The sequence below is a fragment of the Kitasatospora sp. NPDC054768 genome, assembly GCF_053612025.1.
In genome coordinates this window covers 1-56,796 of the sequence record NZ_JBSHBN010000032.1, presented here as the reverse complement: position 1 = coordinate 56,796, position 56,796 = coordinate 1, and the positions used below count along the sequence as shown (strand labels likewise).

General features: G+C 74.7%; 50 protein-coding genes and 1 pseudogene (1 of these 51 only partly in view). 19 read left to right on the top strand and 32 right to left on the bottom strand.

From position 1 onward, the window contains the following. The 3 genes from ACWGKU_RS12945 to ACWGKU_RS12935 form a co-directional block, all read right to left on the bottom strand. Nucleotides 1-307 carry the start of an SDR family NAD(P)-dependent oxidoreductase gene (locus ACWGKU_RS12945; RefSeq protein WP_380348448.1) on the bottom strand. The gene continues 482 nt to the left of window position 1, outside the view, so only the first 307 of its 789 coding nucleotides appear in the window; it begins with the start codon at nt 305-307; its stop codon lies off the left edge, out of view. A gap of 326 nt (nt 308-633) precedes the next feature. Further along, nucleotides 634-1,365: an MIP family channel protein gene (locus tag ACWGKU_RS12940; protein WP_380537783.1), complete on the bottom strand. Its 732-nt coding sequence runs from the start codon at nt 1,363-1,365 to the stop codon at nt 634-636. A gap of 228 nt (nt 1,366-1,593) precedes the next feature. After that, nucleotides 1,594-2,526 (bottom strand): NADP-dependent oxidoreductase, encoded by a 933-nt coding sequence (locus tag ACWGKU_RS12935; RefSeq protein ID WP_452180454.1) that lies wholly within the window; start codon nt 2,524-2,526, stop codon nt 1,594-1,596. 261 nt (nt 2,527-2,787) lie between these two features. Between ACWGKU_RS12935 and ACWGKU_RS12930 the strand changes: the two genes are divergently transcribed. From ACWGKU_RS12930 to ACWGKU_RS12920, 3 genes are read left to right on the top strand one after another with little or no spacing between them, the layout of a single operon-like run. Next, on the top strand, nt 2,788-4,158 hold the full coding sequence (locus ACWGKU_RS12930; RefSeq protein WP_452180453.1) for a helix-turn-helix domain-containing protein: 1,371 nt from the start codon (nt 2,788-2,790) through the stop codon (nt 4,156-4,158). Nucleotides 4,159-4,185: 27 nt separating this feature from the next. Next, nucleotides 4,186-4,617 carry a protein-tyrosine phosphatase family protein gene (locus ACWGKU_RS12925; RefSeq protein ID WP_387689673.1) on the top strand — a complete coding sequence of 144 codons (432 nt, stop codon included), beginning with the start codon at nt 4,186-4,188 and terminating at the stop codon, nt 4,615-4,617. Between the two features lie 5 nt (nt 4,618-4,622). Further along, nucleotides 4,623-7,568: an NACHT domain-containing protein gene (locus ACWGKU_RS12920; RefSeq protein WP_452180452.1), complete on the top strand. Its 2,946-nt coding sequence runs from the start codon at nt 4,623-4,625 to the stop codon at nt 7,566-7,568. Between the two features lie 6 nt (nt 7,569-7,574). On the opposite strand, the gene ACWGKU_RS12915 is transcribed toward ACWGKU_RS12920, so the two are convergent. Further along, entirely contained in the window at nt 7,575-8,453 is an 879-nt protein-coding gene (locus tag ACWGKU_RS12915) for an NmrA/HSCARG family protein (protein ID WP_452180451.1), read from the bottom strand. 74 nt (nt 8,454-8,527) lie between these two features. On the opposite strand from ACWGKU_RS12915, the gene ACWGKU_RS12910 reads away from it, so the two are divergent. After that, nucleotides 8,528-9,010 carry a MarR family winged helix-turn-helix transcriptional regulator gene (locus ACWGKU_RS12910; protein WP_401045387.1) on the top strand — a complete coding sequence of 161 codons (483 nt, stop codon included), beginning with the start codon at nt 8,528-8,530 and terminating at the stop codon, nt 9,008-9,010. 177 nt (nt 9,011-9,187) lie between these two features. Here the strand turns inward: ACWGKU_RS12910 and ACWGKU_RS12905 are convergent, their stop codons facing one another. The 10 genes from ACWGKU_RS12905 to ACWGKU_RS12860 form a co-directional block, all read right to left on the bottom strand. Beyond that, nucleotides 9,188-10,225 (bottom strand): urease accessory protein UreD, encoded by a 1,038-nt coding sequence (locus ACWGKU_RS12905; protein ID WP_452180450.1) that lies wholly within the window; start codon nt 10,223-10,225, stop codon nt 9,188-9,190. After that, the gene (ureG, locus tag ACWGKU_RS12900; protein WP_387689683.1) at nt 10,222-10,842 is read right to left on the bottom strand and encodes an urease accessory protein UreG; all 621 of its coding nucleotides are present in this window, start codon (nt 10,840-10,842) and stop codon (nt 10,222-10,224) included. Before ureG ends, ACWGKU_RS12905 begins: the two co-directional genes overlap by 4 nt. A gap of 50 nt (nt 10,843-10,892) precedes the next feature. Then, complete coding sequence (locus tag ACWGKU_RS12895) at nt 10,893-11,648, bottom strand: urease accessory protein UreF (RefSeq protein ID WP_452180449.1); 756 nt, start codon at nt 11,646-11,648, stop codon at nt 10,893-10,895. Continuing rightward, nucleotides 11,645-13,369, bottom strand: coding sequence for an urease subunit alpha (gene ureC / locus ACWGKU_RS12890; protein WP_401047974.1), 1,725 nt, complete (start codon nt 13,367-13,369; stop codon nt 11,645-11,647). Before ureC ends, ACWGKU_RS12895 begins: the two co-directional genes overlap by 4 nt. Next, nucleotides 13,369-13,806 (bottom strand): urease subunit beta, encoded by a 438-nt coding sequence (locus ACWGKU_RS12885; protein WP_452180448.1) that lies wholly within the window; start codon nt 13,804-13,806, stop codon nt 13,369-13,371. Before ACWGKU_RS12885 ends, ureC begins: the two co-directional genes overlap by 1 nt. Beyond that, nucleotides 13,796-14,776, bottom strand: a complete 981-nt coding sequence (locus ACWGKU_RS12880) for a cobalamin biosynthesis protein CbiX (protein WP_452180447.1) — start codon at nt 14,774-14,776, stop codon at nt 13,796-13,798. The genes ACWGKU_RS12885 and ACWGKU_RS12880 overlap by 11 nt, the downstream gene beginning before the upstream one ends. A gap of 3 nt (nt 14,777-14,779) precedes the next feature. After that, nucleotides 14,780-15,085 carry an urease subunit gamma gene (locus ACWGKU_RS12875; protein WP_188298983.1) on the bottom strand — a complete coding sequence of 102 codons (306 nt, stop codon included), beginning with the start codon at nt 15,083-15,085 and terminating at the stop codon, nt 14,780-14,782. A gap of 168 nt (nt 15,086-15,253) precedes the next feature. Further along, nucleotides 15,254-16,192 carry an urea transporter gene (locus ACWGKU_RS12870; RefSeq protein WP_452180446.1) on the bottom strand — a complete coding sequence of 313 codons (939 nt, stop codon included), beginning with the start codon at nt 16,190-16,192 and terminating at the stop codon, nt 15,254-15,256. Nucleotides 16,193-16,474: 282 nt separating this feature from the next. Next, nucleotides 16,475-17,182: a dienelactone hydrolase family protein gene (locus tag ACWGKU_RS12865; RefSeq protein WP_401047963.1), complete on the bottom strand. Its 708-nt coding sequence runs from the start codon at nt 17,180-17,182 to the stop codon at nt 16,475-16,477. A 261-nt stretch (nt 17,183-17,443) separates the two neighbouring features. Continuing rightward, nucleotides 17,444-18,205, bottom strand: coding sequence for an alpha/beta fold hydrolase (locus tag ACWGKU_RS12860; protein WP_401047960.1), 762 nt, complete (start codon nt 18,203-18,205; stop codon nt 17,444-17,446). Nucleotides 18,206-18,328: 123 nt separating this feature from the next. On the opposite strand from ACWGKU_RS12860, the gene ACWGKU_RS12855 reads away from it, so the two are divergent. Both ACWGKU_RS12855 and ACWGKU_RS12850 read left to right on the top strand, forming a co-directional pair. Further along, complete coding sequence (locus tag ACWGKU_RS12855; protein ID WP_401047985.1) at nt 18,329-18,862, top strand: SigE family RNA polymerase sigma factor; 534 nt, start codon at nt 18,329-18,331, stop codon at nt 18,860-18,862. Continuing rightward, nucleotides 18,859-19,821: a hypothetical protein gene (locus tag ACWGKU_RS12850; RefSeq protein ID WP_452180445.1), complete on the top strand. Its 963-nt coding sequence runs from the start codon at nt 18,859-18,861 to the stop codon at nt 19,819-19,821. Before ACWGKU_RS12855 ends, ACWGKU_RS12850 begins: the two co-directional genes overlap by 4 nt. A 120-nt stretch (nt 19,822-19,941) precedes the next feature. On the opposite strand, the pseudogene ACWGKU_RS12845 reads toward ACWGKU_RS12850, so the two are convergent. Next, nucleotides 19,942-21,057 (bottom strand): annotated as a pseudogene (locus ACWGKU_RS12845) (glycosyltransferase); the annotation flags it as partial. A 262-nt stretch (nt 21,058-21,319) separates the two neighbouring features. Between ACWGKU_RS12845 and ACWGKU_RS12840 the strand changes: the two are divergent. Then, nucleotides 21,320-22,123 (top strand): nucleotidyltransferase domain-containing protein, encoded by an 804-nt coding sequence (locus ACWGKU_RS12840; protein WP_452191431.1) that lies wholly within the window; start codon nt 21,320-21,322, stop codon nt 22,121-22,123. A gap of 60 nt (nt 22,124-22,183) precedes the next feature. On the opposite strand, the gene ACWGKU_RS12835 is transcribed toward ACWGKU_RS12840, so the two are convergent. Then, nucleotides 22,184-22,690, bottom strand: a complete 507-nt coding sequence (locus ACWGKU_RS12835) for a hypothetical protein (protein WP_452178070.1) — start codon at nt 22,688-22,690, stop codon at nt 22,184-22,186. A 191-nt stretch (nt 22,691-22,881) separates the two neighbouring features. On the opposite strand from ACWGKU_RS12835, the gene ACWGKU_RS12830 reads away from it, so the two are divergent. From ACWGKU_RS12830 to ACWGKU_RS12820, 3 genes are all read left to right on the top strand, one after another. Then, the gene (locus tag ACWGKU_RS12830) at nt 22,882-23,553 is read left to right on the top strand and encodes a DedA family protein (protein ID WP_452178069.1); all 672 of its coding nucleotides are present in this window, start codon (nt 22,882-22,884) and stop codon (nt 23,551-23,553) included. 68 nt (nt 23,554-23,621) lie between these two features. Then, on the top strand, nt 23,622-24,785 hold the full coding sequence (locus tag ACWGKU_RS12825; RefSeq protein WP_452178068.1) for a sensor histidine kinase: 1,164 nt from the start codon (nt 23,622-23,624) through the stop codon (nt 24,783-24,785). Then, on the top strand, nt 24,776-25,420 hold the full coding sequence (locus ACWGKU_RS12820; RefSeq protein ID WP_452178067.1) for a response regulator transcription factor: 645 nt from the start codon (nt 24,776-24,778) through the stop codon (nt 25,418-25,420). The genes ACWGKU_RS12825 and ACWGKU_RS12820 overlap by 10 nt, the downstream gene beginning before the upstream one ends. Here ACWGKU_RS12820 and ACWGKU_RS12815 read toward each other — a convergent pair. From ACWGKU_RS12815 to ACWGKU_RS12800, 4 genes are all read right to left on the bottom strand, one after another. Beyond that, nucleotides 25,405-25,902: a hypothetical protein gene (locus tag ACWGKU_RS12815; RefSeq protein WP_452178066.1), complete on the bottom strand. Its 498-nt coding sequence runs from the start codon at nt 25,900-25,902 to the stop codon at nt 25,405-25,407. The two genes, ACWGKU_RS12820 and ACWGKU_RS12815, sit on opposite strands and share 16 nt — an antisense overlap. 70 nt (nt 25,903-25,972) lie before the next feature. Next, entirely contained in the window at nt 25,973-27,874 is a 1,902-nt protein-coding gene (locus ACWGKU_RS12810) for an ABC transporter ATP-binding protein (protein ID WP_452178065.1), read from the bottom strand. Nucleotides 27,875-28,421: 547 nt separating this feature from the next. Further along, entirely contained in the window at nt 28,422-28,943 is a 522-nt protein-coding gene (locus ACWGKU_RS12805; RefSeq protein WP_452178064.1) for a YbaK/EbsC family protein, read from the bottom strand. A 7-nt stretch (nt 28,944-28,950) separates the two neighbouring features. Beyond that, nucleotides 28,951-30,672 (bottom strand): 2-isopropylmalate synthase, encoded by a 1,722-nt coding sequence (locus ACWGKU_RS12800; protein WP_452178063.1) that lies wholly within the window; start codon nt 30,670-30,672, stop codon nt 28,951-28,953. Between the two features lie 186 nt (nt 30,673-30,858). Here ACWGKU_RS12800 and ACWGKU_RS12795 point away from each other — a divergent pair, with 186 nt between their 5' ends. From ACWGKU_RS12795 to ACWGKU_RS12770, 6 genes are all read left to right on the top strand, one after another. Next, nucleotides 30,859-31,542: a FadR/GntR family transcriptional regulator gene (locus ACWGKU_RS12795; RefSeq protein WP_452178062.1), complete on the top strand. Its 684-nt coding sequence runs from the start codon at nt 30,859-30,861 to the stop codon at nt 31,540-31,542. A 418-nt stretch (nt 31,543-31,960) separates the two neighbouring features. Continuing rightward, nucleotides 31,961-34,873: a nitrate- and nitrite sensing domain-containing protein gene (locus ACWGKU_RS12790; protein WP_452178061.1), complete on the top strand. Its 2,913-nt coding sequence runs from the start codon at nt 31,961-31,963 to the stop codon at nt 34,871-34,873. Next, complete coding sequence (locus tag ACWGKU_RS12785; protein WP_401054652.1) at nt 34,870-35,325, top strand: roadblock/LC7 domain-containing protein; 456 nt, start codon at nt 34,870-34,872, stop codon at nt 35,323-35,325. Before ACWGKU_RS12790 ends, ACWGKU_RS12785 begins: the two co-directional genes overlap by 4 nt. A 5-nt stretch (nt 35,326-35,330) precedes the next feature. After that, nucleotides 35,331-35,849: a DUF742 domain-containing protein gene (locus ACWGKU_RS12780; protein WP_452178060.1), complete on the top strand. Its 519-nt coding sequence runs from the start codon at nt 35,331-35,333 to the stop codon at nt 35,847-35,849. Nucleotides 35,850-35,851: 2 nt separating this feature from the next. Then, nucleotides 35,852-36,442, top strand: coding sequence for a GTP-binding protein (locus tag ACWGKU_RS12775; RefSeq protein ID WP_401054648.1), 591 nt, complete (start codon nt 35,852-35,854; stop codon nt 36,440-36,442). Nucleotides 36,443-36,581: 139 nt separating this feature from the next. Continuing rightward, nucleotides 36,582-37,715: an FAD-dependent monooxygenase gene (locus ACWGKU_RS12770; protein ID WP_452178059.1), complete on the top strand. Its 1,134-nt coding sequence runs from the start codon at nt 36,582-36,584 to the stop codon at nt 37,713-37,715. 80 nt (nt 37,716-37,795) lie between these two features. Here ACWGKU_RS12770 and ACWGKU_RS12765 read toward each other — a convergent pair whose 3' ends face one another. The 6 genes from ACWGKU_RS12765 to ACWGKU_RS12740 form a co-directional block, all read right to left on the bottom strand. After that, entirely contained in the window at nt 37,796-39,046 is a 1,251-nt protein-coding gene (locus ACWGKU_RS12765) for a transferase (RefSeq protein ID WP_452178058.1), read from the bottom strand. A gap of 288 nt (nt 39,047-39,334) precedes the next feature. Continuing rightward, complete coding sequence (locus ACWGKU_RS12760; protein ID WP_401051014.1) at nt 39,335-40,135, bottom strand: serine hydrolase; 801 nt, start codon at nt 40,133-40,135, stop codon at nt 39,335-39,337. 80 nt (nt 40,136-40,215) lie between these two features. Next, nucleotides 40,216-40,872, bottom strand: coding sequence for a DUF1707 SHOCT-like domain-containing protein (locus ACWGKU_RS12755; RefSeq protein ID WP_401051012.1), 657 nt, complete (start codon nt 40,870-40,872; stop codon nt 40,216-40,218). A 100-nt stretch (nt 40,873-40,972) separates the two neighbouring features. Then, nucleotides 40,973-42,358 (bottom strand): cytochrome P450, encoded by a 1,386-nt coding sequence (locus ACWGKU_RS12750; protein ID WP_452178057.1) that lies wholly within the window; start codon nt 42,356-42,358, stop codon nt 40,973-40,975. Between the two features lie 235 nt (nt 42,359-42,593). After that, a complete protein-coding gene (locus ACWGKU_RS12745) occupies nt 42,594-42,875 on the bottom strand; it encodes a hypothetical protein (protein ID WP_401051008.1) in 282 nt (93 codons plus the stop codon). Between the two features lie 361 nt (nt 42,876-43,236). Next, nucleotides 43,237-44,004: an HAD hydrolase family protein gene (locus tag ACWGKU_RS12740; RefSeq protein ID WP_452178056.1), complete on the bottom strand. Its 768-nt coding sequence runs from the start codon at nt 44,002-44,004 to the stop codon at nt 43,237-43,239. A gap of 204 nt (nt 44,005-44,208) precedes the next feature. Here ACWGKU_RS12740 and ACWGKU_RS12735 point away from each other — a divergent pair, with 204 nt between their 5' ends. Both ACWGKU_RS12735 and ACWGKU_RS12730 read left to right on the top strand, forming a co-directional pair. Continuing rightward, entirely contained in the window at nt 44,209-44,733 is a 525-nt protein-coding gene (locus ACWGKU_RS12735) for an MFS transporter (RefSeq protein WP_452178055.1), read from the top strand. A 73-nt stretch (nt 44,734-44,806) separates the two neighbouring features. Beyond that, on the top strand, nt 44,807-45,811 hold the full coding sequence (locus ACWGKU_RS12730) for a DUF2510 domain-containing protein (RefSeq protein ID WP_452178054.1): 1,005 nt from the start codon (nt 44,807-44,809) through the stop codon (nt 45,809-45,811). Between the two features lie 84 nt (nt 45,812-45,895). Here ACWGKU_RS12730 and ACWGKU_RS12725 read toward each other — a convergent pair whose 3' ends face one another. The 5 genes from ACWGKU_RS12725 to ACWGKU_RS12705 all read right to left on the bottom strand — a co-directional run bounded on the left by ACWGKU_RS12725 (nt 45,896) and on the right by ACWGKU_RS12705 (nt 52,926). Next, entirely contained in the window at nt 45,896-46,417 is a 522-nt protein-coding gene (locus ACWGKU_RS12725) for a hypothetical protein (RefSeq protein WP_401055639.1), read from the bottom strand. Then, nucleotides 46,414-46,968: a hypothetical protein gene (locus ACWGKU_RS12720; protein WP_452178053.1), complete on the bottom strand. Its 555-nt coding sequence runs from the start codon at nt 46,966-46,968 to the stop codon at nt 46,414-46,416. The genes ACWGKU_RS12725 and ACWGKU_RS12720 overlap by 4 nt, the downstream gene beginning before the upstream one ends. 90 nt (nt 46,969-47,058) lie before the next feature. Then, a complete protein-coding gene (locus ACWGKU_RS12715; RefSeq protein WP_452191429.1) occupies nt 47,059-48,621 on the bottom strand; it encodes a hypothetical protein in 1,563 nt (520 codons plus the stop codon). 79 nt (nt 48,622-48,700) lie between these two features. Then, a complete protein-coding gene (locus tag ACWGKU_RS12710; protein WP_452180956.1) occupies nt 48,701-49,585 on the bottom strand; it encodes a leucyl/phenylalanyl-tRNA--protein transferase in 885 nt (294 codons plus the stop codon). Beyond that, complete coding sequence (locus ACWGKU_RS12705) at nt 49,582-52,926, bottom strand: amino acid adenylation domain-containing protein (protein ID WP_452180957.1); 3,345 nt, start codon at nt 52,924-52,926, stop codon at nt 49,582-49,584. Before ACWGKU_RS12705 ends, ACWGKU_RS12710 begins: the two co-directional genes overlap by 4 nt. A gap of 234 nt (nt 52,927-53,160) precedes the next feature. On the opposite strand from ACWGKU_RS12705, the gene ACWGKU_RS12700 reads away from it, so the two are divergent. Continuing rightward, nucleotides 53,161-56,457, top strand: coding sequence for an EAL domain-containing protein (locus ACWGKU_RS12700; protein ID WP_452191427.1), 3,297 nt, complete (start codon nt 53,161-53,163; stop codon nt 56,455-56,457). A 17-nt stretch (nt 56,458-56,474) separates the two neighbouring features. On the opposite strand, the gene ACWGKU_RS12695 is transcribed toward ACWGKU_RS12700, so the two are convergent. Further along, entirely contained in the window at nt 56,475-56,708 is a 234-nt protein-coding gene (locus tag ACWGKU_RS12695; protein ID WP_359913507.1) for a helix-turn-helix domain-containing protein, read from the bottom strand. Between the last annotated feature and the right edge of the window lie 88 nt (nt 56,709-56,796).

The window sequence follows — 56,796 nt, the reverse complement described above, 5'->3', positions numbered from 1 at the left end:
GGGGGATGATCCCGGCGTTGGCCACCAGGACGTCCAGTCGCCCGTGCCGCTCGACGGCGGCGGCCACCATCCGGCGGGCGTCCTCGTCCCGGGCCACGTCGCCGACCACCGTGCTGACGGCGCCGGGGAATCGTTCGGCCAGCCGGTCCAGCCCGGCCGCGTCCACATCGGTGGCGACCACCGACGCGCCCTCCCGGGCGAAGCGTTCGGCGACCGCCCTCCCGATGCCGTTGGCCGCACCCGTCACCACACAGGAGCGGCCGGCCAGCCGCCCGCCCGCCGGGCTCTCCGCGTTCACAGTCACCATGGCGGGACTCTACCCAGCCGACGGGCGGGCGCCGGGGCTCTTCGGCCGGTACGCCGGATCCGGACGGTCGGCGGCGCAAAAGCGGTCCCAGAGCGGCCCCAAAGCGGCCCCAAAGCGGCCCCGGAACGGCCCCGGAACGGCCCCGGAGCGGCCACAGGACGACGCGAAGCGGCGCGAAGGGAGCATGAAGGGACCGCGAAAGGACCGCGAAGAGGCCCCAGAGCGACACGGAGGGAGCACGAGGACGAGGCCGGCGGAGAACCGGAACGGCGGCGGCCGGGACCGTCGGTACGGTCCCGGCCGCCAAGCCGGCTCGACTGCGGGACCTACACCCGCGCGTCGGTGGCCAGGGCCTGCGCCACCGGCAGGTTGGGCTGCGGGTGGGTCAGCAGGTGCACGCCCGCCGCCAGCGCGCCGCCGACCAGCGGAGCGAGCAGGAACAGCCACAGCTGCGACAGCGCCCCGCCGCCCGCGAACAGCGCCGGGCCGAGGCTGCGCGCCGGGTTGACCGAGGTGCCGGTGAGCGGGATGCCGACCAGGTGGACGACCACCAGCGCGACGCCGATCGGCAGCCCGTCGAAGCCGACCGCGGCCAGCCGGTGGGTGACCGCCAGGACGACGTAGACCAGCAGGAAGGTGAGGACGACCTCGGTCAGGAACGCGCCGCCGGCGTTGATGTGCACCTGGGAGCGGTCGCCCCAGCCGTTGGTGCCGAGCTTGCCGTGGGTCTCCAGCCCCGGTATCTGCTTCGCCAGCAGCAGGACGAGCGCCGCGCCCGCGATGCCGCCGAGCACCTGCGCCACCCAGTACGACACCGCCGTGCGGCCGTCGATCCGGCGCGCCAGCAGGAAACCGAGCGTCACCGCCGGGTTGACGTGGCAGCCGGAGATCGGGCCGAGCGCGTACGCGAGCGCCAGCAGCACGAAGCCGAAGGCGAACGCGATGCCCACCGGACCGATCGCCTCCCCCGCGAGCACCGCCGCACCCACCGCCAGCAACACCAGCAGCAGGGTCCCGACGAACTCGCCGATCACCGCCCGCCTGTCCGTTCCGCCCATGCGCCTGGTCCTCCTGACCGTCAGGGCAGGCGGTCCGGTGCCGCCCACGTCCGGCCAACCCTGGTCGACCGTTCGGGGGACCGCATGTCGGCCGGACGGCTCAGCGCCGTGTTCACGGCGCGTCCGCCTGCCGAATTACTCCGAACGGATGAAACCGTACGAAAATGGCGAGCTCAATGCAAAACGGAGGTAAAACGGGCAGACGGGTACAGGACGGGCGATGAACGGCTATCGGACCGTCAGCACGATCTTTCCGCGCAGGTGCCCGGCCTCGCTGACCCGCTGTGCCTCGGCCGCCTCCGCCAGCGGGAACACCCGGTGCAGCGGCAGCCGCAGGGTGCCCGCCTCGTGCAGGGCGAGCGCGGCCGCGAACGCGCGCCGGTGGTGGGACTCCACGCCCTCGACGCCGCCGTTGAACCGGACGCCGTGCTCCTGCGCCCCCACGACGTCGGCGATCGTCAGCACCCGGTCCGCGCTGCCCGTCAGCTCGATCGACAGCGGCAGCACCCCGCCCCGCCCGGCCGCGTCCAGCGCCCGGTCCACCCCGCCCGGCGCGGCGGCCCGCACCCGCTCGGCCAGGCCCTCGCCGTACGCCACCGGGATCGCGCCGAGCTCGCGCAGGTGGTCGTGGTTCGCCTCGCTCGCGGTGCCGACCACGGTGATCCCGCGCGCCCGGGCGAACTGGAGCAGCACGGTGCCGACCCCGCCGGCCGCGCCGTGCACCAGCAGCGTCTCGCCCGACCGCACGCCCAGCAGGTCGAGGACCCGCTCGGAGGTCTCGGCCGCCGTCGGGATCGCGGCGGCCTCCTCCCAGCCCAGCCCCGCGGGCTTGTGGGCCAGCACCGCCGCGTCCACCAGCGCGTGCTCCGCGTACGCGCCGCCCATCATGCTGCCGAACGCCTCGTCGCCGGGCGCGAAGCCGCTCACCCCGGCGCCGACGGCCTCGACCACGCCGGACACCTCGACACCGGGCACATAGGGGAAGACGACCGGGAAGAGCCCGGCCAGCTCGCCGGTGCGCAGCCTGCGGTCCACCGGGTTGACGCCCACGGCGCGGACCGCGACCCGCACCTGGCCGGGCCCGGGCGCGGGCAGCTCGATGTCGATCGGGCGCAGCACGTCCGCGCCGCCGAACTCGGAGAAGGCGATCGCCTTGGTCATGGAAGGTCCTTAGGTTTCAGTGGAGTTGCCGACGGCTTCGCCGACGGAGCCAGTCGGTGGCGTTGCCGGCGGCTTCGCCGACGGAGTCGTCGGCGGAGCCGGCCTGTGGAGCCGGCCTGTGGAGCCGGCCTGTGGAGCCGGTCGCTTCCGACGACTTCCATCCTGTGCCCGGAACGGCGCGGGCCCGCCCGGCCCTTCGGACGGTTCGACCTGTCCGAACGGCCAGGCCACGACGGCGGCACCCGAACTAGGCTGGACCGCATGGACGACATGAACGGCGCGGCGGATACCGCCGGCACGGACGAGCCCTGGCGGCGGCACTGGGGCCGCCCCGAGGACGCGCTGGCCCGGGCCGTCGAGGTGCTGCGCGCTCCCCGGCCGGACATCCTCCCCCGCCTGTCCGAGGTGCTCGACACCCTCGTCCCGCACACCGCGCTCGCGCAGCTCAGCGGCGTCTGCACGTTCAACCCCACGCACGGCTACGGCCCGCCCGAGCTCACCGCGGCCATCAGTACGCGGGACCTGTCCCGGCTGGCCGAACGCGCGGCCGCGACCACCTCGGCCGGCCGGCCCTGGCAGGGCGAGGCCGAACTCGCCGGACGGACCCGGCCGGTGGTGGTCGTGGCCACCACGCCGGCCGACGACAGCGGCGCCGCGCTGGTCCTCGTCCGGGCGGGCACCGGACCCGTCGCACCCGGGGCACTCGCCGTCCTGCAACAGCTGTGGGAACTGGTGGTCGCCCACTCCGACCACCGCGCCACCGACGCCGCCCCCACCCAGACGGCCGCCTCCCGTGCCTCCGCCAACGCCCGGGCCCGCGCCATCGCCGAGTTCACCGGCACCCACAGCGCCGCGCTCACCGCGATCCTGGCGCCGCTGCGCGCACCCGGCCTGGACGACGCCACGGCCCGCCGCACCGCCACCGAGCTGGCCGTCACCGCCCTGCTCGACCTGCGCCAGGGCGCCGAACTCGACCGCACGCTCAGCGAGCAGCCCGCCGACGCCGCCTTCGCCCGCCTGGTGCGCGAGCTGCGCCCACTGCTGCGCCACACCCGGGTCCACCTCGACGCCGCGCCCCCGGCGGAGGCCGGCCGCTCCATCCCGGCGGACGCCGCGCACACCGCCCGCGACGCCGTCCGGGTGGCCGTGCTGCTGATGCTGGAACAGGAGAAGCCGACCCGGCTGCACGTCAGCTGGCAGCTCACGGCCGACGGCCTGCTGCGCGCCGTGGTGCGCGGCGACGGCCTCGGCGCCCTGACCGCCGACGCCCTCACCGTCCACCGCACCGCCGACCGCATCACCGCCCTCGGCGGACACCACGGCGTCGAGGCGGTCCCCGGCTGGGGCACCACGGTGACCGTCGACCTCCCGCTGGCCCTGCCCGAACCCGCCCTCGTCACCGACCCGCTGGACGGCCTCCAGCCGCGCGAACGGGAGGTCCTCGACCAGTTGGCGCGCGGCCGCCGCAACCGGGACATCGCGGCGACGCTGCGGATCAGCGAGTCGACGGTGAAGTTCCACGTCGCCAACATCCTCGCCAAGCTCGACGTGTCCTCGCGCGGCGAGGCCGCCGCCCTGGCCCACCGCGCCGGACTGCCGCGCGGGCCGGTCGGGCTGCACGCGGCGTCCTGAACTCCCTCCCCCCGAAAGAAGACCCTCGTGACCGACCCCACCACCTGGGACCCGGCCGTCCCCGGCATCCTGCGCCTGCCCTCCGGTCGCCTCCTGCGCGGCCGCGGCCTCAGCCGCCCCCTGCCGCCCGGCCCCCGACCGGACTTCGGCCTCTACCTGTTGGGCCGCCCGCCGCACGTCGACTGGCCGAGCCGCTGGGTGCGCTGGCCCGACTTCCGCCTCCCCGCCGACCGCGCGGACGCCGCCGACGCCTTCCGCGAGGCCTGGGAGCGCGCCGCCACCGAACGCGTCGAACTCGCCTGCGCCGGCGGGCGAGGACGCACGGGCACCGCCCTCGCCTGCATCGCCGTCCTGGACGGCGTCCCGGCCGCCGAGGCCGTGCCGTACGTGCGGGAGCACTACAGCCGGCACGCCGTCGAAACGCCGTGGCAGCGCAAGTTCGTGGAGCGGCTAGCCTAGGCGGGGTGGGTAGCGCTCCAGAGATCTCGGTGGCCAATGAGGTCACCGGAACGGTCAACGGTGACGTGATCCAGGCCGGAACGGTCAACCTGACCAAGGCCGTTGAGCCAGAGGTCACCGCCGGGTCCATGGCCGCCGCCCGCGCCGCGTACGCCCGGCGGGTGCGGGAGACGTACGGGCGGCTCGACCTGGAGGTGCTCACCCCGCTCTCCGAGCAGGGCGAGCACCCGGCGGTCGAGCTGCGGGAGGTGTTCGTCACCCCGCAGGTGCGGGAGAACCCGCCACCGGTGGAGCTGCCACGCGAGCTGGTCCACCGACTGCTCACGAGTGGCGAGTTCACGGCGGAGGAACTGCCGGGCAACCTCGGGCAATCTGCCCTCGAACGGCTGCGCAACGAGTACCTGAACCGGCCGACGGAGGACGTGCTCTCCGTCCTCGCCGGGCCGCGCGGCGAACGGGTGGTCCTGCTCGGCGACCCAGGGGCGGGGAAGTCCACGCTCGCCCGGTACCTGGCCCTCACGCTGGTGCAGGACGTCGACGGTCCGCTCGCCCCGCTGGGCGGCCTGGTGCCACTGGTGGTCGAGCTGCGCCAGTACGCCGAGGGGCAGTGGCGCGAGCGCACGTTCGAGGACTTCCTCGACCACCGCCACACCGTCGCCGGAATGTCCCTCCCCGGCCCCGAGCTGCGCCAACTCCTCACCGAGGGGCGGGTCGTGGTCGTCTTCGACGGCCTGGACGAACTCTTCGACCCGGGCGTGCGCGCCGCCGCCGCCGAACGCATCGCCGCCTTCGCCGCCCGCTACGACCGGGCGCGCGTGGTTGTCACCTCGCGCGTCATCGGTTACCAGCGCAGCGCCCTCGGCGGCGCCGGGTTCACCCACTTCATGCTCCAGGACCTCGATCCGGAGCGGATCGCCTACTTCGCCCGCCGCTGGTACGCCATCGCCTGCCCGGCGGATGCCGAGCTGGCCGGTCGGCTGTTCGACCGCATCACCAGTGCCGTCGAGGCGTCCCGCCCCATCCGGGAACTCGCGGGCAACCCCTTGCTGTTGACCATCCTGACCATCATCGGCCGGCGTCAGACCCTGCCCCGCGACCGCCAGGGCGTCTACGAGCACGCGGTACGGGTCCTGGTCGCCCACTGGGACCGCGACACCAAGCACCTCAGCATCCCCCTGAAGCCCGGCGCCGCCGAGGCCCTCGCCCTCCTCGACGACCGCGAACGCCTGGAACTGCTCCGGCTGCTCGCCCGCCGCATGCAGGAGGGAACGGGTGGCATCGCCGGGAACCACATCCACGCGGAGGAGCTGGAGGAGGTTTTCCGCGACTACTTCACCCAGTTCGGCCTCCCGCCCCACCAGTGCCTCGCCGCCGCCCGCGCGCTGCGCGACCAGCTGCGGGAGCGCAACTTCATCCTGGCCCGGTACGGCGGCGAGGTCTACGGATTCGTCCACCGGGCGTTCCTGGAGTACCTCGCGGCGGCGGACATCGTCCACCGCTACACGGTGGGACGGGCGTGGTCGCCGGAGGAGCTGATCGAGGAGGTCTTCGAGCGGAGGACGGACGACCCGGCGTGGCACGAGGTGCTGCTGCTGGTGGTCAACCAGTTGAGCGAGACGGATGCGGGGAGGGTGGTCGACCGACTGCTGGACCGGGGGGACGAGCCGTCACTGGTCCTGGCCTTCCGGTCCCTGGCCGAGGTTCGGAAGATCGGACTGCTGCACGCGCAGAGCGACCGGGCCGTCGACCGTCTCATCAGCGCCTTCGTCACGTACTACGACTACGCCGTCCTCCACAGCGATCAGCTGATGACCGCGCTCTCCGCGCTGTGTTCCGTGCCAGGTTGGACCGGGCGCGATCACTACCTCCGGTGGTTCCATCTCCGGGGACAGTTCCTCGCCGGAGCCGGTACGGCGACGATCGCGGCCACGACCCTCCACACCGACTTCCGGACCACGCGGGCCCTCGCCACGTTCGGGTCCCCGGCCACCAGGGAGTTCGCCGTGGCCGGCCTGGCCCGGCGCTGGAGCGCCCATCCGGGTATCGTGGCCGCCTTGTGCGACCTCGCCGTCCGATCCGGCCACGACCGGGCGGGCGCCGCCGCGCTGGCCGAACTGGCGGAGCGCTGGCCCGATCATCCGCGGGTCCCCCTTCCGTCCGTCGTCGGGCCCGATGCCGACGACGACCGGACAGCGGAAGTCGTCCAGGCGCTCAATACGCTGTTGACGCGCCTGTCGGCCGACCCCGACGACCACACCCCGATGCTGAACGCCGTCGCACACGAGTCGGTGATCCTCCGTGCCACCGCCCTCCAGCGACTCGCGCGGGTGTGGCCCTCGCACCCCGAGGTCTTCGCCACGTTGCTCGACCGTGCCGTCAATGACTCGGACAGCCGCATCCGCTACGCGGCGGTTCACGAGCTGGCGACCCGGTGGGCCAAGACCCCGGCCGTCCTGATGCTGCTGCGCGAGCGTGCCGGTCACGATCCTGACGCCGTCGTTCGCGTTCGCGCTCTGTCGAACCTCGCCGCCGAGAACCCCGACGACCCCGGGATCGTTTCGTCGCTCACCCGCGCGGCCGTCGATGCAGAACCTGGACGGGCGCGGGGATCGGCACTGGAAGCGCTGTCCGAATACCGGGGCTCACGGGACGAGACGGCTCTCCTGCTCCTGGATCGCATCGAGAAGGATCCCGCTCACACGGTTCGCGGCACGGCACTCAGTTGCTACGCGGTGCTCGTCCCCGGATCCGCAGAGGACGTCATCCGGCGCAGGGCGGCCGACGATCCCAGCCCGGAGGTGCGCGGCCGAGCACTGACCATGCTCGCCTGGCAGTGGCCCAGCAGCCCGGAGACCGGCGAGGCCCTCCGACGTGCTCTTGCCGATCCCGAGGTCCGCGAGGCCGCCCGAGCCGGGCTCGGGGCGGTCGCGCACCTCACCTCCGGCACTTGAATCCCCTCAGAGGTCCCAGGTGCGGGCCGCCGCCCACGTCTCCAGCGGCTGCCAGTCGATCTCGGGGTGCTCGGCGTGCAGCGCTCCGGTGTCGATGGTGAGGCCGGGCTCCTGGAAGTAGCGGAACATCGTGGCGAGGTCCTCGGAGTACCCCGCCACGACCGAGAGCGGCACCTCCACGCAGCGGATCGGCCGGCCGCTCGCCGCAGTGATCGCGGCGGCGATCTGCTCGCCGGTGCGCCACTGGGAGGCGATGTCGATGCGGCGGCCCGCGTAGACGGCGGGCCGGGCGAGGACGTGGGCGGCGAAGGCGCCGATGGTGTCGGCGGCGATCACGGGGAGCGGGACGCCGGGCGGCATGGGGAGGTGGAAGACGCCGTCGCGGAGGGACTGGAGGGTCCAGTCGTTGGCGTAGTTGTCCATGAAGGCGGCCGGGCCGAGGACGGTCCACGGCAGGCCGAGGCCGGCCAGGTGCCGCTCGACCCGGTACTTGCTGTCGAAGTGCGGGATGCCGGTGGAGCGGTCGGCGTTGGTGGCGGAGGTGTAGACGACGTGCCGGACGCTTCCAGCGGCCCGGGCGGCGTCCAGCAGGGCGGTGGCCTGGCGGACTTCGGCGTCGGGGTCGGTGCCGAACGGGGTGGACATCGCGAACAGCGCGCCGGCGCCGTCGAGTGCCGCGGCGAGGGAGGCCGGGTCGTCGAAGTCGGCGCGGACCACGTCGGCGCCGAGGGCGGCGAGTTCGGCGGCGGCGGGTGAGCCGGGCTCGCGGGTGAGGGCGCGGACGGGGCGGCCGGCGCGCAGCAGGGCGCGGGCGGTGGCGCCGCCCTGGGCGCCGGTGGCTCCGGTGACGGCGACGGGAGGCGTGGACTCGATTATCTGCGTCATGCAGGCAACATAGAGAGTCATCTCTGCGTGACGCAAACAATTATCGGGCGGCCGGTTACCCTTCCCCCATGACGATGTCCCGCGACGAGCTGATGGCCCGACTGTGGCCGGTCTCGCGCCGCTACCTGGCCTCGTACGTGCTGTTCAACCAGGCCGTCGCCGACCACCTGGGCATGCACCCGACCGACGTCCAGTGCCTCAACCTGCTCACCCTGGAGGACGGGCCGGTCACCACCGGCCGGATCGCCGACCTCACCGGGCTCACCAGCGGCTCGGCCACCCGGCTGGTCGACCGGCTGGAGAAGGCCGGGCTGGTCACCCGGCAGCGCGACGAGGCGGACCGGCGGCGGGTGCTGGTCGCGGTCCGCCCCGAGGCGCTGGAGCGCTACGGGGCGGTGTGGCGCGAGCTGTCCACCGACTGGGTGGCCGCCTTCGCCGAGGACACCGAGGTCGAACTCGACTTCCTGCTACGGCACATGAACCGCACGGTCGAGCTGAGCCACCGGCAGATCGCCCGGCTCGCGGCGATGGATCCGGGCGGCTCGGACGGGCCCTGAGCCCGCTCGGACGAATCCCCCGGGCAGGCCGGGCGGGTCCCCCGCCGGGTCAGGACGACGCCGGCGACGGCAGGGAACCGAGGGCGAGTACGTCGGCGCGGCCGGCGCGGTGGGCGGTCCCACCGGCGGCGGCCGGCGAGACCGGGTTGCCGCCGGCGGTGCCGCCGTCGAGCGGTGCTACGTCTTCCGCAGCTGCGGCGCCGGCACCCCGATCAGCAGTTGCCGCACCCCGTCCCAGGCCGCGCGCAGGGCGGCCGCGACGGCCCGGGTGTCGGAGCCGAGCAGCCGAAGCCAGGCGCCGCTGTCCTGCGGCAGCACACTGACCCCGTACAACAACTCACCGCGACCCTGACCGCAGTCGGCCACGGCCTCGTGCAGGGCGTCCGCGATCCGGCCCGCCGGGGCGAGCGGGCTGAGGACGTACAGGCTGGACATCACGTCGTGCCCGGCCAGCACCGCCGGCCCGGCGACCCCGCCGCCCCCGGTCGGCGAGGGCTCCAGCCGCACGGTGTCCAGTGCCACCAACTCGCCGTCCGGACGCCGCACTTCGAGGTCGGACGCGAACACCCGGTAGGCGTTGCGCTCGCCCCGGGCGAGCCGTCCGGCCAGGACGGTCTCACCGGCCAGCACCGTCGCCTCGGGGTCGACGGTGAGGACGGTCCGCTGGTAGAGGCGCGAGTCGACGAAGGGGATCACCGGCTCGGGCAGGTACTCGACGTAGGCCCGCGGGCCCGCCGCCAGGTGGACCAGCTGCGTCGCGTAGTCGTACTCCATCCGGTAGACCTTGGTGGCCGCCTGGGTGGTCAGGTGGACCGCCGTGTCGGCGCCGCAGCGCAGGTCGGTGCGGAGCCGGTCGGCCTGGAGGATGCCGCCGCCGGTGGACATCAGGAAGGTGACGGCGAGGTCGGGGCGGGCCGGGTCGAAGTACAGCGGGCGCATGATCTGCAACGGCGACTTCTGGTAGTGGCCGGTGAGTTCGGTGCGCCCGCCGACCTTCTCGAAGGCCAGCTCCAGCAGCCCGACCTTGCCGGGACGCCCGACCGCGAGGGTGTCGGGCGTCCCGGCGTGGCGCCGGACCTCGTACGGGACGCGGGCCGGCTCGTAGTGCCGAGGGTCGAGCCGGGGCGGCTTCGCGGCCGGAGCAGCCGCACCGACCGCACCGACCTGAACGGCCCGAACGGCCTGAACGGCCCGGGCAGCCGACGAGGCTGTCACGCCGGGACCTTGCGGAAGGTCTCCAGGAAGGCCGCGATCTCCTCCAGCCCCTCCCCCGTCAGGCAGTTGGTGAGCACCACCGGCCCGCCCTCGCGCACCCGGTGGGCGTCGGACTCCATCACCCCGAGGTCGGCGCGGACGTACTGGGCGATGTCGATCTTGTTGATGACCAGCAGGTCCGACTCGGTGATGCCCGGGCCGCGCTTGCGGGGCATCTTCTCGCCCTCGGCGGTGTCGAGGACGAAGAGGAAGAGGTCCACCAGCACCGGGCTGAAGGTCAGGGTGAGGTTGTCGCCGCCGGACTCGAACAGCAGGGTGTCGACGTCCGGGAAGCGCTCCAGCATCTCGGCGCCGGCCGCGAGGTTCATCGTCGGGTCGTCCCGGACGGCCGTGTGCGGGCAGGCGCCGGTCTCCACGCCGACCACCCGCTCCGGGTCCAGCAGCCCGGCCAGGGTGCGCCGCACGTGCTGGGCGTCCTCCTGGGTGTAGATGTCGTTGGTGATGACCGCCGGGCGGTGGCCGCGGGCGATCAGCACCGGGACGAGCGCCTCGATCAGCGCCGTCTTGCCGGAGCCCACCGGCCCGCCGATGCCCACGCGGAGCACGTTCTCGGTCAACTCTCCTCCTTGGATTGTTAGTTCTGGTGGCACACGTACGCATCGAGTGGTCAGCTCATGAACAGCCGGGCCTCCGCCCGTTCGTGCCGCCCGGACATGGCGTCCGCGACCGGCACGCAGCCGCCGAGGTCCGCCAAGTCCCTTGCCAGCGCGGCGGAGACGACCTCCCGGATCACCGGGGAGGCCGCCCGCAGCACCACCTGCGCCTTGCGGTGGTCGGTCAGCCGCAGCCGGAGCGCCGCACCGACGAAGCTGGTGCAGAACGCGAACAGGTCGCTGGTGACGGCCTGTTCGACCGGAACGCCGGCCGAGGCGTACGCCACCCCGGCCGCCACCGCCTGGCAGCCGGGGGCCCGCTTCCGCGCGACCAGTGCGGCGTACCGCTCCAGCGCCTCGCCGCCCAACGACTCCTGGGCGATGTCCAGGAGTTGGCGTCCGGTCCGGGTGGCGGCCAGGCGCAGTTCGCGGTTGAGCCGGGTGGCGTGCAGCCGCTGGTCGGTCTCGGCGAGCAGCTCCCAGTCGCCCGCCGTGGCCGCCCGGTGGGCCAGGACCAGCGCCGTGGCGTCGGACGGTCCGACGCCGTGCCGCAGCAGGTCGGCGAGCAGCGCGGGCAGGGTGTCCGGGGTGACGGCCTTGGCCTGGGCGTAGCCCTCCAGCCCGTGCGACAGGGTGTAGAAGCCGCTGGGGAAGGCCGAGTCGGTCAGTTGGAGGCAGACCAGCAGCGCGTCCAGGCCGTCCCCCGACACGCCGGCGTCGGCAGCGACACCAACAACACCACCGGCGTCGGCGACATCGGTTCCGCTCACGCGAGGTAGAACAGGTGGTTGAGCGGCAGTTCGCGGGCCGGCTCGATGGTGGCGGGCTCGCCGTCCAGGGTGACCTTGTACGTCTCCGGGTCGACCGCGATCTTCGGCAGCGCGTCGTTGCGCACCATGTGCTGCTTGCCGACCGAACGGCACCGCCGGACCGGCAGCACCCGGCTCTCCAGGCCGAGTCGGGCCGGAACCCCGAGGTCGACGGCGGCCTGCGACATGAAGGACACCCGGGTGGCCTGCCTGGTCCGGCCGTACTGGCCGAACATCGGGCGGTAGTAGACCGGCTGCGGGGTGGGCAGCGAGGCGTTCGGGTCGCCCATCAGCGCCCAGTTGATCACGCCGCCCTTGATGACCATCTTCGGCTTGGCGGCGAAGGAGTTGATCGGCCAGAGCACGATGTCGGCGAGCTTTCCGGGCTCCAGCGAGCCGATGTGGTCGGCGGTGCCGGAGGCGACGGCCGGGTTGATGGTGAGCTTGGCGAGGTAGCGCAGCACGCGGGCGTTGTCGTTGCGCTCGCTGTCGCCGGCCAGCTTGCCGCGCTGGTCCTTGCAGTGGTGGGCGGTCTGGAAGGCGCGGGTGAAGGACTCGCCGATCCGGCCCATCGCCTGCGAGTCGGAGGAGAAGATCGAGATGACGCCCTCGTCGTGCAGCACGGTCTCGGCGGCGATGGTCTCGGCGCGGACCCGGGAGTCGGCGAAGGAGACGTCCTCGGGGATGCTGTGGCTGAGGTGGTGGCAGACCATCACCATGTCCAGCAGCTCGTCCACGGAGTTGACGGTGTAGGGCAGCGTGGGGTTGGTGGAGGACGGCAGCACGTTGGGCTCGCCGGCGATCCGCATGATGTCGGGGGCGTGGCCGCCGCCCGCGCCCTCGGTGTGGAAGGTGTGGATGGTGCGGCCGTCGATCGCGGACAGGGTGTCCTCGAAGTAGCCGGACTCGTTGAGGGTGTCGGTGTGGATGGCCACCTGCACGTCGTACTCGTCGGCGACGCTCAGCGCGCTGTCGATCGCGGCCGGGGTGCTGCCCCAGTCCTCGTGCACCTTGAGGCCGCACGCCCCCGCCTCGACCTGCTCGCGCAGGGCTCCGGGCAGCGAGCCGTTGCCCTTGCCGAGCAGTCCGACGTTGACGGGCAGGTCCTCGACCGCCTGGTACATCCGGTGGATGTTCCACGGGCCGGGGGTGCAGGTGGTGCCGTTGGTGCCGTCGGACGGGCCGGTGCCGCCGCCGATCAGGGTGGTGATGCCGTTGCTCAGCGCCTCCTGCACCTGCTGCGGGGCGATGAAGTGGATGTGGGTGTCGATGCCGCCGGCGGTGGCGATCAGGTGCTCGCCGGAGATCACCTCGGTGCCGGGGCCGATCACCAGCCGCGGGTGCACGCCGCTCTGGGTGTGCGGGTTCCCGGCCTTTCCGACGGCGACGATCAGGCCGTCCTTGACGCCGATGTCGCCCTTGACCACGCCGAGCACCGCGTCCATGACGACCACGTTGGTGATGACCAGGTCGAGCGCCCCCTGGAGCGAGGTCGCGGCCGGGTCCTGGGCCATCCCGTCGCGGATGCCCTTGCCGCCGCCGTAGACGGCCTCGTCGCCGTAGTGGCCCTGGTTGAAGTCCTGCTCGACCTCGACCAGGAGGTTGGTGTCGGCGAGGTGGAAGCGGTCGCCGACGGTGGGGCCGAAGAGGTCGGTGTACTGCCTGCGGGAGAGGATAGCCATCAGCGGTCGCCTTCCTGGTGGGTCTCCGTGCGGAAGTCCCGGGGCCGGTCTTCCTTGTGGTCGGGGTTGGTGCCCTTGAAGCCGAGGGCGATGGCCCGGTCGACGGCGCGGGCGCGGGTGGCGGGGGCGGTGATGCCGCCGTCCACGAGGTTGGCGAAGCCGACCAGGCGGCGGTGGCCGCCGAACTCGGCGAGCGTGACGTCCTTGGTGTCTCCCGGCTCGAACCGGACGGCGGTGCCGGCCGGGATGTCCAGGTGCTTGCCGAAGGCGGCGTTGCGGTCGAAGTCGAGGGCGCGGTTGGCCTCGAAGAAGTGGTAGTGGGAGCCCACCTGGATCGCCCGGTCGCCGGTGTTGCTGACCGTGACGGTGGCCTTGGCGCGGCCGGCGTTGATCTCCACCGGGTCCTCGCCGTACAGGTATGCGGCGCTACCGGACATGGTCGGCCTTCCTTTCTGCCGGGTCAGTGGGGGTGTGTGCGGGTCCCCGGGGGTGGCCGGGGCGGTCGTGCGCATGGTGCTGGTGGTTCTGATGCTGGTGCTGGTTCCCGTGCTGCTGCTGGTGGTGCTGGTGATGGTGCTGATGGCTCTGCTCGTCCGGCCCGTGGCTGTGCGCGTAGCCGTGCCCGTGCTCGGCGTCGAGGCCGGCCGGGATGCCGTCCTCCCCGTGCCCGAGCAGGTGCAGCGCCGCCGCCGTCCGGGCCGCGACCACCCCGGCGACGGCGGACGGCCGCAGCAGCGGACCGCCGTCCCGTACGCCGGGCAGCGGGGTGCGCAGGGCCGGCCCGAAGGAGGCCGGAACGGCCGTCACCTCGCGTGCGCCGAGAAGGCGGCAGCGTTCGGCGCCCTCGGCCGGGTCGGGGTCGCCGCCGTCGAGGGCGACCTCGACCCACCGGTGCCGGCCGTACTGGCGGGCGAGGCGGGCGATCCGGAACAGCTCGGCGTCCTCGAACGGGCCGGCCGCCGGCGCGGTGACCAGCACCGCGCCGTCGGGGGCGGCGCCGGCGGCTGCGCGCAGCCAGCCGATCAGGTGGTCGGCGGCGGCGAAGGGGGCGGTCAGCGCGAGCCGTCCGCGGCCTTCCCCGGCGGCCAGCCAGCGCAGCGCCCGGGCGGTGTCGGCGACCAGTCCGGGGTCGCGGCCGAGCGTCATCGGTACGACGCACACCGGTCCGTCGCCCGCCGCGGCGAGCGCCGACCGTACGGCCTCGGTGAGCGGACGGCCCGCGGGGGCGACGGCGTGCACGGTGGCGCACCCGGCGGTCGGGGGCCGGGTGGTGGAAGGCACCGTGGACGGGTGCCGGGCGGCGGCCGGCCCGGTGGACCCGCCGGCCACCAGGGCGGCGAGGTCCCGTCCACCGTCGCTCTCGTGCCCACCGGCCAGCACCACGGTGGCGGCCTGAATCCGGGTCATCGCTCAGGCACCCACCGGGTCGTGGCAGGAGACCAGCTTGGTCCCGTCCAGGAACGCCGCCTCGACCTGGAGCAGCGGGAGCATCTCGCGCACGCCGGGCATGACGTCCTCGCCGCCGACGACCTGCTTGCCGATCTCCATGCACTCGGCGACGGTCCGGCCGTCCCGGGCGCCCTCCATGATCGCCTCGCTGATCAGCGCGCAGGCCTCGCTGTAGTTGAGCTTGACGCCGCGGTCCCGGCGTTTGCGGGCCAGGTCGGCGACGACGTAGATGTACAGCTTGTCCATCTCACGCGGCGAGAGATTCACGGGTATCACTCGTCCTTTCCGGGAATCCGATGAATGGCAGGGAGTGCTCGCGGCAATCGACCTGCCGAGAGTTCAAATAAAGCGAAGAGAAGCGAGAGAAACGAGGGAAACGAGAGCGGCGGGGAAAGTGGGGAAAGTGAGGGGATTGCGGGGACGTCGGGCGCGGAATCAGACCCGGCGCAGGCGCGGGACGGCCGGGACCGCCGCCAGGAACAGCATCGTGGTCAGCACGAACGGCCAGGTGAAGGCATGGCCGCCGAAGGGCGCGGAGACCGCGCCGAGCGCCGGGGTCAGCACCGTCGCGCCGGCCGCACCGAGCAGGGCGTAGGCCGCGCTCCAGGCGTCGGGCGCCAGGAACACCCCGCACAGCGCGAGGGTGACCAGCACCCCGCTGTACCCGAGCAGGCCCTGCCCTACGGCCTCGCCGGGGGCGCCGAACGCCCAGGCCGTGAGTAGCCCGGTGGCGCTTCCCGCGCAGGCCATCAGGCCCGCGAGCCGGCTCGCCGCGAACAGCCCGGCCAGGAACAGCAGGCCGGCGTACCACTGCGGCACGAGGAAGATCTGACCGATGTTCGCGAAGAACCCGTGCCAGAGCTGGTCCCAGCCCAGCCCGGTCGGCCCCTCCGCCGGAACGGGCAGGGCGGCGGGCGCTCCCGCCCCGTGCCACAGCCGCCGGAGGCCGGGGGCGGCCGCCGTGACGGCGGTCGCGACCAGGCAGAACGGCGCGGTCAGCGCGGGCAGCCGCCAGGTGGCGAGCAGCGCCCCGAGTCCCGCCGCGACCACCACGGCGACGGCGGCCCCGAGGACCGCCACCGCGACCGTCGCGGGGCGCCCGGCGCCCAGGAGGACGGCGCAACCCAGCGCCACCAGGCACCCGTTGTACCCGTGCAGCCCCGCCCCGACGGCCTCCCGGTCGAGCCCGAGCCCGTACGCCACGGCGGTGGAGACGGCACTGCCCAGCAGCCCGTAGAGGCCGTACTGCCAGTCGGCGGCGAACAGTGCGGCCACGAAGAAGAGTCCGCAGACGACGGACGGCATGAAATCGACCTGCGCGACGCCGCGCAGCACTTCCGCGAACCACCTGCCGGATATCGGACGAGTCGCCACCGAGGCGCTCTCCCCACCCTGTTGCAAATCCATGCTGCGCACCAATTTTCCGGTACGGCCGGCCTGCCTGAAAGTCGGCCCCGGCGATTCTTCCGGAACCGTACTCCTACGGTTTGCGAAGTCCAGGGGGCGCGGGCTGTTATGCCAAATCCACGGAGGGTGACCATCGGGCCACTGAGCTGCAACAATCTGTTGAAGTCAGTGCGGGTCGCGTTCGTTGCAGGGAGAAATCCTTTGCGAAGTTTTACCGACGGTTGGCATCGACGCCGCCGGGGTCCGCGCTCACTCCACCCGGCCCAGATGCCGCACCAGGAACCGTTCGGAGGACATCAGTTGGAGCTCCGGCACCCCCACATGGCCCCCGAGGTTGGCGTGCAGCGTCTTCTCCCGCGAACCCAGCGCGCCGAACAGGGCCAGCGCCCCCTCACGCAGGACCAGCTCGTCGTCCCACTGGACGAGGAACTCCACCGGCACCCCGACCCGCTCCGCCGCCTCCGTCTGCGAGGCGTGCCCCGTCAGCCCGAACACCGCGACGGCGACCCGCGGTTCGGCCGCCGCCAGCGGGATGCCGATCACGCTCCCCAGCGACAGCCCCCAGTACCCCACCGGCCCGAGGCCCTCCGCCCGCCCGCCCAACGCGTCCAGCACGGCCACCCATTCCGGCACCGCCCGCTCCGCGAGCGCTGCCGTGTGCCGCGCCACCCACGCACTGATCGGCCGCCCTGCGGCGATCAACTCCCCGATCTCGGTGGCGAACCGCTCGTCCTGCGCACTGCGCGGCCGCTCCCCGTGCCCCGGCGCGTCCAGCGCCACCGCCGCGCACCCGAGCTCCCGCACGCACCGGCGGGCCCGGTCCACCAGCCCCGGCACCAGCTTGTGCTGCCCGCCGCCGTGCCCCAGCAGTACCAGCGGCCGCCCGCCGAGGGACGATCCGTCCGGCTGCCAGAGCACCCCGGGCGCGCCGTCGAGGGTGAAGCGGCGCTGCGTCACGCCGTCAACGCTGGATTCCGAGGTGAAGTGCACCCCGCCATCATGGCTCCCGACACACGTTCGAGTCCCGACTTTTCCGCGTTGCCGCCGGAGCGGACCGCCACCGGCGGCTGAGCGGTGGCCCGCACGCCGCGGCACGGCCGGGGCGGGAGGCCGCCCCACCGGGCCCGGCCGGTGGGCGGCACCGAAGGGCACCGGAGGTCGGGCGGGCCGACTTTCCGCTCCGGGCTCGCCGCACCGGGATTCCGGTGCCCGTGAGCGCTACTGCGCGGCCGGGGCGGGCTCGCCGAGGAAGGCGAGGAGGAGGGCGGTGGTCTCGGCCGGGCGCTCCAGGCTGGGGAGGTGGCCGGCCCAGGGGAGTTCCTGGTGGCGGGCGTCGGGGAGGAGGGTGGGGAGGGTGGCGGCGATGTCGCGGAAGTCCTGGAAGTCGTGGGCGCCGGCCACGGCCAGGGTGGGGGCGGTGATCCGGCCGAGGTCGACGTCCTCGCGGTCGGAGCCGAACTTCGCCTCCAGCTGGACGTCGAAGGCGTGACGCTGCATCCGGCGGACGTGCGCGCGCGTCTGCTCGTCGGCCTCCGGGCCGAGCCAGGACTCGACGTTCAGCTCGACGGCCGCGTCGATCTCCCCGGCCTCGATCAGCTCGTCCTCCCGGCCGCCGAAGGCGCGCAGGGTGTCGCTGGGCCGGTGCCCGGGGATGCCCGCGCCGAGCAGGGCCAGCCTGGTGACCGCCTCGGGGCGCAGCGCGGCCGCCGTCAGGGCGATCCGGCCGCCGTGGGAGGCGCCGACCAGGGCGGCGGTCCCGATGCCCAGGTGGTCGAGCAGGGCCAGGACGTCCCCGGTGTCGCTGTACGGGCCGTCCGCGAGCGGCGTGTCGCCGAAGCCGCGGAAGTCGCAGCGGACCACCCGGTACCCGGCGTCGATCAGCGGCTGCCACTGCGCGTCCCACATCCGCCGGTCGCACACCGAGGAGTGCAGCAGCACCACGGCGGGCCCACTGCCTGCTACGTCATGAGAAATGATCATCCGGCGGATAGTAGTGCCCTTGCCGCCGTTACCCAAGCAGTTTGAAGCCGCCGCACCCACCCGGTAAGCGCTTCCGGCCTCCCCGGGGCTCTGGACGGGTGAAGGAGGTGATCGGAGGTGCTCATGCGAGAAGCGAAGAGCGATCGGGACGACGGGTTCCAGGCGTTCATCGTCGCGGCCTGGCCGCGCCTGGTCCGGACGGCGTACCTGCTGGCCGGCGAGCAGTACGCGGCCGAGGACCTGGTGCAGTCCGCCGCCGAGAAGGCCTGCGCGGCCTGGTCGAAGGTGCGCCGGGCCGACGATCCGTACGCCTACGTGCGGCGGATCCTGGTCAACCAGCACGCCCGGCGGTGGCGCCGCCGGGCGCCGGAGCTGCTGGTGGACGCGGTGCCGGACACGGCGGGGGCGGAGGACGGCTTCGCCCGCTCCGACCAGCGCGGGGCCCTGCTGGCCGCGCTGGCCACCCTGCCGCCGCGCCAGCGCGAGGCGGTGGTGCTGCGGCACTGGGAGGACCTGAGCGACAGCCAGACGGCGGCGGCCATGGGCTGCTCGGTGGGTGCGGTGCGCAGCCACGCGGCGAAGGGCATCGCACGGCTGCGGCAGGTCACGGCGCTGGTGGAACTCAAGGACACGACACGGATCGGAGGAGTGGCATGAACCGGGAGCCGGACGGGGTGGGTACGGGCGCGGACGACGGCGAGGACCTGTGGGTCGGGTTCGGCCTCGCCGAGGCGGCGGCCGGCGCGAGGATCGGCCCGGCGCCGGTGGCGGACATCGTGGCGGGCGGCCGCCGGCTGCGGCACCGCCGCCGTACGGTGGTCGGCGCGGCGGTGCTGGCCTCGGTGGTGGCCCTGACCGGGGGTGCGCTGACGCAGCTGAGCCCGGGCGGGGCGCCCGCCCGCGGGATCGGTGCCGCGGGCGTCGGCGCCGCGCTCTCCCCGGCGCCCGGCCCCACGCCGGAGCGCACTCCCGGGTGGGGCTCCCCCATCCCGCTGGACGGGACCGCCCCGGCCTTTCGGAACCCGCTCGCCCCGGTCCGGGTGCTGCTGGGCCAGGGCCTGACCCCGGACGGCAAGCAGTGGCAGCTGTGGGAGGCGCTGTGGCCGCAGGCTCCGCAGTGGCAGGCGTTCGAGCAGGCGACGGCGGTGTGGGAGGAACGCAGCCGGTACGACCCGACGGTCCCCGAGCCGACGCCGGAGTACGTCCGGCAGTACTGGCAGCCGGACTCCGACGTCACCAACGTCTACTTCACGGTGGACGGGGTGCGGCAGTCCCACGACTCCGAGGGCACCCAGGCGGCCCCGGGCAAGGTCGACCCGCGCAGCCGGACCGATTTCGGCGGCGGCCTGGTCGGCCACCGGGGCAAGGGCGACACCGTGGCCCCGCTCGACGTGGTGCTGCTCTCCCTCGGTCCGGACGTCGGCCGGGTGGTGGTGACCTGGGCGGACGGCAGCACCACCGAGCCGGCGTTCGTCACCGTGGCCGACTCCCCCGTCCGCGCGATGGTGGTGGCCCGCCCGGGGACGATGCGGGCGAAGTCCTGGCAGTTCTTCGACAAGGACGGCAACACGCTCCCGGACGCCGGAGCCCGGTACCTGACGGAGCCTCCCTCCTGAGACGGACGGCGGGAGTGGGAAGTCGGCCGGGCCGACTTCCCACACCTCGCCCACCACCCGAACGAGGAGAAGCTGCCCGGCCACCCACCCGCCGTCCGTGCGGATGCCGGCGGCGACGGCGGCGGCGCGCTCACGGGTGGCGGGGGCGAGGACGTGGCGGAGGGCCGCGGTGAGGGATCCGGCGGTCGGGGTCGGGCCGTCGTGGGCGACGCCGATGCCCAGCTCCGCCACCCGCGAGGCCCAGTAGGGCTGGTCCACGATCTGCGGGACCAGCACCTGCGGCGCGCCGGCCCGGGCGGCCGTGGTGGTGGTGCCCGCGCCGCCGTGGTGGACGACGGCCGCGAGCTCCGGGAACAGCGCCTGCTGGTTGACCTCGCCGACCGCGAAGCAGTCCTCGGCCCCGTCCACCTCGGCCAGTCGGGCCCAGCCGCGGCCGAGCAGTACCCGCCGGCCCTGCGCCCGGACCGCCTCGACGGCGACCCGGGCCGCCTCCACCGGGTCGCGCAGCGGCATGCTGCCGAAGCCGACGTACACCGGCGGCTCGCCGGCCGCCAGGAAGGCCGACAGGTCGGCGGGCAGCGGGCGTTCGTCCGGCAGGATCCACGCGCCGGTCTGCACCGTCTCGGGCCAGGCCGCGCCGGCCGCGCCCCCGCCCGGGCCCGGCCACGGGTCGAGCAGCGGGTCGGTGGCCAGCCACGGCCGTCCGGTGAGGACGTGGTCCCGGACGTTGTCGGCCACGGGCAGTCCGACGGCCGCCCGGTGGGTGTTGACCGCCGCGCCGAACAGCGCGTTCATCGTCCCGATGTTGAGCTCCCACAGCTCCCTGGGGTCGGTCACCTCCGGCGGGTACGGCAGCATCGGGTACTCGAACGGCCGGTGGTGCGGGGAGGGCAACATGGTCGGCTGGAGGGCGACGCAGGTGAAGCGGGCACCCAACTGCTCGGCCGCCGCCTGGGCTCCGGCCACCGCCGGGAACAGGCCGGTGGCCACGACCGCACCGCCCGGCTCGGCCGCCCCGAGCACCGCCGCGTGGAACTGCTCGACCAACCGGGCCGCGCGCTCGGGGAGTTCCGAGGGCGCCGGGGGCGGCCCGCTGACCAGCGAACGCACCGACTGCCCTACCGGCACCAGTTCGACCCCGGCCTCGGCCAGCCGGGCCGCGAACTCCTCGTCCGGCGGCGCGCACACCCGCGCCTCGGCACCCAGTTCCCGCAGCCGCAGCGCCAGCGCGGCCATCGGCTCGACGTCCCCGCGCGACCCGTACGTCGACAACACCACTCGCACGTCGTGACTCCCCGTTCCCTCGGATTGCGTCCTTGAGCCGGTGATTCTGCGGCAGCACCGGGGCCTTGTGGCAAGGCCCCCCGTGCGCTATACGTTGAGAGTGGCGAGGAGTGGGTACGCCTCCGGCCACCTCCGGCCACCTCCGAACGCCTCCGCGACGCCGAACCGCCACGACGCACCGGGCGGGCGCCGAAGCGCCTGGCAGACTCTCCCCATGCGCACCGTCATTGAGAACATGGCCTCTCAACTCACCCGTGTGCCGGGCGTGGTGGGGGTGATGCTCGGCGGGAGCCGGGCCCGGGGCGAGGAACGGCCGGAGTCGGACTGGGACCTCGGGGTGTACTACCGGGGCGCCCTCGACCTCGACGCGCTGCGGGCGCTCGCCGGGCCGGAGGTCGAGGTGGCCGGGCCGGGCGGCTGGGGCCCGTGGGTGAACGGCGGGGCGTGGCTGCGGGTCGAGGGTGTCGCCGTGGACTGGATCCTGCGGGACCTCGACCGGGTCGGGCGGGTGTGGGCGGACTGCCGCCGGGGCCACTTCGAGGTGGGAACGCAGGCCGGCCACCCGCTCGGCTTCTGGTCGCCCTGCTACCCGGGCGAGGTCGCCCTCGGACTGCCGCTGGCCGACCCCACCGGGGAGTTGACGCGGCTCAAGGAGCAGGCCGCCGACTATCCGGAGCCGCTGCGCGACGCCCTCACCGCGGCCACCTGGGAGGCCGGCTTCCTGCTCGACACCGCCGCGAAGAGCGCCGCCCGCGCCGATGCCCTGCACGTCTCGCTCTGCCTGTCGCGCGCCGTCGGCATCCTGGTCCAGGCCCTCCACGCCCACCACCGCCGCTGGTGCCTCAACGAGAAGGGCGCCCTGGCCGTGGCGGAGCAACTGCCGGACACTCCGGCGGACTTCGGCACGACGGCACGCGGCCTGCTCGCCGCGCCCGGCGGATCGGCGGCCGAGCTGACGGCCACGGTCGCCCGGGCACGGGAGCTGACCCGGGAGACCGTGGCCGCACTGGGCCGCTGAGCCGCCGGCCGGCCCGCTGGGCCGGGCCGCCGAGCCACCCCCGGGCTCCCGGCGGGGCCGTCAGTCCCGGTACCAGGAGACGGTGAACCCGTGGTCGGCGGCCGACGCCACCTCGACGGCCGCCGCCCGCAGCTCCCGCTCCCAGTCCTGCCGCGCCCCGGACGCCCGGTCGCCGAGGCAGTCCGGGCAGCAGACCTGGTCGGCCAGCGCCACGAACCGCTGTTCCGCCGCGTTCGCGGCCCCGCCGCTCGCCCGCCAGAGCTCGCTGACGGCGTCCCCCGACGTGATCTCCTCCGACATCAGCCGGGCCGCCGTGCGGTGCAGCAGGCAGCGCCCGACGAAGTCGTCGTCCGGCACCGGCAGGCCGAGTTCGGCCATCGCCTGCCACAGCAGCCCGCCGAGCTCGGCCGAGCGCTCGCCGCGGCCCCGACGCCCCGCCAGGTCGCACAGCGCGGCCGACTGCGCACCGACTCCCGCCGCCAGCAGGTCGGCGGCGGCCATCGGCAGGTCCTCGGGGTGGACGAGCCCGGTGGTGTACCGCCAGGCCAGGGTGAAGGCGTCGTTCATGGCGACATCCTGACAAGACGACCGCGGCCGTCGCCACCCGGTATCCGCGGCCCTGCGGGAAACCGCAGGGTGGCGTGCTGCGGGAAACCGCAGGAGGGTCGCCGGAAACCCTCATACCGCCACTGACCTGCGGTTTCTAGCGTGGAGCCAGCCGGGGACGAGCAAGTCCCCCGACCACCTTGGAGCCCCGCATGCCGCACACCGTCCTCGCCATCGCCCAACAGCCCGCCGACGGGTTCGCCGGCTGGGCGGCCGACCTGGTCGACACCATGGGCGGCCCCGGGGCCGGCCTGGCGATCGCGCTGGAGAACCTCTTCCCGCCGCTGCCCAGCGAGGTGATCCTGCCGCTGACGGGCTTCGCCGCCGGGCAGGGCGTGATCAGCCTCGCGTCCGCGCTGACCTGGACCACCCTCGGTTCGGTCGCCGGGGCCGTCGTCCTCTACTGGCTGGGCGCCCTGTTCGGCCGGGAGCGGATGCACGCGATCTGGGCCCGGCTGCCGCTGGTCAAGGCCTCCGACCTGGAGCGCACCGAGGCCTGGTTCGCCCGGCACGGAACGAAGGCGGTGCTGCTGGGCCGGATGGTGCCGATCTTCCGCAGTCTGATCTCGGTGCCGGCCGGGGTCGAGCGGATGCCGCTGCCCGCGTTCGTCATGCTGACCACGATCGGCAGCCTGGTGTGGAACACCGTGCTGGTGATGGCCGGCTTCCTGCTCGGGGACCGCTGGGACGTGGTGGAGACGTACGTCGGGCTGCTCTCCAAGGCGGTCCTGGTCGTGGTCGTGCTGGCCGTGGCCGGGTACGTCGTGATGCGCGTCCGCAGCCGCGGCGGCGAGAGCGCCGCCCAGCACCGCCGCACCCGGTGACCGCCCCGGCCGGCGGCGCGGGCCCGGGCGACACGGCGGACCGGGCCGACCCCGTAAGCTCGAACCCCGTGCAGGGGGATGGAGCAGACACCACGTCATGGCCGCGCCGCGCCGCCGGAGTTCTGCTCGGCTGCCCGAGCGCCGCCCTCGCCGCGCTGTACCTGCTGCTGGCCGGCGCCGTCCTCGGCCCGTTCCTGCTCTGGCCGCGCACCCGCCCGTACGCGGCGCCGGGCCTGCTGTCCGGGGTGCGCCGGCTGGCCGCCCTGGAGCGGGCCCGGCGCAGGGCGTTCTTCGGCGACCGCTTCCCCCGCCACTACCGGGCGGACGACCGCAGGCTGCTGCGCTACCTGGTGGTGCGCAGCGGTGGCGGGCTGGTCGCCGGGGTGGTGCTGGGGCTGCTGGTCTTCGGGCTGGCGCTGGCCGTGCTGCTGGTCGGCGGGGTGCTGCGCGGCTCGCTGGGCTGGGAGGAGCTGGCGACCCAGGTGCTGCTCGGCGGGGTGCTGCTCTTCCTGGCCGTACAGGGCCTGTTCTCGCTGGCCGCGCTGGACGCCCGGACCGCCCGGGAGTGCTTCGGGCCGTCCGAGGCCGAGCTGCTGCGCCGCCGGATCGCCGAACTCGCGGACAGCCGGGCCGCGGTGGTGCGGGCGGTGGACACCGAGCGGCGCCGGATCGAGCGGGATCTGCACGACGGCGTGCAGCAGCGGGTGGTGGCGCTGGCGATGCTGCTCGGCCGGGTGCGGCGCGGCCTGGACCGCCACCAGGGCCCGGAGCGGACGGAGGCGCTGCTGCGCCAGGCGCACCGGGAGGCGCAGGAGGTGCTGACCGAGCTGCGCGAGGTGGCCTGGCGGGCGTACCCGTCGGCGCTGGACACCCTGGGGCTGGAGGAGGCGCTGGGCGGGGTGGCCGAGCGGTGCGCCATCCCGCTGCGGCTGCGCTACGAGGTGGCCGGCCCGCTCCCCGAACCGGTGCGGACCGCGGCCTACTTCGTGGTGTCGGAGTGCGTCACCAACGCCGCCAAGCACTCCGCCGCCTCGGCGGTCTCGGCCCGGGTCGAGCGGGCCACCGGCCTGCTCACGGTGCGGGTGGAGGACGACGGCGCGGGCGGCGCGGACCCTACCGGCAGCGGCCTGACCGGCCTGCGCGGGCGGGTGGCCGCGCTGGACGGTACCCTCCACGTCCACAGCCCCGCCGGGGGCCCGACCGTCATCACCGCGGAGCTGCCATGCGCGTGACCCTCGCCGAGGACTCGACCCTGCTGCGGGAGGGCCTGGTCCGCCTGCTCGCCGAGGAGGGGCACGAGGTGCTGGCCGCGGTGGGCGACGCGACGGCGCTGACCGCGGCGGTGGCGGAGCAGCCGCCGGACGTCGTGGTGGTGGACATCCGGATGCCGCCGACCCACACCGACGAGGGGCTGCGGGCGGCGGTGGAGATCCGCGAGCGGTGGCCGCGGGTCGGAGTCCTGGTGCTCTCCCAGCACATCGAACGCGGTTACGCGGCCCGGCTGTTGGACGCCGGCGCGGAGCGGGTCGGCTATCTGCTGAAGGACCGGGTGGCCCAGGTCGAGGAGTTCCTGGACGCCCTGGTGCGGGTCGCGGCGGGCGGCGCGGTGATCGACCCGGAGGTGGTCCGCCGCCTGGTGGTGCACACCACCCGCACCGACCCGCTGGCCCGGCTCACCCCGCGGGAGCGCAGCGTCCTGGAGGCGCTCGCCGAGGGCTGGACCAACGCCGCCATCGCGCAGCGGCTGCACGTCTCACTGAGCGCGGTGGAGAAGAACCTCAACGCCGTCTTCGACAAGCTGGACCTGCCCCGCACCACGGACCACAACCGCCGCATCCTGGCCGTCCTGCACTACCTCGGCGTGTAGGGCCGGTCTCCTGGATCCTTGCCGGGCCCGACGGCACGGACCCAGACGGGGAACGGCGGGATGACCGCTTCCTCCCCCTCCGCCCCGTCCTCGTCCTCGTCCGTGATCCTGGTGATGCCGGGCTCCGCGTCGGCGAGGTAGTCCGCGACGATCGGCCCGAGGTCCGCCACCGGTTCGTACACGCCGCCGAACGGCAGGTCGTCCGGGCCGACCGAGCCGGTCGAGCAGCGCAGCTGCCCGGCCTGGTCGTCGTGCCAGACGTAGAACGTGGCCGGCCCGTCGTGGCCCAGTGCCCGGACCCGGTCCCGGAGCAGGGCGGCGGTCCGCTCGAAGGCGGCCACCACCTCCGGGACCCTCAGCGCCCGCCGGTCCTCGACCTCGGCGGTCAGCCACCAGGTGTTGGTCTCCCACTCCACCGGGTGGTCGTCCGGCTCCGGCGCCAGCGGCTCGTCGGCCGGCTCGGCGATCCACGTCAACAGCATGGAGGCAGTACTTCCCATCCGGATTGCCCGTCCGGACTCCCCGCCCGGCCGGTACTCCGGCGTCCGGGCCTCAGGGGTCCTGTGGCGCCCGCACGCGGATCGCGCCGTTCGGGCGCGTGGCCGCACGACCGTCCGGACCGGCGCCCCGCCCCCCGTCCGGACCACCGCCCCCACCGTCCGTACCCCGACCATCCGCGTCCCGCCCCTCGAGGGTGAGCACCTGGTCGGCCAGCGGCAGGAGGGCCCGGTCATGGGTGATCAGGAGGGTGGTGCGCCCGGTCATCAGGCGGCGCAGCGCGGGGACGAGCTGCTCGACGGTGTGCGGGTCCAGGCCGCTGGTGGGTTCGTCCAGGATCACGACGGGGGTGTCGCGCAGGAACGCCCGGGCGATGGCGACGCGCCGGCTCTGACCGCCGGAGAGCTGGAATCCGTCGGCGCCGATCACCGTGCGGTAGCCCTCCGGGAGCGCCGTGACGAAGCCGTGGACCCCGGCGATGCGGGCGGCGCGTTCGATGTCGTCGGGGTGGGCGTCCGGACGGCCGTACGCGATGTTGTCGGCGATGCTCGCGTGGAACAGCGGGGCCTCCTGGGGCAGCAGCGTGACCGCTCGGCGCAGTGAGGCGAGGGTGAGGTCGCGCAGGTCCTGCCCGTCGAGGCGGACGGTGCCGGCCTGCGGGTCGAGGAAGCGGACCAGGAGCTTGGCGAGGGTCGACTTGCCGCTGCCGCTGGGCCCGCGGACGGCCAGGGTCTCGCCGGGGCGCAGGTCGAGGTCCACGTCGGCCAGGACGGGCGGTCCCGGGATGCCAGTGGCGCCCGAGTAGGCGGCGTGGACGCCCTGGAGGGTGACCCGGCCCTGGACCGGGCCGGTGTCCCCGGCCGTGGGGCGTTCCCGCACCGGGCTGCGGATCTCGTGCAGCTCCAGGACGCGTTCGCCCGAGGCGCCGGCCGCGCCGGCCAACGGGATGAGGGCGGCGAGCTGCTGGACGGGCTCGAACAGCTGGGCCATGAAGGCGGCGAAGGCGAGCAGGCCGCCGAGGCTGAGCTGTCCGTGGATGACCTGCAGGGCGCCGACACCCACTACGGCCAGACCGGCGAGCAGCTGCAGCACGTTGAGGAAGGGCTGGTACAGGCCGCTGACCCGGGCGGCGGCGAGTTCGGCGTCGAGCAGGCCCCGGCCCTCCCGGTGGACCCGTTCGACCTCCCGGCTCTCCTGGCCGCAGGTCCGGGTGACCACGGCGTTGCGCAGGGATTCCTCCAGCAGCGCGGTCACTCCGCCCGCGCGGCGCTGGACCTGTCGCTCCCGGCGCCGGATGACGCGTCCGAACAGGCTGGTGGAGAGGATGAACAGCGGTGCGGCCAGCAGCGCGGCCAGGGTGAGCTGCCAGCTCAGGTAGAACGCGGCGCCGGTGAACAGCAGCAGGCTGGCGACGGCCACCGCGCCCTCGACCAGCCCGGTGGCCACCATCCGCTCGATCTCGGCGATGTCGAAGGTGAGCCGCGCCACCAGGTCGCCGCGCCAGCGGCTCTCCAGCGTGTCGGGGGGCAGGGTGTGCAGGTGGGCGAGGGTGTCGGTGCGCAGGCGCAGCATGTAGCGCTCGGCGATCCAGGTGCTGGTGTACATGCCGGCGAAGGTCAACAGCCCGGCGGCGACGGCCGCACCGAGCATCAGGGCGGCGAGCGGCCAGAAATCGGCGAAGTGCCGGGGGACGAGCACGTCGTCGATGAGGTCCTTGAACAGCCAGACCGAGACGACCTCGCCGAAGGCGCCGACGACGAGCAGGGCCGCGCTCACCGGGAGCCAGCGCGCGTCGGGGCGCACCCACGGCCAGAACCGGCGAATGAGCTCCCGCAGCGGGATGACCGGCGATTCCGCCACCGGTCCCTGGTACTCGGCCTCGTCGGCCCCGTTGACCTTGTTGACCGCGTCGGCCTTGCCGACCGCCCGGTCACCCGGGGGCGTCACATCGCGCATGGGCAGGACCCGTTGCTCTCGGAGATGGTCGTTCCGGGATCCGGAAACGAGGTTCCGGGATCCGGAGCCGTCGTCCCCGGGTGGGGACGCATCATCCTCCGTGCGGAGGCGGCGCCGATCCCAGGGCGAGGGGCCGACGGTGACACCGTCGGCCCCTCGGGGTGACGCTAGTCGGAACTGCTGTGCGCAGTCCTAGCCGTAAGCACCGTCACCAGCAACCGAAACGACGGCGTCCACGGCGGTCGAAGTCACGACCGTAACCACGGCCCAGTCCCAGACCCAGGCCCAGGCCCCGACCTCGACCCCGGTCTCCAAAGTCACGACCGTAACCACGGTCTCTGTCTCCTCCACGACCGAAGTAACTCATCACGGCTTCTCTCTCTCGTCGTGTCGGCCCTCCGCGCACCCACGACCCGCACCGACGGCGCGAATTGCGGGGAACTGGAGGCCGTTACCGGTGGTCGAACCCTTCCGGCGGCCTGTCGGCGACGCCCGGATCGATTCGCCCCACTCCTCCAGTATCCGCCCACCGGGCGTATGCGCAGCTTCAGAGCCGGTCGGATTGTGCGGTTGCCGGATCCTGCGCCTGTTCGACGACCACTGTGACCGGTGTCCCGCCCGTCACGTTCAGCAACTCCCGGTACGTCATCGGGACGACGGTGTGCGGGTGTCCGGCGGCGGCCCAGAGCACCTCGTACGCGTCGAGCGCCGTGTCGACCACGGTGCGCAGCGGCGCCGGGTGGCCGGTCGGGGCGACGCCGCCGATGGCCTGGCCGGTGGCCTCGCGGACCTGGGCGGCGGTGGCTCGTTCGATCGGGCCGGAGCCCAACTGCCGTGCCAGGTAGGCGGTGTCGACCCGGTGGGCGCCGCTGGTCATCACCAGCAGTGGCGCGCCGTCACAAAGGAACACCAGGCTGTTCGCGATGGCGCCGACCTCGCAGCCCAGCGCGGCGGCGGCCTCGGCGGCGGTGCGGGCGGAGTCGGGCAGGACGCGGATCTCGCCGGGGACGCCGGCCACCGCCAGTGCCTCGGCGACGGCCTGACTGCGTGTGGGGAGTGAGGAGGTCATCGGCCCATCATGCCTTCCGCGCCGAGCGGCGCGAGGCGGCGCTCAGCACCGCCCGTACGCCCGCGGTGAGCACCGAGGCGTCCCGCCCGACACCCCACACGACCCCGCCGCCGGGCCCGCCGACCCGTGCCTCCACGTAGGCGACGGCGTCCCGCCCGGAGCCCACCGCGTGCTCGCCGAAGGAGAGGATCTCCGCCCCCACGGCGTCGGCCACCGCGTCCAGCGGCCCGGCGCCGGTGCCCCGGCGGCCGTCGACCTCGGCCCAGTCGTCCCCGACCCGCCACCGCCGGCCGGCCCCCGCGTCCAGGTACTCGGCCCGGAACAGCCCGTACAGCTCCTCCGCCGTCATCTCCCGTCCGCTGTCGTCGGTGGCCGCCTGCACCACCCGGGCGAAGTCGATCTGCAGCCGCCGAGGCAGTTCCAGCCCTTCCGCGGCCTGCAGCAGGTGGGCGATCCCGCCCTTGCCCGACTGGCTGTTGACCCGGATCACCGCCTCGTAGTCCCGCCCCAGGTCGGCCGGGTCGATCGGCAGGTACGGCACCGACCAGGGCGCCTCCCGCCGCGGGACGCCCAGTGCGGCGGCGGTCTCGGCGTGCCGGGCGAAGCCCTTGCGGATGGCGTCCTGGTGGGTGCCGGAGAAGGCGGTGTGCACCAGGTCGCCCGCGTAGGGGTGCCGCTCGTGGACGGGCAGCCGGTTGCAGTGCTCGACGGTGCGCCGGATCGCGTCGATGTCGGAGAGGTCCAGCATCGGGTCGACACCCTGGGTGTGCAGGTTGAGCGCCAGGGTGACGAGATCGACGTTGCCGGTCCGCTCGCCGTTGCCGAACAGGCAGCCCTCGACCCGCTGGGCGCCCGCGAGGACGGCGAGTTCCGCGCAGGCGACGCCGGTGCCGCGGTCGTTGTGCGGGTGGACGGAGAGGATCACCGCCTCGCGCCGTTCCAGGTGGCGGTCCATGTACTCGATCTGGTCGGCGTACACGTTGGGGGTGGCGATCTCGACGGTGGCCGGCAGGTTGTGGATCACCGGCCGCTCGGGCGAGGCGTCCCAGAGCCGGGTGAGCCCGTTGCACACCTCCAGCGCGTAGTCCGGCTCGGTCAGGTTGAACACTTCGGGCGAGAACTGGAACCGCAGGCCGTCCCGGCCCTCCCCCAGCCTGGCCATCAGCGTCGCGGCCGAGGTGATCAGGGCCCGGAGCCCGGCGCGCTCCTTGCCGAGGACGACCTCCCGCCACTGCGGCGCGGTGGCGGTGTAGAGGTGGACGACCACCCGGGGCAGGCCCGCGACGGCTTCGAAGGTGCGCTCGACCAGGTCGGCCCGGGCCGCCGTGAAGACCACGACGGTGACGTCCTCGGGCACGGCTCCGGGGGTGGTGGCCAGTTGGCGGACGAAGTCGAAGTCGGTGCGGCTGGCGGACGGGTAGCCGACCTCGATCTCCTTGAAGCCCATGGCCAGGAACAGGTCGAACATCCGCTGCTTGCGCGCCGGGTCCATCGGCTCGGCCAGTGCCTGGTTGCCGTCGCGCAGGTCGACGGGCACCCAGAGCGGGGCCCGCTCGATGCGACGGCCGGGCCAGCGGCGCAGCAGGGCGGGCACGTGCACCCGCTCGTGGGCGGGGCGGTAGCGGTGGGAGGGCATGGTGCCGCCGCGCTGGGGGTTCCAGGCGGGGGCGGCGGCCGGGACCGGCCCGGCGGGGGCGTGCAGGGTGGGGAAGCGTACGGGCGGTCGCATGACGGGGTTCCTCGCTCGGGGCGGACACCGGAGACCGGCAGGACGGCGCGCCGCAGCGGGGTGCCGGTCCGGTCACGCCCCGCTGCGGCCACCAAGAAGAAGGCCCCCCGGGGGGAGCGTCCACGGCTGCATGGCGGGTAGAGTAACCACGACCGAAGTCCTCAGACAACCTGACAGGTGAACCCGATGGCCGCGCTCCGCCCCTCCCCCCTCGCCGAACAGGCCGCCGCCCGGCTGGAGGAGCAGATCCGGGCCGGGCAGTGGCCGGTGGGCGGGAAGCTGCCGGGCGAGGTGGCGCTCGCCGAGGAGCTGGGCGTCGGCCGCTCGACCGTCCGGGAGGCCCTGCGCACCCTCGCGGCGGCGGGGATGGTGCGCAGCCGCCAGGGCTCCGGGGTGTACGTCACCGCCGACCGGCCCACCGGGGACTGGGCCTCCCGACTGCGCCGCGCGGAGCTGGCGCACGTCTACGAGGTGCGGACGGTGGTCGAGGTGCAGGCGGCCCGACTGGCGGCCGACCGCCGCACCGGGGCGGACCTCGCCGCGCTCGACGCCGCGCTGGCGGCCCGCCGGGCGGCGGGCGGGGCGGACGACGCCGCCTTCGTGGACGCCGACATCGCGCTGCACACGGCCGTGGTGGCCGCCGCGCACAATCCCGTCCTGGACGACCTGTTCGCCCAGTTCGCCCCGGTCCTGCGCGAGCAGCTGGTCGCCCTGGTCGGCCTGTTCGGCCTGCGCGCGGAGGATCCGGACCACGGCTACGACGCCCACGCGGACCTCGTCCGGGCCCTGCACGACGGCGATCCGGAGGCGGCCGGGCGGGTGCTGGCGGCGGAGCTGGAGGCCACCCGCTCCCGCCTGCTGGCGCCCTGACGGGGCACCCGGGGGCCGCACGACGGGGCGTCACACAGTTTTCACACCCCGGCCACCTGCCGGCCGGGCGCCGCGCCGACACTGTGTCGAGCAGGCCCGGAACCACCCCCTCCGCATACGCACCGTCAACGGGTGAGTGACCCTGTGTTCACCGCGTGTGCAAGCACGGCCCAGGCAGCGAACGGTTTTTCACTCCAATCACACGGTATGACTAGTATCGCTTCGTCAAAAAACCGTGCCCGGACGGCCCGCCCCTCACCGGCCGGCCGCCAGTCCCAAGGAGTCAGCTCTGCGCGCGCGTGCGAATCGGCGGCCCCCGACGCCGAAGGGCCCCCGCAGGCGTCCACGCCTGTCCCTGCGGACGGCGCTGCTCGTCCTGGCCGTCGTCCCCAGCATCGCCCTGGCCGCCCTCTGGGCTGTGACCAGCGGTGAGACCATCGCCGACTTCCAGCGACTGGCCGACCAGGCCACCGTCGCGCAGAAGGCCGGCCAACCGTCCAACATCGTCTACTACAACCTCCAGGAGGAGCGCCGGCTCAGCGCCGAGGCGCTCGCCCGGCCCGGCTCCAACGCCGACCAGCTGCGCCGCCAGCGCCAGCTGACCGACGACGCGGTGCGGCAGTTCCAGACCCTCTCCGGGGCGACCGCCGACAACGCCCCCGCCGAGGTCCGCTCCGCCGTCGCCGAGGCCCGCCAGGCCATGGGCAAGCTGGCCGAACAGCGTGCCGCCGTCGACCGCGCCACCACCGACCAGCAGAGCGTCTTCGCCTACTACACCGACCTGATCAGCGTCGACCTGCGGCTGTTCACCACGCTCAGCCGGGTCGACACCGGCGAGGTCACCTGGCTCTCCAAGACCCTGGTCAACTCCTTCTGGGCCAAGGAGATGATCTCCCGCGAGGACGCCGTCCTGGCCCGCGGCTGGCCCACCGGGCGACTGTCCGCCACCGACTACCAGCAGGTCCAGCAGCTGATCGGCGCGCAGGACCACCTGCTCAACGTCCAGGTCCTGCCGTACATCCCGGACGCCGAAGCACCGGCCTGGCGCGACCTGGTCAACAGCCCGTCCTGGCAGGCCAAGGCCGCCGTCGAGCAGGCCCTGCTCAAGCCCACCGCCGCCGACGCCGCCGGCACCGTCAGGCTCCCGGCCACCCAGGACCAGTGGCGCCAGGCCCTCGACGGGCTCAACCCGCCACTGGTCAAGGCCATCGAGGACCGCACCAACGGCATCATCGAGGTCGCCAAGAGCGCCATCATCGGCATGCTCACCCGGGTCGTGCTGACCACCGTCATCGGCCTGATCACGGTCGTCGCGGTCGTCATCGCCTCCTGGCGCCTGAGCCGCTCGCTGCGCCGCCGCATCAAGGACCTGCACACCCAGGCCGAGGAGATGCGGCGCACCCTGCCCGAGGTGGTCGAGCGCCTCGGCCGCGGCGAGCAGGTGGACGTCGAGGCCGAGACCCGCACCATCACGGCCGGCCCGCACGGCAACGGCACCGACGAGCTGGCCCGGCTCGGCCAGGCGCTCAACCTGGCCCGCTCCGCCGCCCTGGAGTCCGCCGTCGGCCAGGCCGAGCAGCACCGCGGCTTCGAGCGGCTGCTCCAGCGCATCGCCCGCCGCACCCAGCTGCTGATCGGCCGCCAGCTGCGCAAGCTGGACGAACTGGAGCGCAAGCACGACGACCCGGAGGTCCTGGAGGGCCTCTTCGACCTCGACCACCTCACCGCCCGCCTGCGCCGGTACGAGGAGAACCTCGTCATCATGGCCGGCGGCCAGCCGCAGCGGCGCTGGCGCAAGCCCGTCCCGCTGCTGGACGTGCTGCGCGCCGCGCAGGGCGAGGTGCAGGACTACCGCCGGATCTCGATCGACATCGAGGGCGACCCGTGGCTGTCCGAACGGGCCGTCGGCCCGGTGGCGCACGTGCTCGCCGAGCTGATGGAGAACGCCACCACCTTCTCCAAGCCGCCCACGCCGGTCGAGGTGCGCGCCGCCGTGGTCGGCCGTGGGCTCGCGATCGAGATCGAGGACCGGGGCCTGGGCATGGACCCGGAGCAGTACGACGCCGCCAACGAGCTGATGAGCCGCCCGCCGCGCACCGACGTGCTGGCCCGGGCCGACGACATCCGCCTCGGCTTCCACGTGGTCTCCCGGCTGGCCGCCCTGCACGGGCTGAGGATCGAGTTCCGCCCGTCCGCCTTCGGCGGCACCCGGGCGGTCGTGCTCGTCCCGGACGAGCTGGTCATCGAGGGCGACACCGGGCTGCCGGACGGCGCCGGCGGCACGGCCACCGAGCCCATCCCGCTGGTGCGCCGCTCGCGCCGGGCCGTGCGCTCGGCCTCCGACGAGACGCCCGCCCCGGTGCCGGCCGGTCCGCCGGTCGCGCCGGTGGACTCCTTCGGCCAGGACTCCTTCGGCCAGGGCGGCTTCGTCCCGCAGGCCGCTCCGGTGCCGCTGCCGCTGCCGCTCTCCTCGACGGGCGTCGGGGCGGACACCGGGGCGAGTGTCGATACGGGCGCGGAGACGACCGCCGGGACGACCGCCGGGGCCGAGCCGGAAGCCACCGTCCACGAGATCCCGCTGCCGGAGGCGCCGTTCCCGCACGGGCAGCCGTTCCCGCAGGAGCAGCCCTACCAGCCCGAACAGCCCTTCCCGCAGGAGCAGCCCTACCAGCCGTACGGGTCCGGGCAGACCTTCGAGTCCGGGCAGGCCTTCGGCTCCGAGCCGTCCCACTCCTCCGGGCCGTCGGTCCGGCCGGAGCAGCCGATCGAGCACAGCTCCCCGGCCGATCCGGCACCCGCCCTGGACGTCCCGGCCTACCCGGACATCGCCTACGCCAGGGTCACCGAGGCCGAGGCCCCGTACGCCGACGAGCAGTACCGCCCGGCCGACCACTACCGGCTGGCCGAGCGCCGGCAGCGCCGCGAGTACCGGACCTCGGTGCCGTTCAGCCCGGCCGAGGGCGACCAGGCCCCGCTGCCGCAGCGCGTCCGGCAGGCCAGCCTGGCGGCCGAGCTGCGGGTGCCCCCGCCGGAGCGGTCGCCGTGGGTCGAGCGGCCCGCCGCCGGGACCGCCGCCCCGCCCGCGGGCCCGGTCGAGCGCACCGACTGCCCGGTGCGGCGCTCGGGTGCGGCGATCGGCGCCTTCCAGCGCCAGTCCCGCGCCGCCCGGGCCCAGGACAGTGGCGAGCACCCGTTGCCCACCGCCCCGCCGGCCCCCTCCCCCGCACCCGCACCCGCACCCGCCGGCCACCCGGCTCCCGCGCCCGCCCCGTCCCCCTGGGCCCTTCCGGCCGCGGACACCCGAACCACACGAACGGATGACCAGTCATGAACCGCACGATCGCCACCCACCAGGACCTGGACTGGCTGCTGGACGGACTCGTCGACTCGGTGCCCGGGACCAGGAACGCCGTCCTGCTCTCCGACGACGGTCTCGTGGTCAGCCACTCCGGCACCATCGAGCGGGCCGACGCCGAGCGGCTGGCCGCCGTCGCCACCGGCCAGCAGAGCCTGGCCCGCGGGGTCGGGGCGCTGTTCGACGGCGGCCCGGTGCACCAGGTGATCGTCGAGCTCGCCGAGTGCTGGCTGTTCGTCATCGCCGCCGCCCAGGGCACCCACCTGGCCGTGGTCGCCTCGCAGGAGGTGGACGCCGAGGTGATGTCCGTCGCGATGCACACCCTGGTGCAGCAGGTCGGCCAGAAGCTCACCACCCCGGTCCGCGGCGAGGGCGCCCCCGCCGCCCCGGCGTCCTTCGACGCCTTCGCCTCCCGGAACCGGGGCTGACCCGGATGGGACCGTACGGGAACGACGCCTGGGGGGACGGCCTCGACGACGGCCGGCAGGCCGGCCCGCAGTCCGGCGGGGACGACGGCCGGCGGCGCGGCGCAGTGCCGCACTGGAGCGAGCTGGAGGAGGACGACGCGGAGGACGGGACGGGCAGCATGGTGCGCCCGTACACGATCACCCGCGGCCGGACCGCGCCCGAGCGCGACGACCTCACCCTCATCACCGTGCTCACCACGGTCGAGGCGGAGGCCGACGCGGCCCTGGCGCGGGGCAGCCGCGCCGGTGCTCGCGGCCTGCAGCCCGAACACCGGCTGATCCTCGAACGCTGCCGGCGCCCCATCGCCGTCGCCGAGGTGTCGGCGGGCCTGGACCTCCCGGTCTCGGTCACCAAGATCCTGCTGGGCGACCTGGTCTCCCAGGGCCTGCTGAAGGCCCGGGCACCGCTCTCGGTGGCCCGGGCCGCCGGGGGCGTGGACCTCGGCCTGCTCACGGCCGTACGCGAAGGACTCCGGAGACTCTGAACATGGCCACACCCCACTCCGCCATCGACGCCCCCACCGCCCCGGCCGCCGTCAAGATCCTGATCGCGGGCGGCTTCGGCGTGGGCAAGACCACCCTGGTCGGCTCGGTCAGCGAGGTCACCCCGCTGCGCACCGAGGAGTACCTGACCCGGGCCAGCGTCGGCATCGACGACCTGGCCGGCGTCGACCAGAAGACCACCACCACCGTCGCGCTCGACTTCGGGCGGATCACGGTCAGCCCCGAACTGGTCGTCTACCTGTTCGGCACGCCCGGCCAGGAACGCTTCTGGTTCATGTGGAACGACCTGGTCAACGGCGCCCTCGGCGGGATCGTCATCGCCGACACCCGCCGGCTGGAGACCAGCTTCGCCTCCATCGACTTCTTCGAGAGCCGGGGCATCCCGTTCGTGGTCGCGATCAACTGCTTCCACAACACCAACACCCGCACCCCCGACGAGATCCGGGCCGCGCTCGACCTCGACCCGCAGGTGCCGATGCTGCTCGGGGACGTGCGCGAGCGCGCCTTCGGCCGGGACCTGCTGCTCGCCCTGGTCGACCACCTGATGGACCTCGCCGCCACGCGCGCCGGCTGAACCGGTCCCGGCCGAGCCGTACTCGGCCGAACCCTCATGCGGCCGACCGGCGTCGGCCGCATCCCCGCAGCCGACCGGCACCGGCCGGCTCCGGCCGAGCCCCCACACCTCCTGCGAACTTCCCTTCGGAGCGACCCTCATGACCAGACCCCTGCGCGTCCTCGTCAACGGTGGCGGCATCGGCGGCCTCACCCTCGCCACCGCCCTCGCCCAGCGCGGCCACCGGGTCGACGTCGCCGAGCTGCGCGAGCAGCTGGAGGCCCTCGGCGTCGGCATCATCCAGCCGTCCAACGCCCTGCACGTGATGCGCGAGATCGGCGTCCTGGAGGACTGCCTGTCCGTCGGCTTCCCGTGGGAGGTGCTGACCATCTGCGACCCGGCCGGCGCCACCCTCGCGAAGATCCCGCAGCCCCGGATGGGCGACGTGCCCTCCAACAACGGCATCCCGCGCCCCGCGCTGGCCCGCGTCCTGGCCGACGCCGCCGCCGGGGCGGGCGTCACGGTCCGCTTCGGCACCACCATCGGCACCCTGCACGAGGACGCCCACGGCGTCGAGGTCGCCCTCACCGACGGGCACGTCGGCCGCTACGACCTGGTCGTCGGCTTCGACGGCATCGGCTCGCCGCTGCGCCGCCACCTGTACGGCGAGACGTACGTCCCCGAGTACACCGGCTTCGCCAACTGGCGTGTCACACTGCCGCGTTCGCCCGAGGTGCAGGGCGTGGTGATGTCCTCCGGCAACCTCAGCGCCAAGGCCCTGCTCACCCCGATCAGCGCGGAACAGATGTACCTGGGCTCGGTCTTCGCCGAGTCCGAGGACTTCCGTCCGGACCCGGAGCGCGCCCACGAGCAGCTGCGCGAGCGGCTGGCCGGCTTCGGCGGGCCGATCGCCGAGGCGCTGGCGCTGATCACCGACCCGGCCGCCGTGGTCCACTCGCGGATCTCCCAGGTCACCGTCGAGGAGCCCTGGCACGTCGGCCGGATCGTCCTGGCCGGCGACGCCGCCCACGCCTCCACCCCGCACCTCGCCCAGGGCGCCGCGATGGCCGTCGAGGACGCGCTCGTGCTCGCCCTGAGCCTGGACGCGGCCGACACCGTGCCGGCCGCCCTCGCCGCCTGGGAGGAGCGCCGCCGCCCCCGCGCCATGTGGGTCCAGGCCCTGTCGCGGGCCGTCCTCAAGCAGGAGACGGGCACGCCGACCACGCCGGAGGAGGACGAGCTCCTCAAGGTCGGCATCCCGGGCGCGGCGCACGTCCTGGTCCAGCCGTACTGAGGTCTGCGACCTCGCCCGGCATGGGCCCAGCGGCGCGTTCCGGCGCGCCGCTGGGCCGGCCGGCGGGGCGGCGGGGCGGTTCAGCGACCGGCCAACTGCAGGATCCGGTACCCGAGCCACCCCGGCAGGACCAGCGCGAGGGCCAGCCCCGCCATCACCAGGTCGGCCTTCCTGGTGGCGAGTTGCGCCCTCCAGGCCATCGCCCGCTGCCGCCTCCCGGTCGTGGCCAGCGCCCTGTGGATGGTGCGGACCAGGTGCACGGTGGGCGTCCGCAGGGAGGAGCCGCCCGGCCGGGCCGTCCACACCGTCCGCCCCGTGCGCTCCTTCACCGGGAACACCCGGGGGGTCCAGTGGGCGTCGAAGGCGATGACGGCTCCGACCCAGTGCCCGCCCACGACCATCTCCCTGGGCAGCAGCGGGGTGGGGAGGCTCGCGTTCACCTGGCCGGCCAGCTCCGGAAAGCCGCGCGGGGCCAGCAGGATCAGCTTCGCCGGCGGCTGGGTGGCCCGGGCCTCCCCGATCTCCCACCGCAGGCCTTCCCCCGGCCCCAGCCGCAGCACGATCAGCTGGGACAGGTCCATCAACCGCCGCACGGTGCCCTGCCAGTCGTCGAGCGGCAGGTAGAACCGGGCCGCGCCCAGGAGCGGAAGGGTCTCCCCCGGCCGCCCCACCGCGATCACGGGACCGACGGCGCCCAGCGCGGCGGCGAACTGCACCTCCCGCGCGCGGAGGTCGCTCCTCGCCCTGTCGTCCACCCGGGCGGCCGCCTCGTCGTCGTCGAAGCTGCGCAGGTAGAGCACGGGTCTGCGACCGTCCCGGAGCAGGGCCTGGGCCGCCCCGCGAGCCGCGTACGGACGGGTGCGGCGCAGGACCAGGAGGCCGGCCCCCGCGGCCGCGACGCCGCCCGCCAGCAGCAGGAGCGACGCCTCCGGCGGGAGCGCGGCGCTGCGCTCCGACACGGCGACGGCGAGCGCGCCGCCCCCGGCCAGCACGCACCCGGCGGTGTTGGCGGCCAGGACGGCCCGCCGGCATCGCGGCCGCCGGGTGCCGTAGCGGTCGACGAGCGCGACGATCTCGGCGACCCCCGACCGTCGGCGGTGCCGCAGCCACAGGGCCGGCCCGAGCAGCGCCAGGGCGACCGCCCCGCACCACAGCGCCCCCGCCCTGCTCGCGCGCACCTGCTGGCCCACGCCCACGTTGACCAGCAGGTGCAGGGCCGCGTACGCCGCCGCGAGCGCGACCGCCGTGATCCACCGGGCGAACATCCGTAGCCGGGACGACACGCCGACCACCCCCGAACCCTCGCGCAGCCGTTGAGCAGGACCCTTCAATCCGATACCGCAACGGACGGGCCGTCATGCGTGTGCGATCGGAGCCGGTTCCCCGGCGCACGCCCCGAGCGGGACGGCCCGGAGCGCGTCCGGGCCGTCCATCAGCGGATCCTCCGCAGCGTCACGCGCCGGGCGCCTCCGCCCCGGTGGGCGCCGGGCACTCCTGTTCGGCCGGGTCGCCGCGCCGGCCGACGGACGGCCGACCTGCCGACGGGCGGCCGGCTGGACGGCGCACGCCGCATGCCGCACGCCGCTTCGAACCCGTCGGCCACGAGGGGTTCGTGCGGATCAACCCGCCGAACGGAGCGGCGCCGAACGGGCCGAGGGCACCGGCCGGCTGATCTGGTCCCGGCGGTCCCACACCGCCTTGGAGATGCGGGCGAGCAGGCGGGCCGCCGGGTCGGTGCGGTCCGTGCCGTCGGCGAGCGGGCCGGTGTAGCAGACGGCGATCAGGTAGGGCGGGCAGTCGGCCGCCTGGACGAGGCCCACGCCGAGCCGGGTACCGGGGATCCAGCCGTTCTTGAAGGCGATCCGGGTGTTGGAGGGGAGGCCGGCGGCCAGGTCCACCCGGAACTCGTTGCATTCGAGGAGGCCGAGGAGTTCGGGCTCGTCGGCGAGCGAGCGCAGCAGCCGGACCAGGTCGCGGGCGCTCACCCGGTTGTGCACGCCCCGGGCGCGCGCCGCGTAGTCCTCGATCCCGCGCGGGGTGGCGCTGTGCGTGGCTCCGGCGCGGCGCCACACGTCGGCGACGGCCTGCTGGGTGGTGCGGGCCAGGCAGATGTTGGTGGCGAGGTTGGAGGAGTGGGTGATCATCCGCTCGGCGAGCAGCCGGAGCGGGACGTGGGTGCCGAGCAGCTCCCAGGGCAGCGGATCGCTGTCCCGGTCCGGGTCGTTGCCGAACTCCCCGCCCACGACGGACTCGAAGCGGTTCACCACGGGGACTTCGGCGTCGAGACCGACGCCGCCGCGGCAGAGCGCGGCGAGCACGGCGACCTTCATCGTGCTCGCGGCGTCGTGCAGTTCGTCCGGGTTGTGGAGGAACACCGGCTTCGAGTCGCCCATCCAGGGGGCCACCACCACAGAGAGCATGGAGGAAGGGTAGGGCAGAACAGGTCGGACCTCGACGGTTGCGGCGCACGACACGAACCCGCGGCCGCCGCGACGGCCCGTCAGCCGCCGGGAGGCGGCGCCACGGGCTTGCGCAGCAGCCACTGGCCGGCCGTCCGCCGCGGCTGCCGCACGACGATCCGGCCGTGGCGCTTCCTGCCGACCAGCTCCACGCGCAGGGCGACGGGCCCGCCGGAGTCCGGCGCCCGGTCGTTCCTGACCCTGCTGAACTCCAGTGCCAGGGCATCGGAATCGACCACGACGCCGGGCCCGGTGATCAGCGTCAGGGTCTTGCCCTCCATGTCCAGGTCGATCCGCAGGGTGTCCTGGGTGATCACCGCCCGGGTGAAGTCGAGCGTCACGTCGCACCACTCCACGAAGAGCTCCAACCGTCGCGGCACCACCCAGCGCCCCTCCCGCCTGACCGCGCTCCACCGCTGGTCGATCCGCAGGACGTCCTTGACCTCCGTCACCACCCCGTCGGCGGAGATCGACACCGGCGGCAGGTCGGCCGTCAGCCCGGCCAGTTCACCGAGCGTCCGCGCCGACAGGGCGGCCTCCAGGCGCTCGTCCAGCTCGCCCGGGGTCAGCCGGCCGTCGCCCGCCGCGACCCGCAGCAGCTCGGCCACCCGGTCCCGGTCGGCGTGGGAGGCCCGCATCCCGAACTGCTGCGGGCCTCGGCCGGAGTGCGTCCCGGCGGGCACGATCTCTCCCGGCATACTTCCCGTCCTGAACTCGACGATGGTCGTCACGCGTCGGGGTCGGCGACACGGACGGGAACTCACGATATATCGCGATAGGGGTTCCCGCCAGACCCGCTCAGCGGGACGGGCCGTCCGCGGCGCGCGGGCTCACCAGCATGCGGATGTCGTCGGCGGCCCACAGCACGAACCGTTCGACCGGGACCACCCGGTGGCCCGGCTCGGGCCGGAAGCCGAGCCGCTTGAGCAGGACGGCCAGCAGCACCAGGGCCTCCGTCATGGCCAGGCCCGCCCCCTCGCAGGCGCGCGGGCCCAGGCCGAACGGGATCCAGGCCAGCCGGGGGCGCCCCGCCGACTCCTCGGGGGTGAACCGCTCGGGCCGGAACCGCTCCGGCTCGGGCCAGTACGCGGGGTTCAGGTGGACGGCCAGGATCGGGAGGAGGACCACCGCCCCGGCGGGGACGGTGTACCCGCCGACGGCCAGCGGACCGGCGGTCCACCGGGCGCCGTACGGGCCGGGCGGGTAGCGGCGCAGCGACTCGCGCAGGACCATCCCCAGGTACGGCAGCCGGTGCAGGTCGGCGTGGTCGGGCGCCGGGCGGTCGCCGAGGACGCGGTCGAGCTCCTCGGTGACGCGCGCGGCCGCCTCCGGGTGGGCGGCGAGCAGGTGCAGCGTCCAGGAGACGGCCACGCCCGTGGTGTGGTGGGCGGCCAGCATCACGGCGAGGACGGTGTCGCGGATCCTCGCGGGGCTCTCGCCGGCCTCGACGAGGGCGCCGATCAGGTCGCTGCGGTCGCCGGTGTTGGAGCCGCCTGCGCCGCGGTCACCGGTGCCGGGGCCGCCGGCGCTCGGGCCGTCCGGGCGGTGCGCGGCGATCACCCGGTCGACCGTCGCCCGCAGCCGGGCGAGGGCCCGCGCGGTCCGTTCGACGTGCTGCTCCGGGGCCTGCTCGGCCGGATCCCGGTAGAGGCGCTCCAACTGGTCGGCGAGCACCACCTCGAAGGCCTCGACCACGCCGTCCGGGTCCTCGACCTCGCCGCCCAGGGCGTAGCCGCAGACCATCCGGAGGGAGAGCCCGGCCAGTTCCCGCTGGAGCTCGACGGACCGCCCGGCGGGCAGGGCGGCCCAGCGGTCGGCGAGCCCGGTCGCCAGGGCGGCGAAGCGGGCGACGTGCCGTTCGTGCGAGGGCCGTCCGGCCAGGACGGTGAGCAGCAGCCGGCGCCACGGCCCGTGCTCGTCGGCCGGGAGCACCTGGAGGTTGCCCGCCTCGAACAGCGGGTCCAGGAAGGAGAACAGCCGCCGGGGCCGCTCGTCGAGGTGGACCGCGGCCTCCAGCAGCACCGGATCGGCGATCGACACGGCGGTCCCGGCCCCGGGCAGCCGGAGCCGCGCGACGGGTCCGTACTCGGCGTGCAGCCACAGCTGGTAGGCGTGCAGGCCACCCGCCCGCGCGATGGCGCCCACCCCGCCGTCGGCGCACGGTTCGGGCCCCGGGATCTCCATCGCACCTCCTCGTGACGGCGTGGGGAGTGGGGGGGGGCGGCGTGCCACACACCCGTCCAGCGCCGGCGGGAGTTTTAGAATTATAGTAAAACCACCCGCGCCCCCGCCCACGGCGTCGCGGGCCCCCCCCCGCGGGTGGCCCCGTGGGGGGCCCGGGTCAACCACTGCCACCCCGGGGTGGGGGCGGGGTTCGGGGGGGGGGCCCCCCCCCCCACGCTCCGGTCCTGCTCCGGCGTCAGTTGACGAAGTAGCTGAACCCGACCGTCGCCGCGGACATCCCGGCGGCGATCTCCCGCGTCAGCGACCCCTGGCAGTTCGCCGCGGAGTACACGTCGACCCTCGCGTCCGTGAGGTTCTGGACGAGCACGGGCGACAGGGTCGGGTAGCACCCCCGGGCCGGGTTCTGGTGCGCCACACCGTTCACCACCAGCACCCCCGTCGCCGCCTGTGCGGGCACGGCGAACGCGAGCACTCCGGCGGCGGCCAGCATCCCGACCGCGGCAATCCGACGACGCATGACTGTTCTCCCTTCCGAGGGCGCACAACCGGTCGCGGCGCCCTTCCGGGGCATGGATTCCCCCACCGCCCCGTCCACGCCGGAACCCCCGCCGCAATCCCCCGAACCGACGCGGGCGTACGGGCTCCTACCGGGGATACGGCCGCCCGCCCAGCGCGGCCCGCGCCGCACCCGCCAACCGCTCCCGCACCGCCGCCCCCGCTTCTCCTCGTCCCGGCCGTCCCCCCGTCCCGGTCGGCGCACGCCTAGCGCCGCAGGTGGCGGCTCACCTCGCCGACCAGGGTGATCCGCACCCGCCGCTCCGCGAACCGCCACCGCCCGTCCTCCCCGCGCGCGAAGCGGTCGTGGTAGCGCCCGGCGGCTACCGGCCGGGCGCCGCGGCCAGCCGGGAGATCTCGGCGGCGACGGCCTCCGCTTCGGCGGCGACGGTGACGCGGGCGACGCCGTCCAGGCCCGGGTGGGTGCCGACCCGGACGGAGTGCCGGGCGTTGCGCAGCAGGTCGAGGTCGTTGATGTCGTTGCCGAAGGCGTTGTACGCGTCGATCCCCAGCGAGGTCAGCGCCTCCCACTTGTTCGTGGTGCCCGGGGCGAAGTCGATGATCGCCTCGTCGAGGTGGTGGTTGACGGTCATCCCGAGCGCGCGGCCGGCCTCCGCGAGGGCCGCCGGGTCGGTCGCGTCGACCACCAGGAACTTGACCACGGCGGGGAGTTCGGCGAGCTCCACCCGGCGGGCGAGGCCGCCCTGGTCGACCCGGCCGCGGATCGGGTGGTCGGCCGGTCCGGTGTAGGCGTAGTCCCACGGGCCGTCGGCGAGGTAGCCCGCCCGGAACCGCTCGACCTCGGTCAGCAGCCGGTCGAGGTCACCGGCCTCGAACGCGGCCCGCGCCCGCACCCGGCCGTCGACGGAGACCAGGCTGCCGTTGCCGCCGATCAGCGTGGCGGCGGGAAAGGCCCCGTCGAGGACGGGCAGGAGGTCGCGGACCGGCCGGGCGGAGGCGAAGACCAGCTGGTGCCCGGCCCGCTCACAGTCCGCCAGCGCGGCGAGGATCCGGCGGTCGATCGTCCGCCCGTCGAAGCAGAGGGTGCCGTCGATGTCGAAGACCGTGGTGCGGGCGCTGGTGGTGATCATCGTGCGATCGTATCCAGGCGGTGCGGTGCAGGATCCCGCGGCCCTTCGGGTACGCCCTCCGACAGTTCCCCGCCGTCCGGGCGGGACGGTCACGCGCGGGCCGGGCCGGTCGCCGGTCGCGCCGCGCGGCGGTGGCGCACGGGTGGCGGGCGGCACTGGTGGTCGGCGGGGCGCTCCCGGCTGCGGATGCTCCGCGAGCCGGCCATGACGAGGATCCTGTTCTCCGGCCTGAGCCTGGTCTCGGTGCACAGCGGCATCGGCGTGCTCGGCGCGCTGTACCTCCACGACGTGACGGCCCTCGGCCCCGGTCCGAGCGCCGCCGTCCTGGTGGCGGTCCAGGTGGCGGGGGCGGCCGGCCGGATCGCGCTGGCGGCCTGGAGCGACCGCAGCCGTGCCGGGCGGTACCGGCCCGTCCTGGTCTGCCTGGGCGCGGTGGTGGCCGGGTTGACGGCCCTGACGACGCCGGCGGGCCACTCCCCCCTGGTGGCCGCCCTCCTGTTCACCTGGCTGGGCTTCTTCGGCATCGGCTGGTACGGCCCGTGGGTGGCCCACCTGGCGAAGTCGGCCCCACCGGGCCGGACCGGCTTCGCCCTCGGACTGGTCATGGCCGTCAACCAACCGGCCGTCGTCCTGGTCCCGCCCGCCCTCGGGCTGCTCCGCGACACCACCCACGGTTTCACCGCCGCCTGGGCCGCCTCGCCGCGGCCACGGCCGCGACCCTCGTGCTGACCGCCCGCGGCGGTGGCGGCGGGCACGGCACCCCTGCCGCCACGGGCCGCACACCGGCGGGTACCGTACGGCCGTGAGCAACGAGACGCCTCCCGGGTGGTACCCGGTCCCCGGTCCGGACGGCGCCCCCGGCCACGAGCGCTGGTGGGACGGCAACGCCTGGACCAGCGACGTCCGGCCGGTCCAGGGCGGCTACGGCTACCCGGGCCAGGAGGCGCCCCCGGCGCAGCAGGCGTACCCGGGCCACCCCGGCCCGCAGACGTACCCGGGCCAGCAGACGTACCCGGGCCCGCAGGCGTACCCGGCTGCGGGCTACGGCCAGCCCGGCCCCGGCTACCCGCCGATGGCCGCGGCCCCGCTCCCCGCCCCCAGGCGGGCCAAGCCGGGCGTGATCATCGCCGTCGCGGTCGGCGTCCTGGCGGTCGGCGGCAGCGTCGCCGGAGTCGCGCTCAGCCACGGCGGCGACCCGACGGCGGACCCGACCACCGACCCCACCGTTTCCGTCAGCCGCAGCGCCGGCCCGACCACGAGCCCCGGCCCCACCCCGAAGCCGGCCACGCCCAAGCCCGCCCCGGTCCTCAGGAGCACCGTCGCGGACCAGCAGCACTCGATCACCCTCCCGGTGTTCGAGGGCTGGGAGGTGACGACGACCGACACCCCGCAGTGGTCGGTCTACCTCGGCAGTGGCCGCTACACCTGCGCGAACGGCAAGGCCTGCATCCGCGGCCGGTTCTCGGTGGAGAAGAACACCATCCAGGGCGACAGCGCGAAGGCCGCCGCCGACGCCGCCATGCCGACCGTCGCCAAGCAGATCTTCAGCGGGATGACCTCGCAGACCGACTACGGCTCGGGCAGCCTCGCCGTCGCCGGCGTGGCCGGCTACGCGACCCGCTGGCACATCACCAACGCCGACGGCACCCAGGGCTACGTCCTGCTGGCCGCCCTCCCCGCGAAGGGCGGGGGCTACGTGGTCTTCGACGGCGGCGTGGACGACGACCCGGCCGCCCCGGACGTCTCGGTGCTGGACCAGATCCTCCTGGGCGTCAAGAAGGACGACACCCCCACCAGCGGCACCTGACGTCCCGTTCCGGCGGTGTCGCGACCGCCGTCGCCCTCGCGGTCACGACCGTAGCCGCCCCGCCTCCGGGCACGGGCCGCGCGGCTACGCCGACCGGTCGTCCGGGAACCGCTCCGGGAAGGTGGGCGGCGGGAGCGGGAGCGGGCGTGCGGTGGGCCGGTCGCTGCGGCGCAGGACGAAGACCACCGGGAGGGCGATCAGGCTGGGCCCGGCGAGCAGGCCGGCCAGCCACTGGCGGCCCTCCAGGCCGACGATCACCGAGCCGGCGAGCATTCCGGCGGCGAGCACGAATCCGGCCGCCAGTCCGCCGGCGTAGAGCTGGTGGGCGCGCTGGTCCTTGCGGTCCTGAGCCGCGATCCGGGCGCGCTCGGTCACGTGCTCCTCCCGCATCCGGGCCGCTTCGAGCACCGAGGCCGACGCCGTCCGCTCGCGTTCCAGCGACGCCTGGTGGCGTTCCCGGGCACTCTCCCGGGCGTGTTCGCGCCGGAGTTCCAGTTCGAGGTGCTCCAGGGCCACCCGCAGGTGCTCGGGCGGAAGTCGGGCCCACTGGGTGGCGATCTCCAGGGCCGTCGGACGGCGGGTGCGGCTCTCCTCGGGGGTGGTCACCGGTCGTCACCTCGGGGCGTGGGGGCGGTGCGGTCGGGGCTGCGGGCGGCGCCCGGCGGCGGGCCGAGCCGGAGGAAGAGGCGTTCCAGGCCCTCGGTGACGGTCTCGGCGGCCACCGGGGTCAGCGGGTCGTCGGCGTACTCCAGCAGGGGCCGGTGCCCGGCCCCGGCGCCGCTCCCGGCGACCGCCGCGTCGCCGTCCGCCCAGGCGAGGACGCTGCCGGAGACGTCGGACCGGTAGACCGGCCCACTGCCCACCGGCCCAACCTCCGAAAGGCCCTCCGAGAGACCCGGCGGCAGGCCCGCGGGGACGGGGAACCCCAGGCCCATGGGTGCGGGCCCGGTCGGCAGCGGGCTCTGAACGCGCCTCCCGGGCCCGTCCGCCCGTGCGCCCGGTCGTGGCGGCGTCGGCAGCGCCAGCGCGGCCAGCACCGCCGCGGCCAGCGCCGGAACGGCCGCCCACCAGCCGATCCCGGTGGCGGCGTACAGGACCAGCGTCCCGGCCCAGACCAGGACGGCCGCGCCGCCGAGCACCGAACGTCTGCTCCCCACACCGCCCCCTATCCTCCGATCCGAGCCTACCCATGACGAGGGCCCCCCGGTCGGAGAACTCCGCCGAGGGGCCCGGAAGGTGGCGAGGGGTCAGCTGTGCTGCGGGGCGGGCAGTGTCGCCGAGCCCGTGAGCAGCGGCCACTCCCGGTGGAACGGCGGCAGGGGCAGCTTGCCCTCGATGATCGGGGTGCCGAAGACCTTCAGGTGGGCGAGCAGCGAGCCGTTCAGGTCGACGCCACCGACCAGCGACCAACTGCCCTGCGCCTGTGGCGGGTTGCCGGAGGAGTCGGCGACCAGCGAGCCCTCCGCCTGGGCGCGCAGGTAGGGGGCGACGGTGGTCTCCACGCCGACGGTGTCGTACAGGCCGAGGCTGATCTCGGCGCCGAGCGCGGCCCGAACGCCCGCCTTGCCGTTGAGGCGCACGTGCACCGGGGTGACCTTGGTCTCGGCGCTGGTGGCCGGGGTCCAGCCCTTGCCGCCGGTGTAGTCGGCGCGCACCGCCCAGGTGCCGGTGGCGTCCTGTTCCGCCTCCAGGTGGACCTGGCCGTCGGCGCTGACCTCCAGGTAGCAGGTGAGGCCGAGGTTGACGACCACCGGCAGGCCGGCGACCGTCAGCACCGGGCTGGCCTGCAGCTTGGCGAAGGGCACCCGGACGGGGGCCGCGCCGGTGCTGCGGGCGGCGTCGCCGGTGACCTTCCACTGGGCGTGGGCGCCGAGGTCGAAGCCGATCGAGGCGGTACGCGGGCTGCCGGCCGCCGCGCCGTGGTAGGCGAAGTGGACGGCGGGGTGGAGCTGGAGCGAGCCGGAGGCGTCGAGGCTCGCGCCGTCGGGCAGCGGGACGGGGGCCCTGAGGTTCACCTCCAGGGTGCCGGAGGCGTCGGCCTGGACGCCGTTCCCGGTCAGGCCGGCGGTCGCCTTGAGGTCCTTGACCAACGGGGTCACGGTGATGCCGTGCGGGTCGACGGGGACGTTGCCGTCGGCCTCGGTGCCGCCGAGGAGTTCGGCCAGGGTGGCCGGACGGGTGGTCAGGGCGATGGTGCTGCCCGCGCCGGGCCGGACGCCGGTGACGGCGACCAGCGCGCCCTGCGGGGCGGCGGCGGTGGGCGGGCTGGCGATCAGCTGTCCGGGCTGGACGGCCGCGGCCGCGACTGCGGCCGGCGGGACGGCGCCCGGCGAGGTCGTGGCCGAGGTCGTGGCCGAGGCTGTGGGCGAAGCCGTGGGCGAAGCCGTGGCCGGGGCCGATGCCGGGGCGGCCGGCCCCGTCGCCGACAGCACGGCCGTGCCGCCCGCCGGGTCGTAGGCCGTCAGCTGGAGGTTCTTCGCCGCCGCCGTGACGGCGCCACCGTCCTTGCCCGGGCTGCCGATCGCGGCCTGGTGGTCCCCGACGGGTGCGGCGGTGACGGTGGTTCTGCTCGGGGTCGGACGGCCGGCGGCGGGGCTGCCCGCCTTGGCGCGCGGGGTGCCGCCGGCGGGCGGGGCGGCGGCCGGGCTGCCCCCGGCGGCGGTCGCGGCCGGGTCGGCGACGGTGGCGGCGGCCGGTGCGGCACCGGCCTGGGAGGTACCGGGGCTGGTCGGCCCGCACGCGGCGGCCCCGGCGAGGACGAGGGTGAGGACGGCGGGGCCGGCGGCCCTGCCTATGGAACTCTTGAACACGCGGCGTCATGTTACTGACGAGGAATAAGTTTGTCGAAGACAGGCCAAAAAAGCCGGACCGATCAGGTTTAACCGCAGGTCATCCGAGGTTCGTCAGAGTGGAGGGATCAGCCGGGCGAGCCGGGCCCCGCCCCAGCCGCGCCACCGGCAGCGGCGACCCGTCCAGCGCACCGACCCCGCCCATGCCCCTGCCCGCGCCCCTGTCCGTGTCCTCGCCCTCGCCCGAGAGCTCGGCGAGGTACCGCGAGCGCGCCATCGGTTCCGCCCCGAGGCTCCGCACGTGCGGCCCGTCCCACTGCGCGTCGAGCAGCCGCCCGCCCGCCGCGCCGAACCTCGCCCCGAGGTCGGCGACGGCGACCCGGGCGGCGTCCGGACGGCGGTGGAACATCGAGTCCAGGCTCAGCACCGGGCCGACCACCACCCCGAACACGCCGCCGATCAGCTCCTCCCCCTCCCACACCTCGCCGCTGTGCGCCGCCCCCAGCCCGTGCAGCTTCATCAGTGCCGCCGCCAACTCCTCCGTGAGCCAGACCGGTTGACGCCCCTCGGCGCACGCCGCCAGCACCTGGCCGAAGGCCCGGTCCGCGCTCGTCCACCACGAGGACCGGTTGCGCAACCGCCGCTCCAGCCGCCTCCCGAGCCGGACGCCGTCGGGCACGATCACCGGCCTCGGGTCGGGCGACCACCAGGCCAGCGCGTACGGGTCCGTCCCGCCCGGCAGCAGCGCCACCTCGCCCGCCTCGACGGCGTCCCCGTACAGCGCCTCGCTGTACGCGCTCGCGTACACGTCCGCCGCCGGCAGCGGGAACAGCCCGCGCCGGTACGCCGCCAGCAGTTCTCCGGGCCCGAGCGACCCGCCGAAGGCCACCGGGCCCTCGCCGGAGCCGAGTCGCCCACCCAGCGCGTCGAAGAGGCTCGCGTCGGAACGGCTCCCCTCGGAACGGCTCCCCTCGGAACGGCTCACGGCGACGCCGCCCGCAGGAAGCCCTCCCGCTCCAGCCCCGCCAGGTAGTGGTCGATCAACCCGCCCTCCACCGGAGGCAGTTCGATCCCGCTCCCGGCCAGCGCCGCGTCCGCGTTGGCCCGCTCGAACAGCGGGAACGTCGGCCGGAAGTACATCTCGCTGATCGACAGGTCCGTCCCCGGCGCGCGGTCCACGAACAGCGGGACGAACGGTGCGATCGGGTGCGTCGGGTTCCCGGCGGCGAACCGGACCAGCCGCCGCACCCAGTCCCCGTACGGCAGTGGGGCGATCCGGTGGCCGCGCGCCCGCAGCCGCTCGGCGAGGTCGGCGAGGACGCCCGGCCGCGGGGAGGTGAGGTGGTAGACCTCGCCGGCGGCCGGTGCGTGGGCGGCGATGTGGGCGACGGCCCGGGAGAAGCGGTCGGCGGGGACGAAGTCGAGCAGCAGCTGCACGTCCGGGCAGGTACCGCTGTCGGCCAGGTAGGCGATCAGCGCGCACAGTTCGGTGCCGGTGTTCATCGCCCCGTCCGCGAGGTCCCCGGTGACGTCGTTGGTGCGCAGCACGGTGACCGGCAGGCCGGCGGCGGCCGCGTTGTGCAGCAGCTGTTCGGCGACCCACTTGCTCTCGACGTAGCCGACGCCGAGCCGTTCCGGGTGGGCGAGCGGGGTCCGCTCGGTGACCTTCGGGACCCCGGCCGCGCCGAAGCCGGCCAGGACGGCGAGGGTGGAGAGGTAGTGCACGGGGATGCCCCGGCTGTGCCCGGCGAGCCGGACGACCTCCCGGGTGCCGCCGACGTTGGGGCGGCGCAGCTGGTGGTACGGGTAGAGGAAGTTGACCTGCCCGCCGAGGTGGTGGATCGCGTCGAGGTGCCCGGCCAGCCAGTCGAACCGGTGGTCCGTCAGCCCGAGTGCGGGCCGGGTGAGGTCGCCGACCAGCGGCACCACCCGCCGGTCGGCGAGGTCGTGCCGCAGGAAGCGCTGCTGCGCCGCCCGCAGCCGTTCCAGCGCGTGTTCCTCGTCGGGCGCGCGGACCAGGCAGTGGATGCGGGCCCGGGTGGTGGCGAGCAGCGTGTGCAGCAGGTGGGCGCCGCAGAAGCCGGTGGCGCCGGTGAGCAGGATCTCGGCGGGCTCGGCCCGGGAGGGCGCCGGGCTCCAGGACTGCCGGAGGTCGTCGGTGAGCCGGGCCTCCGCGAACCAGTCGACGCCGGCGTCCCGTTCGGCGCCCGCGGGGCCCTCCGTGCGCGCCGCCCGCAGGGCCCCCGCGAAGGCGTGCAGGACGGGTTCGCGCAGCAGTGCCCGGGTGAGCGCCCGCACCTGCCCGACGTCGATGCCGAACATGATCCGGGCCCGCGCCAGCATCTCCATCGCGAGCAGCGAGGTGCCGCCGAGCGCGAAGAAGTCGCCGTCCGGGCCGACGTGTTCGACGCCGAGCAGCTCCACCCACAGCTGCCCGACGGCCGCCTCGACCGCGTCCGCACCGGACGCACCCGCTCCGGCCGGAGCAGCCGGAGCAGCCGGGCCGGCCGGGCCACCCGAACCGGCCGAACGCACCGGCGCGTGCGGCAGCCGCCGCCGGTCGATCTTCCCCGCCGCCGTCAGCGGCATCGCCGCCAGCGGCACGAAGTCGGCCGGCACCAGGTAGTCCGGCAGCCGCTCGGCCAGGAACGCCCGGATCCCCCGCGCCCCGCCGGCCGCCCCGGGGGCGAGCGTGTAGTACGCCGTGAGCGTGCGGCTGCCGTCCGCCGACTCCCCGTCGGCCGCGATCCGGGCCTGCCGAACGTCCGGGTGGGCGGCCAGGACGGCCTCGATCTCGGCCGGGTCCACCCGGTGCCCGCGCACCTTCAGCTGGTCGTCGAAGCGCCCGAGGATCTCCAGCTGCCCGTCGGCCCGCCACCGTCCGGCGTCGCCGGTGCGGTACATCCGCTCGCCGGGCAGCGGCGCGTACGGGTCGGGCAGGAAGGACTCGGCGGTGAGCCCGGCCTGCCGCCAGTAGCCGCGGGCGAGGCCGGGCCCACCGAGGTGGATCTGCCCCTTCTCCCCGGGCCGGACGGGGCGCAGCCGGGCGTCGAGCACATGCACCCGCACTCCGGGCAGTGGCCGGCCGATCGGTACGGGCGCGGCGGAGCCGCCCGGTCCCGTCGGGCCCGGGCCGGTGGCGCCCCCGCCGAGGAGGTCGGCCGTGACCTCGCAGAGCGTCGAGGTGACGGCCGCCTCGGTGACCCCGTACGCGTTGAGCAGCCGGGCGCCGGGCAGCCGTTCCAGGCAGCGGCGGCAGTCGTCGGCGTGCACGACGTCCCCGCCGACCACGACCAGCCGCAGCTCCCGGGGGCCGGGACCGCCGGGCGGGAGCAGGTCGAGCAGGTGGTGCCAGTAGGCGGGGGTGAGGTCGGCGACGGCCAGGCCCAGCCCGGGCAGCCGGCCGGCCAGTTCGGTGGGCGCCCAGGTGCCGCCCGCGTCCCCGCCGCCCAGCACGACGGTCGCGCCCGCGAGCAGGGCGCCGAACACCTGCTCCAGCGCGGTGTCGGAGCCGAGCGCGGCCAGTTGCAGGACGCGTTCGCCGGGGCGCAGCCGGTAGGCGTGGACGATCCGGTCGAGGGTGAACAGCAGCGCACGGTGGGTGACGGGCACGCCTTTGGGGCGGCCGGTCGTGCCGGAGGTGTAGATCAGGTAGGCGAGGTCGTCGGGGACGGCGCCGTCGTCTCCCAGGAACTCGCCGGAGCCGCCGCCCCCCGGCCCGAGCACGGGTACCCGGGAGGTCCCCGGGAAGCCGTCGCCGTCCGCGACCACCACCCGGGCCCCGCAGTCCTCGACGAGCCCGGCCAGCCGTCGCCGCGGGTGGGCCGGGTCCAGTGGCAGGAAGGCCCCGCCGGCCTTGAGCACGGCCAGCCAGGCGGTCACCAGCCCGGCCCCGCGTTCCAGGCAGACCGGCACGACCTGCTCGGGGCCGGCCCCGCGGGCCCGGAGCGCGGCGGCCAACCGGTCGCTGCGCAGGTCGAGTTCGCAGTAGCTCAGCGTGGCGTCGGCGGCGATGACGGCGACCGCCTCCGGGTCGTGCGCCACCCGCGCGCGGAACAGTCCGTGCACCGTGTCGGCGAATCCGGCCGCCGCGCGCCGTACGGGGGCGCCGTCGGGGAAGCCCAGTTCGGCGGGGCGCCACTCGCGTTCCACCCGGTCCCGGCAGTCGGCCCGCCCGGCCGGTCCGTGGACCTGCCGCCAGCCGGCCGGGACGGTCAAGTCCCCGGGCCAGATCGCATACTGACCGTTGTCGTTGCGGACCACGGCGTGACGGTCGGAGCTCACATCCGTCCGTACGCCCTGTGCGCTGTCTACTGCGTCGTCCACCGGCTTGACCTCGTGCTGTGGCGGCAGAATGCTGGGGAGTGCGACATTTCCGACTATACGCACTCCTGCCCCGTCGAGGCCGTCCGGTCGCACCCCCCACCGGACGCCTCGGTGCTGCGCGAAAGCGCCCACCCCCGTCCCGCCCCGGGCCGGCCCGTACGCCTCGCCCGCCCAGTCCTCGCCCGAACTCCCCCGCCCGACCGGCGGGGTGGTGTCGCGGAGGAGGTAGCCTCGTTGACTCGCCGGCGCCAACGCCTGATGGTCTGTTACCTGCTCTGGATGGTGCTGTTCACCGGCATCTACTACGCGAATCCGAGCCAGCGGATCATCTGGTGGACGGGCATCGGCCTCGGTGGCGTCGCCGCGATCGTGGTCGGCGTCCGTCTCAACCGGCCCGCGCACGCGCGCTTCTGGTACGTGCTGGCACTCGCCAACCTCAGCTTCACCGTGGGCGAGGTGATCCAGGCCGTCCAGCTGGACATCCTGCACCTGCCCAACCCGTTCCCGTCCGTCGCGGACGGCTTCTACCTCGCCGAGTACGTGCTGTACGCCGTCGGCGTGCTGGGCTTCATCCGCTGGCGCACGGCCCGTCAGGACCGCGCCGGGCTGCTCGACGCCCTCATCCCCACCATCGGACTGGCCCTGCTCGCCTGGATCTACCTGATCCTCCCGTACGCCCGGAACCCGGACCTCGACTGGTTCCAGAAGGCCGTCTCGATCGCCTACCCGCTCGGCGACGTGGTCGTGCTCGCCCTGCTGCTGCGCCTGCTGACCCCGCGCGGGGGCAACTCCCGCTCGCTGCAGCTGCTCGCCGTCGGCTCGCTCGGCCTCCTGGTCTCCGACGTGCTGTACGGGCTGATCCAGCTGCACGGCACCTGGCACATCGGCACGCCCGTCGAACTCGGCTGGGCCGCCTTCTACACCGCCTGGGGCGCGGCGGCGCTGCACCCGTCGATGGTCGAGCTGACCCGGCCGGTGCCCACCCAGCAGCCGGACCTGAGCACCGCCCGGCTGGTGCTGCTCACCCTCGCCTCGCTGATCGCCCCGGCGATCCTGATCATCGAGGCGCTGGCCGGCAACACCGGCAACGCGGGCGTGATCGGCGCGTTCTCCGCGCTGCTCTACCTGCTGGTGCTGGCCCGGCTGGCGGTGGTCGTCTCCGACCGCCGGCAGGCCGTCGCCCGCGAGCGGACGCTGCGCGAGGCGGGCGCCCGGCTGACCGCGGCCGTCACGGTGGAGGAGGTCGCGGACGCCGTCCAGTCCGCCGCGTCGACGCTGATGCCGGCCGAGGCCGGACACGTCGCCCTGCTCGCGGTGACCGAGGAGGGCGTGCTGCACGTGCGGCACGCCGGGAGCGGCTCCGCCCGGCAGGCGCCGCAGGACGCCGCGCCGTCCGAGCAGGTGCTGGAACTCGCCGCCGCCCGGGAGACCCTGCTGCTGCCCGTGGCCGCCCTGGGCCTGGACGCCGCCCCGCCCACCTCGACGAAGCCCGGCGCGTCCAAACCCGGCCCGTCCAAACCCGGCCCGTCCAAGCCCGGCCCCGCGCGGTCCGCCGCCGCGAAGCTCTCCGCCAAGCCCGGCGCCAAGCCCGCCGCGAAGCCCGGCGGCGACCGGCGCACCCGCCTCGGCGGCGGCATGCCGTACGCCCTGGTCTGCCCGCTCACCCTCGCCGAGCGCCCCTCCGGCGATCCGCTGATCGGCGCGCTCATCGTCACCGGCACCGAGCAGGAGCTGACCAGCCTCTGGAGCTCGCTGGAGATCCTCGCCGCGCAGGCGGCCCTCGCGGTCGAGCGGTTGGTGCTGAGCCGGGAGGTCATCCGCCGCAACAGCGAGCTGTACTTCCGCACCCTGGTGCAGAACGCCAGCGACGTCATCCTGATCCTCGACGCCGACGACGGCGTGCGCTACGCCTCCCCGTCCGCCGAGACGGTGCTCGGCCACCCGAACCTGGCCGGCACCCTGCTGACCGACCTGGTCCCGCCCGAGGACAGCCGGGAGGTCGGCAAGGCGCTGGCCCGGATGCGCGGGACGGCCGACCAGCCCCGGGCGGAGCAGCCGCGCGAGCACTGGCGGCTGCTGCGCCAGGACCGCACCCCGATCGAGGCCGAGGTCCGCTTCAACGACCTGCGCGCGGACCCGACCGTGGGCGCCCTGGTGCTCACCCTGCGCGACGTGACCGAGCAGCGGCAGATGGAGCGCGAGCTGACCCACCGGGCCTTCCACGACTCGCTGACCGGCCTGGCCAACCGGGTGCTGTTCCTGGACCGGGTCGGCCACGCCCTCTCCCGGGGCGAGCGCAGCGGAGCCGTCACGGGGGTGCTGTTCATCGACCTGGACGACTTCAAGGTGGTCAACGACACCCAGGGCCACGCGATCGGCGACGAACTGCTGGTCGCGGTCTCGCTGCGGATCTCCACCGCGCTGCGCGCCTCGGACACCGCCGCCCGCCTCGGCGGCGACGAGTTCGCGGTGCTGGTGGAGGACGCGCGGCGGCCGGCCGACGTGGACACCATCGCGTCCGGGGTGCTGGCGGTGTTCGCCGAGCCGTTCAAGCTCAAGTCGGGCGCGGTGCGGGTGACGGCCAGCATCGGCGTGGCGACCACCGAGGACAGCGTGGACGCGACCGAGCTGCTCACCCACGCCGACCTCGCGCTCTACTCCGCCAAGGCGGCCGGCCGCCGTCAGTGGCGCCACTACCGGCCGGCCCTGCAGACCGGGATGGTGGAGCGGCACGAGCTGAACGAGCACCTCGACTCGGCGATCGCGGAATCGGCCTTCCAGCTGTACTACCAGCCGATCGTCGACCTGCGCTCGGGGGACCTGGTCGCCTTCGAGGCGCTGGTCCGCTGGCCGCACGACCGCCGCGGCATGGTGCTGCCCGACGAGTTCATCGCCCTGGCCGAGGAGAGCGGCCAGATCGTCCCGCTCGGCGCCTGGGTGCTGGAGCGCGCCGCCCAGGAGGTCGCGGCCTGGCACGCCGCCAGTTCGGCGGTCCGCTCCGCCGCCGGCCGGCCGCCGCTGCGGGTCAACGTCAACGTCTCGGCCCGGCAGTTCCGCGACGCCGGGTTCGTGGACGTGGTCCGCCGGGCCCTGGCCACCACCGGCATCGACCCGCACACCCTGGTCCTGGAGCTGACCGAGTCCGTGCTGATGCGCCGCGACGACCGCATCCACGCCGACATGGCCACCCTGTCCGGCCTCGGCGTCGGCATCGCCATCGACGACTTCGGCACCGGCTACTCCTCGCTGTCCTACCTGCGCGAGTTCCCGATCTCCCTGCTCAAGATCGACAAGTCCTTCATCGACGGCCTCGGCCACTCGCCCCAGCAGTACGCCCTGGTCGAGGGCATCACCCGGATCGCCGACACCCTCGGCGTCCAGGTGATCGCCGAGGGCATCGAGCACGCCGACCAGCGCGACCTGCTCGCCGCCATGGGCTGCCCGCTCGGCCAGGGGTACCTCTTCGCCCACCCCATGGACTCCCCGCAGGCCCGCGCCCTGGTCCGGCGGACCTCCTACGAACCCGCCTGAGCGGCGGCCCGCCCCCGCTACTCCTTGCGCAGCGCGTGCGACAGCACCGTGAGCAGCGCCAGCGTGGGCCTCGCGTGCCCGGCCTCGACGGCCCGGACGTCGGCCTCCGGGAGGCCCGCCCGGGCGGCGAGGTCGCCGAGGGTGAGGCCGAGGTCGCCGCGGCGGGCACGGACGGCGCGGGCCAGGGCCTCGGCCGGGTCGCCGTCCGGATGGGCGGGGAAGTCCTCGATCAGGGGGCGCGCCAGGTCCACCGAACTCTCCTCATCGGCCTGCGGGGCGCACAGTCTGGCACGCGATCAGCGGACGGGGACCCCAAGCGGAGGTCAAGGAACCTTGACC

Coding starts and splice junctions, on each gene's coding strand:
- ACWGKU_RS12940 (WP_380537783.1), bottom strand. CDS start 1,365: ATGGGCGGAACGGACAGGCGGGCGGTGATCGGCGAGTTCGTCGGGACC.
- ACWGKU_RS12935 (WP_452180454.1), bottom strand. CDS start 2,526: ATGACCAAGGCGATCGCCTTCTCCGAGTTCGGCGGCGCGGACGTGCTG.
- ACWGKU_RS12930 (WP_452180453.1), top strand. CDS start 2,788: ATGGACGACATGAACGGCGCGGCGGATACCGCCGGCACGGACGAGCCC.
- ACWGKU_RS12915 (WP_452180451.1), bottom strand. CDS start 8,453: ATGACGCAGATAATCGAGTCCACGCCTCCCGTCGCCGTCACCGGAGCC.
- ACWGKU_RS12910 (WP_401045387.1), top strand. CDS start 8,528: ATGTCCCGCGACGAGCTGATGGCCCGACTGTGGCCGGTCTCGCGCCGC.
- ureC (WP_401047974.1), bottom strand. CDS start 13,369: ATGGCTATCCTCTCCCGCAGGCAGTACACCGACCTCTTCGGCCCCACC.
- ACWGKU_RS12885 (WP_452180448.1), bottom strand. CDS start 13,806: ATGTCCGGTAGCGCCGCATACCTGTACGGCGAGGACCCGGTGGAGATC.
- ACWGKU_RS12880 (WP_452180447.1), bottom strand. CDS start 14,776: ATGACCCGGATTCAGGCCGCCACCGTGGTGCTGGCCGGTGGGCACGAG.
- ACWGKU_RS12860 (WP_401047960.1), bottom strand. CDS start 18,205: ATGATCATTTCTCATGACGTAGCAGGCAGTGGGCCCGCCGTGGTGCTG.
- ACWGKU_RS12855 (WP_401047985.1), top strand. CDS start 18,329: ATGCGAGAAGCGAAGAGCGATCGGGACGACGGGTTCCAGGCGTTCATC.
- ACWGKU_RS12850 (WP_452180445.1), top strand. CDS start 18,859: ATGAACCGGGAGCCGGACGGGGTGGGTACGGGCGCGGACGACGGCGAG.
- ACWGKU_RS12840 (WP_452191431.1), top strand. CDS start 21,320: ATGCGCACCGTCATTGAGAACATGGCCTCTCAACTCACCCGTGTGCCG.
- ACWGKU_RS12835 (WP_452178070.1), bottom strand. CDS start 22,690: ATGAACGACGCCTTCACCCTGGCCTGGCGGTACACCACCGGGCTCGTC.
- ACWGKU_RS12830 (WP_452178069.1), top strand. CDS start 22,882: ATGCCGCACACCGTCCTCGCCATCGCCCAACAGCCCGCCGACGGGTTC.
- ACWGKU_RS12820 (WP_452178067.1), top strand. CDS start 24,776: ATGCGCGTGACCCTCGCCGAGGACTCGACCCTGCTGCGGGAGGGCCTG.
- ACWGKU_RS12815 (WP_452178066.1), bottom strand. CDS start 25,902: ATGCTGTTGACGTGGATCGCCGAGCCGGCCGACGAGCCGCTGGCGCCG.
- ACWGKU_RS12810 (WP_452178065.1), bottom strand. CDS start 27,874: ATGCGCGATGTGACGCCCCCGGGTGACCGGGCGGTCGGCAAGGCCGAC.
- ACWGKU_RS12805 (WP_452178064.1), bottom strand. CDS start 28,943: ATGACCTCCTCACTCCCCACACGCAGTCAGGCCGTCGCCGAGGCACTG.
- ACWGKU_RS12800 (WP_452178063.1), bottom strand. CDS start 30,672: ATGCGACCGCCCGTACGCTTCCCCACCCTGCACGCCCCCGCCGGGCCG.
- ACWGKU_RS12795 (WP_452178062.1), top strand. CDS start 30,859: ATGGCCGCGCTCCGCCCCTCCCCCCTCGCCGAACAGGCCGCCGCCCGG.
- ACWGKU_RS12785 (WP_401054652.1), top strand. CDS start 34,870: ATGAACCGCACGATCGCCACCCACCAGGACCTGGACTGGCTGCTGGAC.
- ACWGKU_RS12780 (WP_452178060.1), top strand. CDS start 35,331: ATGGGACCGTACGGGAACGACGCCTGGGGGGACGGCCTCGACGACGGC.
- ACWGKU_RS12775 (WP_401054648.1), top strand. CDS start 35,852: ATGGCCACACCCCACTCCGCCATCGACGCCCCCACCGCCCCGGCCGCC.
- ACWGKU_RS12770 (WP_452178059.1), top strand. CDS start 36,582: ATGACCAGACCCCTGCGCGTCCTCGTCAACGGTGGCGGCATCGGCGGC.
- ACWGKU_RS12760 (WP_401051014.1), bottom strand. CDS start 40,135: ATGCTCTCTGTGGTGGTGGCCCCCTGGATGGGCGACTCGAAGCCGGTG.
- ACWGKU_RS12755 (WP_401051012.1), bottom strand. CDS start 40,872: ATGCCGGGAGAGATCGTGCCCGCCGGGACGCACTCCGGCCGAGGCCCG.
- ACWGKU_RS12750 (WP_452178057.1), bottom strand. CDS start 42,358: ATGGAGATCCCGGGGCCCGAACCGTGCGCCGACGGCGGGGTGGGCGCC.
- ACWGKU_RS12745 (WP_401051008.1), bottom strand. CDS start 42,875: ATGCGTCGTCGGATTGCCGCGGTCGGGATGCTGGCCGCCGCCGGAGTG.
- ACWGKU_RS12740 (WP_452178056.1), bottom strand. CDS start 44,004: ATGATCACCACCAGCGCCCGCACCACGGTCTTCGACATCGACGGCACC.
- ACWGKU_RS12735 (WP_452178055.1), top strand. CDS start 44,209: ATGACGAGGATCCTGTTCTCCGGCCTGAGCCTGGTCTCGGTGCACAGC.